Origin of the sequence: Nonomuraea sp. NPDC049684, assembly GCF_044465345.1 — a bacterium.
GTDB lineage: Bacteria > Actinomycetota > Actinomycetes > Streptosporangiales > Streptosporangiaceae > Nonomuraea.
This window is the reverse complement of the sequence record NZ_JBITLO010000001.1, coordinates 957,725-1,012,792: the sequence shown is the minus strand read 5'-3', so window position 1 is coordinate 1,012,792 and position 55,068 is coordinate 957,725. Positions and strand designations below refer to the sequence as shown.

The window sequence follows — 55,068 nt, the reverse complement described above, 5'->3', positions numbered from 1 at the left end:
GGTGACCGGCCTGGAGGGGTTCGACTGGGTCGCCGTCGTCGATCAGGAACCGCTCGGGCGCACGCCGCGATCCAACCCGGCCACCTACAGCAAGGCGTTCGACGTCGTCCGCAAGCTGTTCGCCGAAACCGACCTGGCACGCGCACGCGGGGTCAACGCGTCCTGGTTCAGCTTCAACACCGCGGGCGGTGGCCGCTGCGAGCCCTGCACCGGTTACGGCCGCAAGCTGGTCGACATGCACTTCCTGCCGGATGTGTGGGTGGTCTGCGACGCATGCCAGGGGCGGCGCTACACGCCGGAGGCCCTGGAGATCGAGTACCAGGGACTGGCCATCGATCAGGTGCTGGAGCTGACCGTCGCCGAGGCGGTGGAGCGGTTCACGAAACCCCGGCAACTCGCTGAAACCCTGGGAGCCTTGAACCAGGTCGGGCTCGGCTATCTGCAGCTCGGCCAGAGCGCCACGGAGTTGTCCGGCGGCGAGGCGCAGCGGCTGAAGCTGGCGTCGGCCATCCAGCGCGGCGCCGCGGGGCGCAAGGCCGGTCTGGTCGTTCTCGACGAACCCGTCTCGGGCCTGCACCCCTCTGACATCCAGCGGGTGGTGGACGCGTTCGACGTGTTGCTCGACTCGGGCAACACCGTCGTCGTGGCCGAACATGACATCCCGGTCGCCGCGTCCGCGGACTGGGTGATCGACCTGGGGCCGGGAGCCGGTCCGGACGGGGGCGCGGTGATCGCGGAGGGCACCCCGGACACCGTCGCAACCGCGAACACACCGACCGCCGGCTTCTTCCGGCGGTACGCGGCGGGCCTGCCGCTCCTGGGCCCCACCGTCGCGCCTTGACCGCGACGCCGCGCCGGAACAGGTCGTTGAGGACGATGAGCCCTTCCAGGAGGTCGCGGCCGAGCCGATCCACCCATGCGTCCATGAGCGAGGCCGTCTCGGGGCCCTCGGCGGTGACCACCATCCCCCCACCCGGCGCACTTGAACGCCAGCACCCCCGCCGCGATCAGACGTTCGTCCAGCTCGTGGGTGAGCTGCGCCGGGCCGGGCCGCGGCAGGATCGTCCTCGCCTCCTGCCGTCGGCATGGGACGCGCGGCGACCGCCGCCGGTCAGCGCGGGATGGTGTCGCGGTGGACGGCCAGCCACGCGTCGAACGACTGCAGCCGCGGGTTGAGCTCGCGCAGCAGCTTGAAGTCGATGAGCTCGGCGATGTCGGGGGCGGCCGCGATCAGGTACTGGAGCATGTTGCCGACCTCGCCCGCGCCAGGGAACCCCGCGGCCCGGATCACGTCGGGGCTGACCGCCTGGTACGTGACGGGCTCGCCGAGCGCCAGGCTCAGCGCGGCGGCGTACTGCGCGCCGGTGAGCACGGCCCCGGCGACGCTCACCCGCCGGCCGGCCATCGCGGTGCCGCGGCGGAAGATCCCCAGCGCGGTCCTGCCGACGTCCTCCGCGGCCTGCGCGGCCACCCCCGCCTCGCCGAACCCGAGCGGCAGCACCAGTGCGCCGGTCTCGTCACGCCGGGGCGCGAACATGTCCCGGAACGCCTCGTAGTAGACGTTCGCCTGCAGGAAGGTGGTGGGCACGCCCGACTCCAGGAAGAACAGGTCGGCCTCGGCCTTGCCGTCGGCGTGCGGCACCTTGTACGCGCCCTCGAAGCTCGGCGTCCCGTCGTCCGGACGGAAGTAGCCGCGGGTGTCGGACAGCGTGGACCAGACGAAATGCCGGACGCCGGCCTCCCGGCCCGCCCGCGCGGCGTTGCCGGCCTGCTCCCGCTCCTTGATGGTCGCGGGCCGTGCCCGCTCCTCCTCGGGCGTGCGCGGCTCCCAGAAGTTGGTCACCACGAAGGCGCCGTGTGCGCCGTCGAACGCCCTGCGCAGGCTGCCCACGTCGTCGAGATCGGCCCCCACGACCTCGGCCCCCAGCGCGGCCAGCTCCCTGGCCCGCGCCGAACCCGGGTCCCGGGTCAGGGCTCGCGCGGCGAAGCGCCCGCCGCGGTCGTCGAGGATCGCGCGGACCAGCCCGCCTCCTTGCGCTCCGGTCGCGCCCACCACGGCGATGATCTGCTGCTCGCTCACAGGTACGGTCCCCTCAGGTTCAGGTTGATGTATCAACCTGGCCACCATACAGCGCCAGGTTGATACGTCAAGCAACCGGTAGAGTGGGCGTCATGGGATGGCAGCAGGACATCGGCGAGGCCGACCGGATGTGGCGCACGTACATCGAGATGGCCAAGCACCTCGGCTCACACCTGCAGCAGCACCTGCAGCGCGAGTGCGACCTGTCCGCGGCCGACTTCGAGGTCCTGGTCCGGCTCGCGGAGTCGGAGCGGAGGGAGATGCCCGTCGCGGAGGTGGCCGCCGCGACCCAGTGGGAGAAGAGCCGCCTGTCCCACCAGCTCACCCGGATGGCGCAGCGCGGGCTGGTCGAGCGGGTGGGCTCCGACGACCGCCGCTATCCCGACGTGCGGCTCACCGACAAGGGGCACGCGGCGATCGACAAGGCCGTCCCCGAGCACACCGAGCTGGTGCACGCTCTGTTCATCGACGTGCTGGGCCCCGAGCGGCTGGCCGGTTTCGCGCATGCGTGCGCCGACGTGCTGCGCGCGCTCGACGAGCACCGGGATCGCGACTGCTCGTTGTGATCACGCTCTCGCCCCCGGCATGGCGAGAGACGAGGACGCCGGGCCTTCGCCGGGCGGCCGTACGGCACTGGCGGGGGCCGTGTCCGCGGCCCGGCGAAGGCGTTCGTCATGGGTCGTGATCTGGTGTGCTGATCGGCGGGCGCGATGCCGCCGGGAGTCAGCTTGCGAGGGGTTTCCAGTTCCAGGTGAGCCCGTACGACGCGCTCAGCGCCAGCAGGCCGGGGCCGGTGGTGCCGAGGGCGAGGAAGCGGCCCTGCGCGTCGTACTGGCCCACCGCCGTCAGTTGCGCGGCGTGCCTGTCGGCCGACGGGGTGCAGAACATGTAGCCGCCGTCATTGGGACGGAACTCGTTCAGGGTGAGCCGGTTGCCGTCGCCGACCGCGGGATCGGTGGCTGTCGAATTGACGTACAGTCCCTTCTGGACGAGGTAGTAGCAGTAATAATCCTCGGTTTTGTCGGCGTATATGGGCATGAATTCTTCTTCGGGATCGTCGCTGTCGGGTTCGAGCACCACCGGCGTGCCCGGTCCGGGATCGGAGTCCTGCACGGTCATGGCCGATCCCGCGCCGGTGACGATCTCATCGACGTCCAGTGCCTCGTTCTCGGCGTCCTGGAGGAACCAGCGTTGGTCGGGATCGAATTCGTCGGCGAGGTCACGACCCACCAGTTCCTCGCCGTCGGCGCGATCCAGTCTGGTCAACGCCTGACCGGTGGCCTTGTTCAGCAGGATCCAGGTGCCGTCGCCCATGTCGAGCAGTCGCCAGAGCTGGGAGTCGCCCTCGTCGGAGCCCTGGAGGATCGCCGGCGCGTCGGCGAGGCCGGATTCCTGGCCCAGATAGGTACGGGTGAGGCTGTGCAGCACGCGGTAGTGACCCGGGTCGTCCCCGGCGGCCAGGAACCGGAAATTGTGCGCGCTCTGCTCGGACCGGCCGAACATCCTGGTCTTGAGGCGGCTGCTGCCGGGCCGCGTCCCTGAACCCGAAGGGTAGGGGGAGCGGGTGCTGGAGGCGCTTCTGAGATTCTGCGTCGTCCGCGGGACGGCCTTCGCCTGCCGCGCCGGCTGGGACGTCGTGCACCGCTGGTCCTCGGTGAGATAGGAGAAGTCGTATTCGACGGGAAGGTGGTCCGACATCTCGAAGTCGGTCATCGGCGTCCCGAACCCGTAACCCCTGTAGAGCACCGGGGTGAGGCCGTTGCGGGTGACGGCGTAGTCGATGGTGCGTCCCGTGACGGGCCGGGTGGGCCCGCTTGAGGGCAGCACGTCGAACTGAGGGGAGTCGCCGCCGAGGGCGTTCAGCAATCCCGCCTGCCCATAGACCTCCATGTTGAAGTCGCCGAGGACCACCCAGCGCAGTGGCTGCCCGTTCGGGCCGGCGTTCTCCATACGACTCCTGATGTTCCGCAGCATCGTGACGTTGTCCGTGCCGCCCTGTGCGGCCCCGTGCCAGGTGAAGTAGACGACCCCGCAATAGTTGACGCCGAGCGCGGGACGGGACTTGCCCTCGTGAACGCCGTTCCGCGTCGCTCCGGGGACGACGAATATCTCGTCGCTGCGGACACTTCTCCGCGTCCAGACGGCCAGATTGATCTTCTCCGGGGCGCCGGAGCCGGTGTCGACGTTGGTGTTCAGCCAGTAGAGGTAACCGCCGCCGCGGCCGCCAGTGGTTCGGCTGAGCCAGAGTTCCTCGACGGGAGGCGCGTTCGTGCTGCCGTCGCGCATCCTCTTGACGTAGTCGGTCTGCGCGTAGGTTTCTTTGCCCCAGAAGTGCTGGGCGGCGGGATAGCCGCTCTCCTGGAGCGCCAGGAGGTCGTTCTCCCGGGGAGGATCCGCCCGGGTGTGCAGGGCGGGCAGCGCGGTCGCGTACCGGTCGCCCTGTTGCTGCGAGGACGCGCCGGCCATGTTCCAGGTGGCCGCCTTGATCTCGACGAGCTTCGGGTCACGTGGAGGAAGCTCGCCGCCGGTCTCGCGGAGGAACAGCGAGTGCCGGTGTCCCACGTCGAGGGCGGCCACGCCGTTGCCCTGGTAGTTCAGGGTCTCCCGTCCGGTCCAGTCCGTGATCGCCTGCCCGTTCTGGCTCAGGGGCAGGAACGCGCGCGGGTCGGCGGCGTCCGATCCGAACTGGAAGGCGGTGCCCACCTGGGCGCCGTACGGCCGGTACGGCTCGAACGGCCCGTCCGCGGTGGTCTGCTTGCTCAGCGTGTTGTCGTGGAAGACGTTCTGCGGCCCTGAGGAGCCGGCCCACTTGCCCGCCTTGGGGCCGGCCGCCCACCAGATCGGATACCAGGTGCCCGCGTCGATCTCGCCGCCCTCGCCGCCGCAGTTGGCGGAGCAACTGGCCGAGCGGTGCTCGTAGGGGACGCGCACCGTGTTCTGCTCGAACAGGTTGTCGTGCTCCCAGCCGCCGTGCAGGTTCAGGTCGGAGTCGAGGTCGTTGCGGAAGGCGACGTTGCCGCCCGCCGACCACTGGAAGGTGAAGTGGCGCAGGTTGCGGCTGAGGTTGTGCGCCCACAGCGAGTCCCACACGCGGCTGCCGCGCAGGTAGCCGTTGCCGCCCTTGCCCTTGTTCCAGGCGCCGTCGAAGCTGTTGCGCTCGATCTGCAGGTTGCGCGCCACCTCGGTGACGATGGGGTGTGAGCCGGTCATCGTGGCCCTGAGGCCGCGCGCCCAGCTGTTCGCCGCCCACTTGAACACGATGCCGTGCATGGCGTACTCGGGCGCCAGGTTGCCGTAGTTGTGCACGGCCTGCTCGGGAGTGAGCGAGTACGTCTCCTGGCCGCCGATCTTCGGTAGGCCGTTCATGTCCTGGGTGAAGGAGAAGTCCTCGAACCCGACGCCCTCGACCACCGTCAGCGGCGTGACCTTGCTGGCGTACGGGGTGCCGCCGCCGTTCAGCGGTTCGGAGCCGTCCGATTCGGAGTTCACCGGCAGGTCCCACTTCAGCGGCCGGTCCAGGGTGATCGTCTTGGCCGTGGCGTCCATGCGGCTGAGCCGGAACATCTCCTGCCGCATGTGCAGCGCCTCGATCATGCTCTGATCGGTGATGCCCTGCTGCGCGTAGAACTTCCTGCTGTTGGCGGCGCCCACCCAGACATAGCCGCCTGGCCTGAACCTGGTCATGTCGGCCTTCGCGTCCAGCCGCACGACCGTGTCTCCCGTCCGTGCCGAGAAGCCCGGGTCGTCGGCCGCGGCGGCCACCTTGAAGCCGGAGACCCAGTGCTGGTTGACGCTGCCCTCGTAGAGGTCCTTGCGCATGGGCAGGCTGGAGGCCAGCTCCCAGTCGTCCTTGTACCGGGCAGCCACCTCCCGGGTCTGGACCCGGAACATGCCACGCCCCGGCCAGATCCAGCCGCCGTTGCCGATGTCGGGGGCGGTGCCGGCGGTCATGCTCTCCTGGTCCCACCGGCCGTTGATCACCTGGTCGTAGCGGGTCCGGAGGCCGGGCCTGAACACCAGCCGGGTGCCGCCGTCGCCGGCGCCCTTGCCCCGTACGATCAGGAATCCGGCGTCCACGTAGATCTGCTGGGTGACGTCGATCCGGCCGGAGGGCAGCTCGATGAGCGAGAGCCGGTTGAAGTTGGCGTTCGGCGAGCAGTCGCTCTTGATGTGGTCGATCGCCTTCTGCAGCCCGGCGGTGTCGTCGGCCCCGTCGTCCGCCGTCACGCCGTAGGAGGAGGCGAGCTCTTCCGGCGAGATGCGGCAGGAGGCGTCGTCGGTCAGATCCGTGTCGCCCTCAGGCAGTTCCTGGCCGCCTCGGTACCCGGCGCGTGACCAGTCCGGCAGACCGGCCGGCGGGGCTGTGCGGTTGGCGCTGCTCAGGTCAGGGCCGGACGCTCCAGGCCCCGCCGACGGCGGGTCCTCCGCCGCGGCAGGCGCGGTCACGGGCATCGGGGAGGTGGCCGCCGCCCACGCTGCCGGGGCGATGTCCGGCGAGGACAACCCGAGCAGCAGGGCGGACACCGTGGCCGCCGTCCGCCTCACCACTGCGGGGCCGACGGCGTGGGCATCGCCGCGAAGTCGTAGACCTTCTTCCACAGCACGCCGCTCTTGCCGCCGGCCGAACCGTTGAGCACGTAGTAGAGATCGGTACCGGCCACCACGGCCAGCGGGGTTCTGCCGGGTGAGAGCGCGAAGCTGTTCTCCTCGTAGTAGCCGCTCCAGCCGCCGTCGCGCGAGATCATGTAACTGCCGATGGTGTTGTCACGGTCCTCGGTGATCGTGATGACGCCGTAGCCGCTCCGGGAGAGCGCGACGGACGGGCCGTTCCTCGTGTAGCCGGGGGTGCCTGTCGCATAGACCCGGAACGGATTGGTCCAGCTGCCGGTCCCGTACCGCTGCCGCGACATGTACACGTAGTTGTCGGTGCCCGTGAAGGCGAGCACGACCTGGTTCCAGGGGGCGGGGTCGGCGCTGCTGCCCACCTGGGCGGCCAGTCCCGGCGCGTCCTTGCTCCGCGCGCCCGGCACGACGCTGGGCGAGCTGTAGGTGCCGGTGTCGCCGTTGTAGTAGATCGTCCAGATGTCGTCGGTGGACTGGCTGTTCCAGGCGAGCATGAAGGAGTTGCCGGGGAGCGCGGCGGCCGCCACGGGCTCGGTGTCGGTGGTGCGCGTGTCGTTGGGGATCCTGGTCCAGCTGGGCAGCGTGGCAGGTAGCTGGTAGCTCGTGCTGAGCTGGACGCGGTGCTGGTAGACGTGGCCCTCGGTGCCGGTGTGGAAGATCCGGAAGTTGCCGCGGCCCCCGTCGTCCGTCCAGATCACCCGCGGAGGAGTCCATGTCTGCGCGTTGGGCAGCGAGTACGCGGGCCCGTTGTTCAACGAGATCCAGATGGAGTCGTTGTCGGCGCCGCGCCAGGCGTGCAGGATGTTGCCGCGGTTGTCGCGCGCCTCTCCCGGAGTGGACCTGCTGGTGATCTGCCCGCCGGCGTAGGTCACCGGCTGCCAGTCGGATCCCTCACCGGGAAAGCCCCAGGAGCTGATCGAGGCACCGCCGTCGTCGGCCGAAGCCGGCGCCGTCATTCCAGCGGCAGAGGCGATCAGCGACACGGCCGCGATGAACAACCTCTTCTTGACGAACATCTCTTCTCCCGCATCGTCTCTCGAATCGACGTCCATCGCGCCGTTGGCCCGGCGGTGACTCATGGACCGTCATGACAGAGACAAAATGCGGCAGGCCGCCCGTGACATGACGCTCGTCACACCACCGTCCCGATCGCCGGCCTTCGAGCCTGGCGAAGAGCTTGCGCGGGTGCCATTCGACGGTGTGCTTGCGCCGCGTACCGGGCCAGGTAGCCGCTGCCCGTCACGGTGCGCAGCACCATTGGCGCGGTCGCGGCGCCAGGCGCTCGCCGGCTCTGAGCAGGAGCGGGAAGGCGGAGCCTGCGCTTCTGGAGGATGCCTGCTCGCCGCCGACCTCGCCCGCTGCCTTTGACAGCTTTCGCGGCGGTCTGTCACATATCGCGACGCTGTCCGGTCCTAGTGGGCGTTCGCCCAGGAGCCTGGCCGAGGCGGGCTGGTTGCTCCGGCTCGCCCACGTCGCCGAGCGTTACGGCCTGTTCACGATCATCCTGCTGGGCGAGAGCGTCCTGGCCGGGTGCGTCGTCGCCGTCGTGGCGCCGCCATCTGGGCGGCACGTGACCGAAGGAGCATCATGTACGCGTCAGAGAACAGAATCGCCACGTCCGTCCTGGTCATCGGGACCGGCGGGGCCGGGCTGCGGGCGGCCGTCGAACTCGCCGAAGGCGGGGTGGACGTCCTCGCGGTCGGCAAACGGCCGAAGGCGGACGCACACACCTCGCTCGCGGCAGGCGGCATCAACGCGGCCCTCGCCACGATGGACCCCGAGGACACCTGGCAGCAGCACGCGGCCGACACTCTCAGGGAGAGTTACCTGCTGGCCAACCCCGAGACGGTGCGCATCGTCACCGAGGGGGCCGCACGCGGCATCGAGGACCTCGTGCGGTACGGCATGCCGTTCGCACGCGAGCGGGACGGACGGATCTCCCAGCGCTTCTTCGGCGCCCACACCTTCCGGCGCACCGCGTACGCGGGGGACTACACCGGACTCGAGATCCAGCGCACGCTGATCAATCGGGCGGCCCAGCTCGACGTCCGCGTCCTGGACACCGTGTACATCACGCGGATCCTCGTGCGCGACAACGCGGTCTTCGGCGCGTACGGGTTCGATCTGACCGACGGCAGCCGCTACGTCATCCATGCCGATGCGGTGATCCTGGCCGCGGGCGGCCACACCCGGATCTGGCGGCGCACCTCCTCTCGGCGTGACGAGAACACCGGCGACTCCTTCCGCCTGGCCGTCCTGGCCGGCTGCCGCATCCGCGACCCCGAGCTGGTGCAGTTCCACCCCTCCGGTCTCATCGCGCCGGAGAACGCGGCGGGCACGCTGGTCTCCGAGGCGGCCCGGGGCGAGGGCGGGGTCCTGCGCAACCGGCTCGGCGAGCGGTTCATGTCCAGGTATGACCCGGAGCGGATGGAGTTGTCCACGCGCGATCGGGTCGCGCTGGCCGCATACACCGAGATCAAGGAAGGTCGCGGCACCCCGGACGGTGGCGTGTGGCTGGACGTCTCGCATCTGCCGCGCGAGACGATCATGACGCGGCTGCCTCGCGTCTACCAGACGCTTCTGGAACTGCAGATGCTCGACATCACCAAGAAGCCGATCGAGGTCGCGCCGACAGCGCACTACTCGATGGGCGGCGTCTGGGTGCGTCCCGAGGACCACGGCACGGGCGTCGACGGCCTGTACGCCATCGGGGAGGCGGCCAGCGGCCTGCACGGCGCCAACCGCCTGGGCGGCAACTCCCTCATCGAGCTCCTCGTCTTCGGCCGCATCGTCGGCCGGGCGGCGGCGGAGTACTCCGCGGGGCTCGACGCGCAGCGCCGCTCCGCCGAGGCGCTCGCCGCAGCGCGGGAGGAAGTGGACGAGCTCCTGTCCGCCGACGGCCCGGAGAACGTGCGGTCGCTGCAGCGAGCTCTCCGCGACATCATGACGGAGCACGCCGGAGTGGTACGCGACGAGGGCGGCCTGCGGAAAGGCCTCGCCGAGCTGGCCGCGGTCGAGGCGCGCGTCGGCGGGATCGGCGTGCACCCGGACATCGCCGGCTTCCAGGACCTGGCCCACGCCTTCGACCTGAAGTCCGCGGCGCTCGCCGCGCGCGCGACCATCGAAACCGCGATCGAGCGCCGCGAGACCCGCGGCTGCCACAACCGCTCCGACTACCCGGAACTCGACCCCGCACTGCAGGTCAACCTCGTGTGGTCCGGCCCCGGATCGGTGGAGAGGGAGAGCATCCCGCCGATTCCCGCCGAGATCACGGCGCTCATGCGCGAGGTCTCCACCGTGGGAAAGCTCGTCGAATAGCCGGATCTTGTCACAAATGCCGGGGCTGTCCTGTCTTAGCTGGCGATCGGGCCGCATCACCGAACGGGGGATGCGTGCGAGCCGGCGCCGGGCCGGATCGCCGGGCGACTGTAGATCCCTTGGAGGAGACATGAGCACCCCGAACGGTGAGAACGAGTTCCTGTACGAGCTCCACGTCGAGATCGAGGAGGAGCTGACCCTCGTGGAGGCCGGCCACCCCGAAGAGGAGGTGGGGCGGCCGGTCACCGAGTGGCTGTACGACCCGACGGACGTCGATCGCGAGAGGATCGCCCTGCGGGGGCTGCGCGACGCCGTCGAGGTGCTGGAGAACGGCTCGCGGCCGGGTGGCGACGTTGCCTGAGCCGCGGATCGGCACGCTCGGCAGCCTGCGCGAGCACCTGCAGTGGGCGATCGAGCTGGAGCACGCGACCCTGCCGCCGTACCTGACCGCGCTGTACTCCCTCGACCCGGAGCGCAACCCGGCGGCCGTCGAGGTGGTGAGCAGCGTCTTCGTGGAGGAGATGCTGCATCTCGCGCTGGCGGCGAACCTGCTCAACGCCGTCGGCGGCGCCCCGCGGCTCGACACGCCCGAGATGCTGCCGCCTCACCCCCGCAAGCTGCCCCACGGCGACCTCGACCTGTCGCTGGTGCCGTTCGGCCCGGAAGCGCTGGAGATGTTCCTGCGCCTGGAACAGCCGGCACCGCCAGGCGCCCCGCCGGAGGACGACGACTACGAGACCATCGGCCAGTTCTACGCCGCGATCGAGCAGGGGTTGCGCCACTTGTGCGACACGCTCGGCGAGAAGGAGGTCTTCTCCGGCGACCCGGCTCGGCAGGTGAGCGGCGCCCACTTCCGTCACACCGGCGGCAGGCTCGTCGCCGTCACCGACCTCGCCTCCGCGCTGGACGCGCTGAAGGAGATCGTCGAGCAGGGGGAAGGCAACGCCCGCGGCGAGGTCTGGGACGGTGACCAGGACGAGGTCGCCCATTACTACCGCTTCATGGAGCTGAAGCTCGGCCGCCGCTACCGGCGCGGGGACACCCCCGAGTCCGGGCCCACCGGTGAAAAGCTCCCGGTGGATCTCACCGGGGTGTTCCCCATGACGCCCGACCCTGCGGACCGCGCCGCGCAGGAGGAGTTCGACCACACCTACTGCGCGATCCTCCATCTGCTGGAGCTGGCCTTCAACGGCAGCCCCAGGATGCTCGCCGTCGCCACCGGGGAGATGTACGCGCTCAAGGCCCAGGCGAAGGGGCTGATGCGGCGGGGCGGCCTCACCTTCGAGTACGTCCCGCCTGAGCTGCGCCGCTGGAGCGCGGGCGACCACCAGCGGATCGTCGTGCTCCGGGACGGGCCATACGTCGTCCACGGTCGTGTCCCCCTGCGGCGCAAGCGGAAGATCGTCTCGGCTGAGCAGAAGAACGCGCTCACCTGGAAGACCGGGGAGCCCCTGGAAACCGAGGAAACCTATGCGCTGTGCCGCTGCGGCCGTTCGGGCGCCAAGCCGTTCTGCGACGGCACTCACGCGCTGACCGATTTCGACGGCACGGAGGCCGCGCCGATGCGGCCCTACCAGGAGTTGCAGCACGTGCACGACGGCGTCGGCATCTCCGCGCGGCGGGTGGGCGAGCTGTGCGTGCACGCCGCCTTCTGCGTCGGCCGGACCAGGCCCATCGCCAAGATGCTCGACGACACCGCCGACAGCGACGTGCGCTCCGACATCATGGGCCGCATCGATCATTGCCCCTCCGGCTCCTACAGCTATGCCCTCGAACGCGGCGGCGAGACGATCGAGGCCGACCTCCCGCGCGCCATCTCGGTGCTGGAGGAGGAGGACGGGCTCGCCGGCGCGCTGTGGGTGACCGGTGGAATCCCCGTCACCCGATCGGACGGCCTGCCGCTGGAGACCAGGAACCGGATGACGCTGTGCCGTTGCGGTCACTCCGGCAACAAACCGCTCTGCGACGGCACCCACCGCGAGATCGGCTTTCACGAGTGAACAACCAGAGAGGCAATCCCATGAACCAGCCAGTCGTTCTCCTCGTCCACGGCGCCTTCGCCGAGTCGGCCGGCTGGAACCGCGTCATCCAGCGCCTGCGGGGAAGCCAGCTCACCGCGGTCGCCGTGGCCAACCCACTGCGCGGCGTGGAGGGCGACGCCACCTACCTGCGGGATGTGATCGGCGGCATCGGCGGCCCTGTCGTCCTGGTCGGCCATTCCTACGGCGGCATGGTGATCAGCCAGGCGGCGGTGGGCAACCCGGCCGTGCGCGCGCTGGTCTACGTCGCCGCCTTCGCCCCCGAGCCCGGCGAGAGCGCGCTGCTGCTGTCGAGCAAGTTCGAGGGCAGCACGCTCGGCCAGGCGCTGCAGGCCTACCCGGTGGCCTCCGGCGGCGACGAGTTCCGCATCGACCCCGCCAAGTTCCACCGCCAGTTCTGTGCCGACCTCGACGCCGAGGAGGCCGCGCTGATGGCCGCGACCCAGCGGCCGGTGACCGAGCGCGCCCTGTCCGACGGGCTCGCCGCCGACGAGGCGCCCTGGCGCACCGTCCCGTCCTGGTTCGTCCACGGCGACCAGGACCGCAACATCCCGGCCGCCGCACTGCGCTTCATGGCCGAACGCGCGGACTCGCGCGGCACCCGCGAGGTCGCCGGCGCCTCCCACGCGCTCGCGGCCTCCCGGCCCGACGCCGTGACAGCGACTATCCTCGACGCTGCGGACCACGCGCGAGGCTGACGAACCCCTGTTCAAGCCGACGGGCGAATCGATGTGGGGCACATGAACACGGAATCCCCGGACCAGGCGGACGCTCTCGATCGGGCGGCCTCCGCCTTCATCGAGCTGCGCCCGCGGCTGTTCGGCATCGCCTACCGGATGCTGGGCAGCGCGGCCGAGGCCGAGGACATCGTCCAGGAGGTGTGGCTGCGCTGGCAGGACACCGACCGCGAAACCATCGAGAACCCGCCGGCCTTCCTGGCGCTGGTCACCACCCGGCTGGCCATCAACCTGGCGCAGTCGGCGCGCGTGCGGCGGGAGTCCTACATCGGCCCCTGGCTGCCGGAACCCGTGGACACCAGCCTGGACCCCACCGTCGGCGCCGAACGCGGCGAAGCGCTGGAGCTGGCCTTTCTGCTCCTGCTGGAAAGGCTCAATCCCACCGAGCGCGCCGCTTACGTCCTGCGCGAGGCATTCGACTACCCCTATCCGCAGATAGCGGAGATCCTGCGGCTCACCCCGGTCAATGTCAGGCAGATCGTGAGCCGCGCCCGCAGGCGCGTGACCGCCGTCCGCCACGAGCCCATCGACAGGCGCCAGCACCGGCGCCTCCTGGAGACGTTCCTCCACGCCGCCCAGACGGGAAACGTCGGCGCCTTGGAGAAGCTCTTCGCCGCCGACGTCGTCAGCTCCTCCGACGGCGACGGCATCAGGGGATCGGCCAAGTTCCCCGTGCTGGGCACCGAGCGGGTGGCCAGGTTCGTGGCCGCGTTCTCGCCGCGGTTCTGGCCGGGCACCGCCATCACGTGGGTCGAGATGAACGGGCTGCCAGGCGTGCTCGTCACCCAGGACGGCAGGGACGTCGCCCTGCTCGCCGTCGAGGCCTCCAGGGAGGGGATCCACCACCTGTTGTGGATTCTCAACCCGGCCAAGATCGAGGCCTTCAAGCGGCCTCGCAGCCGCTTTGTCACAACGTAACGGGCTGTCCGGTCTTATCTGCCAACGATGAAGGAGGCGGCAGACCATGACCGAGGCGGGCGCCGAGTCGCTGGCGGAGATGCTCGACGAACGGCAGCACCTGCTCGAGATCGCTCTGTGCATGTTCGGCTCGGACGCCACGGCGGACCACGTCGTCCAGGAGACCTATCGCCGCTGGTACGCCCTCGACGAGGAGGAGCGCGCCGCCGTCGCGGTGCCGCGCGCCTGGCTGACGCGGACAGCGGGAAGCATCTGCCTGGAGCTCGTCGCCGCCCCCGCCCCTGACCCTGCCCCCGCCCCTGACCCTGCCCCTGACCCTGCTCCCGACGCTGCCCCCGACCACGTGCCCGGCGGCCGGGGGACCCGGTTCCAGCCCGTGCCGTACCCGGCCTCGCGCCAGGCCGGGTACGGCCCGGAGATGCTCGCCAGGCACGAGCGGGTGGCCCGCCGGTTCGCCTCGGCCTGCCAGGCGGGCGACACCGAGGCGCTGCGGGAAGTCCTGGCCGCCGACGCGATCGTCGTCAGCGATGGCGGCGGCAAGGTGCGCGTCGCCGTACGGCCTGCTTACGGCGCGGACGCGGTCGCGCGGGTCGTCACGGCGTTGCTGATCGGCCAGCCAGGAACCGAGCCGGCCATCGGATCGGTGAACGGCAGGACGGGGCTCGTGCTGCGGCGGGCGGGCAAGGCCGTGGCGGTGGTCAGCGTGAGCGTGGCCGGAGCCGAGGTCACGGCGGTGTGGATCATCCTGAACCCTGACAAACTCCAGCGCTGGCGCTGAAGGGCATACCGGTGCACGACCAGATCCTCTCCACTGACACGACAACAACGGGGTGGGATTCAGGGCGCTCTGCTCCACGCGCGTCACCGTCGACCCGAGGTGGTGTCAGACGGCCGGGCGGTCGCAGGTGACGTCCTTGCCGGGCAGGGCGCCGTCGACCAGGTAGCTGGTCACCTTGGTGTCGACGCAGGCGTTGCCCGCCGCGAGGTAGGCGCCGTGGCGGAAGGCGTCGTTCAATGTGATCATGCGGGAGCCGGTCAGCGCCCGGTGCATGGCCTGCTGGCCCGGGTAGGGCGTCGCGGGGTCGCCGGCCGCGCCGACGATCAGCGCCGGTACGTCGTTCCCGATCCTCGTGGGCGCCTCAAGCGGCTTGACCGGCCAGAACGCGCACGGGGTGATGTTGCGGGCGAGCGGTCCGAACAGTGGTTCGGCGGCACGGTGCCGCTGGATGTCGCGGTAGTAGGTCGCCGGGTCGCGGGGTACGGCCCGGTCACCGCACAGGATCGCCGTGCCCGCCCGGTCCGAGGCCTCTCCGGAACCGGTGAACAGGCCGTCGAGGAACTCCTGCAGCGAGGCGGGCGGCGGTGTCTCGCCGCCGCGGCTCAGCGCCCGCGCCTCCTCGGCGAGGACGGCATAGGACTGCGGGTCGTCGCTGTAGAGGCGCGCGAACAGCCAGTACGGCACGACATGGGCGTCAACACGGTATCCGCCGATCTGCACGGGATGCCGGTTGATCTTCTCCACGGTCGTCAGGACGGCGTCACGCGTCCCGCCCAGCCCGTACTTGTCGTCATGTGAGGCGGCCCAGGACGCCCAGCGCCGCAGCGCGGCGTCCATCGCGGGGGCGGCGCGTGAGAACATGCGCGGGCCGTACACCCGCGGGTCGACGGCGCTGTCGAGCACCACCCGGTCGGCCCGCGAGCCGAACATTTGCAGGTAGGTCGCGCCCAGGTAGGTGCCGTAGGAGTAGCCGAGGTATGACAGCTTCCGCTCGCCGAGCGCGGCCCGGATGACGTCCATGTCGCGTGCGGTGTTCCTGGTCGTGGCGTACGGCAGGGTCTGGAGATTGCCCTCGGCGCAGCCCGCCGCCAACTGTTCGGCGAGACGCACCCCCTCGTCGAAGGCACGCCGGTCGGGTCCCGCCGAGCGGAGGAAGGTGTCGGTCTGCCACCGGCAGCTGATCGGTGTGCTGCGGCCGACGAATCGGGGGTCCATGCCCACCAGGTCGTAACGGGCCGCGACCGCGGGCATCTCCTTGCCCAGGAGCGGCATCGAGAGGCCGGCGCCTCCCGGCCCGCCGGGGTTGAGCAGCAGGACGCCGCGGCGCCGCGAGGAATCGGTGGCCTTGATCCGGGAGAGCGCGATGGAGAGGGTCCGCCCCTGCGGCCTGCGGTAGTCCATCGGGACCAGGACGGTGGCGCACCGAGCGCCGGCGGCGTCCATCTGCCGGCCCATCTGATCGCCGGGTCCGGTCGCGCAGGAGCGCCAGGTGATCGTCTGATGGTGGAAGCGGTCCAGGGGGGTGGCGGCCTGTGCCGGTCCGGCGGCGCCCAATCCGATTCCGGCGGTGAGGGCCATTGCGGCAGCCGTTCCACTCTTGATGAGGAGCATGCGTCGTTCCTTGGTGAAGGGGTTGTTTCCTGCGGATCCGGCGCGCGTCGGGTTTCGACGCTCCGGTAGTGATGTGTCCGAGCCCAGGGGTGCCCCCCTGTTGATCATTGATCACCGGCTGTATCCAAAACTAGGGCTCTGAGCAGCCACCGGGCATCGTGCGGAAGGTCGATCCGGGCCCTGCCACCGGCACACCAACCGTCCGCTTCTCTGCAACCGCTGCCCTAACGACGACTCCTCCCAAAGGAGGACAAAGCGGTTCATGGTGGCGGCTACCTTCGTCTCATGAACGTGGTGCGACGATGGGGCCGCTGGTGGCGCGGCTTGCCGGTGATGGTCGCCGACAGCCTGCTGGCCGGTGTGTCGACCGGGCTCGCGGTGACCCAGGCCGCCTTGTCGGCCCATGACCCGGTCGTGCTGGCGTACCTGCTGGCGGTGCTCACCAGCGCGCCGCTGGTGCTGCGCAGGCGCCACCCCGTCGCCGTCCTCGCGGTGATCACGGCGGGCCTGATCGGCTGCGGCCTGGCCGGCTACCCCAACGGATTCCAGGCTCCGCCGGTGCTGGTCAGCCTCTACACCGTCGCGGCCTACCGCCGGGAGGGCCACCGCGACGGCGTCCTGGCCCTGGCGTTGATGGCGGGCATCCTCGTTCCCGACCTCGTCAGGTCCGGGCTGACCTTCGCGATCCTCAAGAGCCTGGTCGAGAACGCGCTGCAGCTCGGCGCGGCCTGGGCCATCGGGGAGGGGGTGCGCAGCCGCAGGCTGCGCCACCAGGACCTCATCGAGCACGCCCGCCACCTGGAGATCGAACGCGAGGAGAAAGCCCTGCGAGCGGTCGCCGAAGAACGCGTGCGCATCGCCAGGGAACTGCACGACGTGGTCGCCCACCACCTGTCGGTCGTCTCGATCCAGTCCGGCGCCGGCGGCCGCCTGATCGACACCGAGCCCGACGCCGCACGTGAAGCGTTCACCGCGATCGCCGCCACCACCCGCGAGGCGCTGGCCGAACTCCGGAACATGCTGTCGGTCCTGCGCCTGACGTCCGACACCGGCGAGGACTCCTACGCCCCCCAGCCGGGGCTGGCCCAGCTGGACACGCTGCTGGAGCGCTCCCGCCTGTCGGGCTTGTCGATCCGGCGGGAGACCTCCGGTCAGGCACGCCCGCTGCCGCCCGGCGTGGACCGGTGCCTGTACCGCATCGCCCAGGAATCATTGACCAACGTGCTCAAACACGCCCCGCACGCCGACGTGACCCTCACCCTGACCTACCACCCCGCCGCCGTCACGCTGCAGGTCGGCGACAACGGCCCGGCCGCCGCCGGGCACAGCGCCGCCGACGGGCACGGGCTGATCGGCATGCGCGAACGAGCCACCCTCTACGGCGGCACCCTCACCGCCGGCCCACGTACGGACGGCGGCTTCACCGTGACCGCGCACCTGCCCGCCTCCCCACTCGCCGAGCCCCTCTCATCGCTCGCGGAGCCCGCCTCCCCACTCGCCGAGCCCGCCTCCTCGCTCGCGGAGTCCGCCTTCGCCGCGGCTCGCCCCCACCAGCAGCAGAGCGCACCGCGACCGGGAGCGTCCCGATGACCGGCCCCGACACCGACCGCGGGACCATCCGTGTCCTGGTCGTCGACGACCAGGCCCTGGTCCGCGCGGGCCTGGTCGCCCTCCTCCGCACCGACGCCGCTCTCGCTGTCGTCGGCGAGGCCGCCGACGGCCACGAAGCCATCGCCCAAGCCGCGGCGACCGCCCCGGACGTCATCTTGATGGACATCCGCATGCCCAACCTGGACGGCGTCGCCGCCACCCGCCACATCCTCGCCCACGCCGCCGGCCCGGCACCGAAGATCCTCATCCTGACCACCTTCGACCTGGACGAACACGTCTTCGCCGCCCTGCGCGCCGGCGCCTCGGGATTCCTGCTCAAGGACACCCCCGCCGACCAGATGCTGGCCGCGATCGCCACGGTCGCCCGCGGCGAGGTGCTGCTGGCGCCCAGCGTCACCCGGCGTTTGGTCCACCACTTCGTCACCACGCCCGAACCCAACCGGCGCCGGCCCGAGGAACTCGCCCGGCTCACCAGCCAGGAGACCGCCGTGCTGCACCTGGTCGGCCAGGGCCTGACCAACCAGCAGATCGCCGCCCGCCTGGACATCGCCGAGGCCACCGTCAAATCCCACCTGGGCCGCCTCATGACCAAGCTCAAGCTGTCCAGCCGCGCCCAGGCGGTGGTCGTCGCATACGAGACCGGCTTGATCGTCCCCGGAGCCGGAGACCGTACCTGATGCTCGGCGACTCACCGGGTTCGGGAGCACCGGCCGGGATCTCCGCCGTGATCAACGACGGCGCCACCCTCACGTGGGTGCTGCGGAGGCGCCAGAACTGTCGTGTCATGTCCGAGCGTCCGCGAGCCTCCGATCTCTGAATCGTCCTGGGCAGCGTGACAGGGGAGGACGAGCCACCCAACGGCGTGCTCCTGGGATCCTGTCGTCCTCTCGGCCCTGCGCCTGGGGCCGACGCGACGCAAGGAACTGCTCGCGAGGATCGCGGGAGTCAGCGACAAGGTGCTGACCCAGGCGCTACGACGTCTCCAGGCACGCGGGCTCGTCGTGAGAGGCAACAGCGCCGATCAAGCGTCGATGCACACAGGCGCGGTCTACCGGCTCTCCACGCTGGGGGAATCGTTCACCAGCAGCCCCCTGGTGCCCTGCAGGCCGGCGAGGCGGATCGGACCGGGCTTGACGGTGGCTCGGCTGGATCACGACGCTGACCCGCCTGGTCAGCGAGGTGCGTCGGGCTGAGAGCGCCCGGCTGTACGGGCTGCTGGCCGAGCGGCCCCGGCCGAGACCGCCGCGGCGTTCCGGTGCCGTTAACGCCCTTGTCGCAGGCCGCGAACGAGAGCGGCGCCGGACAAACCCGCAGCGCCGTGGCAGCCAGGTTGAGCGTCTCCCGATGGACGCTCAGCCGCCGCCCTCGGCGCCGTGTCCCGCTGGCACCCGGCGCCGGGCGTCGGCGCTTGACCGCGGCGGGCAGTCCCAGCCTCATGCGCGGATCGCAGGGGAGACGGTCTGGTCGTCGCCTCGGCGGACCACTGCCAGCCCGCCGACCCGGGTCGTGATGCCCGCCGGCACGCGCCGGGCCGAGGCGAGCACGCTGGCCGGTCGACCGAGGGTGTCACCCTGCTCCACCTCGATCGCGACCGTCTGCGCCCCTGTCGTGTCGAGCAGGTGGGCGGCCAGGCAGCCGGTGCTGTTGGCGTTGGCGACGTCCTCGTCGACACCGATCGCCGGCGCGAACATCCGCGCCGCACCCGGTCGGTCGCCCACCGGCGGTACGTACACGAAGCAGCCGAGGAGCCCGTACCGTCTGCACGCCGCTGTCAGCTCGCCGAGGTGTGGGCGGACTCGGAACAGCGCCGACCGGTCGCGGACCGGCACCAGCATGCGCGGTGCGCCGGGCGCGGCGATCCGTGGCGCGTCGGCCGGATGCGGATCGTCCGCGGTGAGGCCGAGCGCGGTGACGATCGCGGCGCGCTCGTCCGGCGCCGGGTGGCGCAGCGCGACGAGGCCCTGGTCGAACCACACCTCGATGCCGGCGGAGCGGCGGATCGCGACGGTGTCGAACGTGCGGCCGCCGGTGTGCTGGCGGTCGTTCAGCTCGCTCAGCGCGGTGCGGGTCAACCGGACGGCCTGTGCGGCAACGGTGCCGTGGCCGCAGCCGGGCAGTTCGGCGGTGGCGGTGAAGAACCGGACCGGCCGGCCGCCGTCCGGCGTCCGCCCTGGGCCGAGGAACGCCGCGTGCGAGGCGCCGGCCGCAGCAGCGACCGCCCGCCGGTCCGCGTCCGTCGCCGCCGGGTCGTCGTCGGTGACGGCCGTGGGGCTACCGCCCCGGCCGTCGCGCCGCACGCACGCATCAACCACTGTGACATTCGGCCAGGACATCGGCCCCCCTTCGACACAAGGAACTGGCAGCCGTGAACGGCCTGGCCGCAACGGATGACCGAACGAGTCCTGGAGCGTACCGGCCCGCCTCAGCCGGTGCCGTCCTGCACCGGACAGCGGATGATCACCGCACTGCCGATGGCGTGGCCCATGGATGATCTCAGACATCGACACCGCTGATGCTGGACAACCCCGCCGACAACGTTGAGCGCCGTGCGCGCATCAGGTGACGGATGCTCGGCGAGAGCTGGGTCCGCCGGTCAGTCGGTGCCTTCGATGATGCGGAAGTCGCGCTGGAAGCCGTCGGGGAGAGCCACCAGCGCCTTCTTGTACGCCTCGCTCTCGTAAGCCTCGACGGCCTGTTCGAAGCTGTCGAACTCGATCAGAACGACGCGTTGCGCGATTCCGGCCTCGTGGGCGACGACTCGACCGCCACGGGACAGGACCCGCCCGCCCGCAGCCCGGACGGCCGGACCCGCCAGCTCGTTGTAGGCACTCAGCGTCTCAGGGGCGGGAATGGCGGGGTAAACGCTGACCCAGTAGCCCTTGGCCATGGAAACCTCCTGTGTTCGGCCGGACACGTCCGGCTTCGCCCGGTGACAAAGCGCCGGGAAGTTGTGAGGACGTGCCGATCCGGCCCGGCTCGGGTCGCCACCCGAGGCTGCCGGTTCGCGTCCCGGGGAGCCCTCAGTGCTTCGGAAATCGAATCAACGCGACACACGTTAGTGTGTCGGATATCGAAGCAGCAAGACGGGACGGTACGACGGATGGCGGCACCCAGGCCGGGACGGGCGGTCCGAGGGTCGAGCACCGGCCGGCCGCTGATGGCCGCCCTCGACCTGTTCGGCCGCAGGTGGAACCTGCGGATCGTCTGGGAACTGCGAGACGGGCCGGTCGGGTTCCGTGCGTTGCAGGAGCGCTGCGACAACATGTCCTCCAGCGTGCTGCGGCAACGGCTGACCGAGCTGCTCGACGCCGCCCTCGTCGAGCAGCACCCGGACACCGCCTATGCCCTCACTGAGCTGGGCCACGGTGCCTATCGTGCGCTGCGCCCGCTCGCCGGGTGGTCCGCAGAGTGGGCCGCGACCCTCAACGCCGCCGGTCCGGAAGACGCCCGCTAGCGCTTCGACGGGCTGAGTGCGGGAACCTCGGCAGTGGCCTGGCGCCCCTGATCGCCGCCGGGGCGCAGATGCCGCCGGACCAACTGGCTGCTGGCCGACAGTATGAGCTGAGCGCCGCCCATCTGCAGTGCTTGGGCCCTGACTCCCAATGGCTGTCACCGGTCAGTGATTGAAGCTGGGCCGGTGGGTCGGCCTTCGGCTCGGAAGCGTCCCATTCGGTGAGGACAGCTCGCACAGAGGCGGAGCTCTTACTCAAGGGTGCAAGAAAATCTGTAGTCGCCACAGTAGACATTCGCGCTGTGGGGGACTAGAGTTCCTGACATCGCAAGGGATGGATCCACGAGGGCAGCGCAGTACGAGCACCATGACGGGGCTGCCCGGACGGACGTGGACAGCAGTACGGAACGAGGAAGAGGGCAGAAGGTCGGACTGCCGCGGCCAGGTGGTTGAGCAAGAGGGCCGGGGCGGTGGACGCGCTGCCGTTTTGCAGGAAGTCGGCACCAGCGGTCAGGGTGCCGAGGTACGGATAACCGGAAGGGAGTGTTGGACGCCATCAGGATCGCCCGTCGCCGGCCGCATGTCGCCGCACGGGTACCGCAGCTCCACGAACAGGACGGTGGTCTACGGTCACGCTTACGCGATCCCCGCGTCCCCGCATCTGGCGGCTGGCGCGGCATAAGTGAACCGCCCCTGCAGCACGCAGGCAGGGCCGGTCGATGGTGTTAAACCTCTGGGCCCCGGCGCATCATGGCGCCGGGGCCCCTGTTCGCATTCGGGAAGGTTGAATGGATCAAACATCTCAGGCAACGGTCAGCGCTTCCAGGCGGGAGCAGCCCCGCCCCACCGGAGCTCACCCGGCCACTCACCCGGCCCAGGCGGTCGAAGAGGCCGGCAGTCTCGGGCGGCGGCTCGATGATGAGGACTATCCCGCCTACAGCATGGGCCGGGCCGCCGAAATCCTCGGCGTCACCCCGGCGTTCCTGCGCAGCCTCGGCGCCGCCAAGCTGATCGAGCCACTACGCAGCGAGGGCGGCCACCGCCGCTTCTCCCGCTACCAGCTGCGCCTGGCCGCCCGCGCCCGCGAACTCGTCGACGCCGGCACCCAGCTGGAAGCGGCCTGCCGCATCATCATCCTGGAAGACCAGCTCGCCGAGGCGCTGCGCATCAACGAAGAGCTCCGCCGGCGTCACTGACCGCTCCGAGCCCCCGGTCACGCCCGGGGGCATCAGGACAAGCCGCGCCCTGAAATGGCAGGTAGCCCCGGCAATTCCGGGACAGTCCGACCGGCGCGGCGCCGGCCGTTGAAGCTGACCGCCCACAGGTCAAGGATCCCTGACCGGCGGTTCTGTCAAGCGTGCCGGTGGTGGACCTGAGCGGCGTGACCTTCTGCGGCACCGGCAGCAGGCCGTCGCGATCAGGATTGCTCCCGCCGCAACGGCAGGTGAGCACTCACCTCGGAGAACCCCGCCGACACCAGATCCCGCCTGGCGAGAAGAGGTAGCAAGTTACAAGTTTTGACATCTGTTACAAACCCGCTTAGCGTTTCTCGTATGGAGCAGAGGACACTCGGCGCCGACGTCTGTGTGGGGGCTGTCGGGCTCGGTTGTGCAGGCATGTCCGGTGCGTACGGACGCAGCGCCGACGAGCAGGGCATCGCGACGCTTCGCGACGCGCTCGACGCCGGGATCACGTTCATCGACACGGCCGACCACTACGGGATGGGGCACAACGAGACGCTCATCGGGCAGGCGCTGCGCCCCGCCGATCGCGACCGCGCCGTGCTGAGCGTGAAGTTCGGCGCGTTGTTCGGTGTGGACGGCAGCGTCCGCGGCGTCAACGGCCGGCCGGACGCGATCCCGAACTTCCTGGGCTACTCGCTCCAGCGGCTGGGCACCGATTACGTGGACATCTATCGCCCGGCCAGGCTGGACCCCGCGGTCCCGATCGAGGAGACCGTCGGCGCCGTCGCCGAGATGGTGCGGAAGGGCTACGTGCGCGGCATCGGGCTGTCGGAGGTCGGCGCCGAGACGATCCGCCGCGCGCACGCCGTGCACCCGATCACCGACGTCCAGATCGAGTACTCGCTGTTCAGCCGTGGCGTCGAAGACGAGATCCTGCCCACCTGCCGCGAGCTGGGCATCGGCGTCACCGCCTACGGGGTGCTCGCCCAGGGAATGCTGACCGGCACGTGGCGGCCGTCGGCCGGCGACGCACGGCATCGCGCACACCTGCCCCGCTTCGCCACTGGCAACATCGAGACCAACCTCGCGTCGGTCGAGCGGCTTCGGGAGATCGCCGCCGCCCGCGGCGCCACGGTCGCGCAGCTCGCGATCGCGTGGGTGCTGGCGCAGGGGCGCGTGCACCGAGACATCGTCGCGCTGGTCGGGGCCAGCCGGCCGCACCGCGTCACCGAGGCGGTGGACGCCGCCGGCCTGCGGCTGACCGAGGCCGACCTGGACGCGATCGAGCAAGCCGCCCCGCGAGGGGCGGTCGCGGGAGAACGCTACGTCCCCGCCCTGCTCGCGCTCCTGGACAGCGAGCGAACGGGCGGCAGGCGCTGATGCCCGCCCGAACCCCGCTGGACGCGAACGCCATCCTGGCGGCCACCGAGGAGATCCTGCGCCGCCACGGACCGGGCAAGGCGACGGTCGTCGACGTCGCCAGGGCGCTCGGGGTCAGCCACGCCGCCGTCTACAAGCACTTCCCCTCCAAGCAGGCGCTGCGCGAGGCCGTGACCCGGCGCTGGCTCGACCGCAACCGCGACGCCCTCGCCGTCATCGCCGCCGACCGCGCGGTCCCGCCGGCGCGGCGGCTGCGTACCTGGCTGCACGCCGTCCTGGCCGCGAAGCAGGCGAAGATCCGCGAGGACCCGGAGCTGTTCGCCGCCTACGGAATCCTCGCGGCCGCGCACAGCAGCGTCGCCACCGACCACGTCGCCGACCTCCTGGGCCAGCTGACGGCCATCATCGCCGACGGCGCCGCCGACGGCAGCCTCCGCACGGACGACGCGGAGGCCACCGCCCGCGTGGTCTTCAACGCCACTGCCAAGTACCACCACCTCGCCCACGCGGCCGAATGGCAGAACCCCGGCATCGGCGCCGAACTCGACCAGGTGTGCAGCCTCCTGCTGGAGGGCCTGCACGCCCTCACATCGCCGTAGCCGGACCAGGCCGCTCACCGGCCGCGATCGGCCCTGCCCATCGCCGCCCAGGCGGCAACCGACAAGGAGTGCGAACGACCATGGTTCAAGCAATCGGCGTTACGCGGCCGGGCGGACCGGACGCCCTCGGCGAGCTCGACCTGGACGCCGAGCCGATCGGTCCCGGTCAGGTCAGGATCCGGGTGAGCAGCGCCACGGTGAACCCGGCCGACGCGATGATCCGTTCTCGTCCGCGGCAGGGTGAGGCCGACGCGGTACGGGTGCCGGGCATGGAGGTCGCCGGCGTGATCACCGAGATCGGTCCCGCCGTCGACCGCCCGTTCGCGATCGGGGACGCCGTCATGGCCATCGTGGTGCCCTCGGGCCCGCACGGCGGCTACCGGGCAGACCTGGTCATATCGGCACGCTCGGTCGCGAGGATCCCGGCCGGGCTCTCGGACGTCCAGGCCGCCACCATCCCGATGAACGGGCTCACCGCCCGGCTCGCGCTCGACACGCTGGCGCTCCCGTCCGGCGCGACGGTCGCCGTCACCGGCGCAGCCGGCACCGTCGGCGGGTACTTCGTCCAGCTCGCCAAGCAGGACGGGCTGGTCGTCGTCGCCGACGCCGCCCAGCAGGACGAGACCTTCGTCCGCGAGTGCGGAGCCGACGAAGTCGTGCCGCGGGGGGACGACTTCGCCGCGACGGTCCGCCGCCGCCACCCGGGCGGCGTGGACGGGCTCCTCGACGCCGCCGTGCTGGAGGCCGCCGCGCTCTCTGCCGTCAAGGACGGCGGCACGGTCGTCACCGTCCGCGGTTACCAGGGCGACGGGACCGGCCGGGTCCGCGTCGTCCCGATCTTCGTCCGCGACTACGTCGAGGCCGCGGCCGAGCTCGACCGGCTCGCCGCACTCGCCGGTGAAGGAAGGCTCACCGTGCGCGTGGCCGGCGAACTGCCGGCTTCCCGAGCCGCCGACGCGCATCGCTCGCTCGAACGGCGCGGCGTCCGCGGGCGGTTCGTCCTGCGGTTCGGCTGACCGATCCGCGCGCGTCCGGCGATGTCGCGCAGGCGCATCTCCTGATCACGCCGATGGAGGGCCATGGCGAGCATGGGCTCATGGGTGACGCCGGTCAGGCCCTCGCCTCTCAGCGCCGCGCCCGGACGTAGGCCCGGATGAAGAGGACGGCGAACCCGGCGGCGGCCGTGGCCAGGGCGGTCATGGCCTGCACGTCGTCCATGAGCGCCGCATAGACCGCCAGCACGAGGCAGACCGCCGCGCCGGTCAGGGAGACCTTCCAGAAAACGGGCGGCGCAGGCGGCCGCGGAGGCTGGCCGGGAGGCGTGATCGTCATCCTTCACATCCTGCCTCGCAAGCCGATCGGGTGCGCGGCCGATTCCGCACTTCCGGCTCGCCGGGCGAGCGCTCGGCCGGATGCGCGGTCAGCTCTCAGCCGGCCACCGGCGCATGGCCGATCTCCGACGGTCGTCGAACGTCGGTGCTCACGACCGCGACCTGGTGGCGGTTCACACGGAAGTGAGCCATATCGAGAAGTGTCCCGGTGATCCCAAGAAAGTCTTGGACGAGCGGTTACTGAAATCGTTTTCTGGAGGAGCTGGAGCCGCACCTCCCCTCGTCACCCCGCTCCGGCACCGGAAGGAGAACCATGAGGTCGTTGCGCATCCTGGCCGTCGTCACCGTGACGCTGGCCCTGACGACGAGTCCGGCGGCGGCTCAGTCACCGCCGCCCGGCCGGGACAAGCCGGTCACCATCGTCTCCGATCAGGCGGGCGAAACCTTCACCGAGTCCGTCAGCGCGGCGGATGCCGTCGGAGTCCGGACCATCACCTGGACCTCCAACACCGGCGCGAAGCTCAGGCTTCAAGGGGTGCTGCCCGGCAGCACCGTCCGGGTCGTCCACGCGGCGTCTCAGGTCCCCGGTGTGGCCCCTTCCGCCCAGGTCGCCGGCGGCCGAGCGGTCGGACTGTCCGTCACCGGACCGAACCTCAGCAAGTCCGAACTGCTGAAGTACGCCGGGTCCGGCCCCGAACCGGCGACCAGCGAGGCCGCCGCCGCCCTGAGCACCCCGGTGGACCGGAACCCGGACTGGGCGCTGGTCGCCGACTACTGGTTCGGCAACGCCCATATCTACGGCTGGTTCGGCTACTGGCTGGTCAACAACGACGGAGCCGGGAACTGGGGAGTCCTCGGCCAGATCTGGCACAGCGCCTACGACCTCGCGAAGGGCACAGAGATCAAACAGACCTGGCAGTGGACCTACGTCCCGCCCGGCAACGCAATCATGGACCAGGACCCCAAGTGGACGCAGTTCTTCGAGCCCTGCCGGCAGCAGCCCATCTCCGTCAGCATCTTCGGCTTCTCGGTCGGAGGCAGCATCTACAACTGCCGGGGCCAGGTCGACCCCTGGGCCTGGGCCAACAGCAACGACACCGGGGTCGGGGTGAGCTGGAAGGGCAAGAGCGGATACACGACCATCGGCGGCGCGATCGACTTCGCCATCTACAGCCCCTCGACCGCGGCCTGGAATGTCTCGGGCTGGGTCAGACTGATCGATGACTGACCGCTGACAATCAGGAGCGGTCCTGGGCCCAGGCGAGGCTCGCGGCGATGTAACCGGTCACCAGGGGCGAGTGATCGGTGCTTCGCCTGGCCAGGACGAGGTGGGTCGAGGGATGATCGGCCAGCGGGACGTAGCGCACGCCCGGGACGGGATTCGTCCGCGTCGTCCGCTCGGGAACGAAGATCGCGGCCTGCTGCCACAGGACCGCGTGCAGCCCCTCGCCGAGTGATCGCACCACCGGACCGTCGCCCGGAATCTGCCAGAACTCCACCCAGGTGGGGTCCGCCTCGCTGGGCAGCCGGACGGTCCGATGGCCGTACAGGTCGGCGCGGGCGAGTGAGAGCCGGTCGGCCAGCGGGTCGTCCATGGGAAGCGCCACGTATATCGGCTCCGCCCGGACCGCGTGAACCGCCAGCCCGGTCTCGTCGAACGGCGTGAACGTGATCGCCACGTCGACCTCGCCGCGCCCCAGCCCGATCGTGGGATCGGCGACGTTGCCCTGGCGAAGCTGGACCCGCGAGGCCGGATACCGCTGGTTGAAGCTCCGGGCAGCCTCGGCCGACAAGGACGACTCGGCCGGGCCCAGCACGCCGATCCGCAGTACCGGCTCGCCGTTCGCCTGCCGTACTCGCTCGACCGCGCCCGCGGCGGCGGCGAGCAGTCCCCGGGCCTCCCTGAGCAGCACCTCGCCGGCCATGGTGAGGATCATCCCGCGCGCGGTGCGGACGAACAGCGCGCATCCCAGCTCCGCCTCCAGTTCGCGAATGCGCTGACTCAGCGGCGGCTGGGAGATGAACAGGCGACGGGCGGCGCGTCCCACGCTGCCCTCTTCCGCGACGACTACAAAATACTGCAATCGGCGTAAGTCCACACGCGCGACGGTATATCGAAATCTTGACCATGGATCTACCGGAAGGGGATGAATTTGATTGGGAGAGAATGGCGCGAATGCGGGTCGTGCCGGCGCAAGCCGCTCCCGGGCAGGTGCTCTCGAACTCGCCGCGTCGTCGGCGATCGTCATCTTGGCTTATTGTCCTCTTCCCGCGGGGCGACGTGCGAAGATCTTGCTTGGCTCGTCAGGCACGTTCAAAAGGTGACAAGGCGTGATGTGCGCCGTGCTGCCGGGGGTGTACAAGTTGCCGTCATCGGTGCATGCCCGCTTGCTCCACCCGGCACGTACGATCCGACCGGGCATGCCTGATCGACTGTTCGTGCCGAGGGCGATGGCGGGAGACGGGGCATGACTTCGAGGCTGGCCGGTGACGTGGTCGGTGGGCGCTACCGGCTTGCCGCCGAACTGGGGTCCGGTGGTTTCGGACGGGTCTGGCGGGCTCGCGACGAGACCCTCGACGTGGACGTCGCGATCAAGGAACTGCGACTGCCGCCGTGGATGCCGGAAGCCGAACGAGCCGAGCGGCTGGCGCGCGCCACGCGCGAGGCCCGCAACGCCGCCCGGTTACGCAAGCACCACGGCATCGTCGCGATCCACGACGTCGTCATCGACGACGGCCTTCCCTGGATCGTCATGGAACTGGTCGAGGGCTGCTCGCTGAGCGAGCACGTCCAGCAGCACGGACCTCTCCCGGTGGACAGGGCCTTGGAAGTCGCCGCGGCACTGCTGACGGCGATCGGCGCGGCACACCGGGAAGGTGTCGTGCACCGCGACATCAAACCGGCCAACGTCATGCTCGACGAGGACGGAAAGGTCCTGCTCACCGACTTCGGGACAGCGATCCACCACACCGACACAGCGCTGACCGCCACCGGGATGTTCATCGGCTCGGCCGAGTACGTGGCACCCGAGCGGTTGCGCGGCAGCGACGACCTGCCCGCCGGGGATCTGTTCTCCCTCGGCGTGACCCTCTACCAGGCCGTCGAGGGCGTCTCGCCGTTCCGTCGCGCCACCCAGGAAGCGACGCTGGCCGCAGTACTCCTGGAGGAGCCACCGGCGCCGCGACGAACCGGGCCGCTCAGTCAGCTCATCACCCGGCTCCTGAACAAGGACCCAGCTCTCAGGCCGACCGCCGCCGAAGCCCTGGACATCGTCAGAGACATTGCAGGTGAGCAGCCTGCAACCACGGCCCACGTGTGGCGCGACACCAGGATCCTCCCGGCTCGGCCGGTGAAGTGGCGGCCCGTGGGACTTGCCGCGCTGGGGGTGGTCATGACGGCGATGGTGCTCATCACCGTCCTCGGCGTCGCCGGACTCCCGGACAACGGCGACACGTGGGAGTACTTCGAGAGGCGCAGTGCCGACGCCGTGCTGTCGATCGCCGTTGCCGATGTCGTTCTCGCCGGCCTGGCGTGCGCCAGTCTCGCGCGGTTCCTGCCGGCGAACGTCGGCTACGTCGTCACCGCTGTCGTCGGCGTCGCAGGGCTCGTCTTCGGCTGTGGCGCGACGGCATTCGCCCTCCACGGCGCCGCAGAGATCCTTCAGGACGCGAAGGCGTTCTCCGAACGAGCGCCCGAGATGGTGTCGCTGGCTTTGATCAGCATCGTCGTCCTCGTCGCTGCGGGGTCGGCTTGGAGCTCACAACTCCTCCTCCGATGCGGAACGATCAGAGGTCGAACACGATGGATGGCGCTTGGCCGCTTGCCGGGACCGCGATCGGGTCGGCCCAGCGGGTCGCGGTCGTCGTCGGCGCGCCCGTCACGGTAGATCCCGCCGAGGCCGATCCAAGCGGTCCGCCGCCGCTCGCCCTGGGATGGAGGTCGGTCGATGTCGTTGACGGCAGGTCGCTGCGCATCAGACCCGTTGACAGTAGAACCCGCCGAGGTTGCCTCTGGGATAGGTGAGCACGAGGTCGCACAGGTATGTGCCGGTGCCCTGCCCGGACTTGATGATCACTATCGCGTCGATGCCTCCGGACGGGGCCCCGTAGCAGGGCTCGCCGTTGACGTGGAGTGAGCCCGGAGCCGTGGGCTCGTCCAACACGTTTCCGGTGTCGCACGAGTAGTGGCCCGTGGCTGCTTGCGCTGGTGCTGCCAGCGAGGAGACTGCCAGCAGCGCCGCGCCCATGATGGTGGCGAAGCGCTTGATGGTCATGGTTCGACGGTAGGAGCGGGCGCCGGCCACTGCCAGATGCGCACGTCACCAGCAGGCATGAGATTCACACAGGATGCTCGGCCGCAATCGTGGCTGTGCCGCTCAATGGCTGGGCTATTCTGCGCGCGTTACCGCGTGAAGCGGAGGAGTAAGTGAAGCGGGAGCAGGCCCGCCCCTTAGGCCGCGCCTGCTTTCCCTGATCGCGGAGACGTCACATGCCAAAACCCACCGACCTCTACGAATTACTCGCCACCCGAGGGTTCGACGGTGCGGCCGAATATCCGGGTTTTCACATCGTGTGGGCCGAAGGGATGGGGGGCAACGAACTGGCCCGGCGGCTCGGCGCCGATCCGGCCCCTGTGTACCGGTGTGGCCTGGACGATGTGGCGGGCCTCGGTGGCGGCCGTGCGGGCATGTGGGCCGGCGCTGCCGGCGGATGGGTGCAGGCCTTCGTGTTCGACTGGTTTCCGAATGACTTGTCCTGGATCGAGGAGGCGTCGCGCGGAACGCGCCTGCTGAACGTTCAATGTGCCGGCGGTCAGCGTCTGGACTGGGCCGTCGACGGCGTCACGGTGGTCGGGCTCAACCTCGTCTGGCCGAGTGAGCGGTTCGGGGCCGACCCCACCGCCCTCGACCAGCTCATGCGAGACCTGCACTTCCAACTGGACGAACCAGCGGACATCTCCAACGAAGATCCCACCACGGTCGAAGTGAGCGTGACATCGGCACTCCGGCTGGCAGGCCGCCTCACCGGGCAGGAGATCGACGCGCGGTGGCTGGACCGCCCCCACAGCCTGTACCTGTTGTGACCTCAGCACCGACGCCTTCCCGGTTACGTGTCACGGCCGGAAAGAATGTGCAGGGCTTCAGGCGTCAGGACAGCTCGTTCCAAGGGGATGGGGGAGTTGACGCGAAGAAACGGAGCAGGCCCAGGAGCCGGCTGGCCGGAGGTGCGGTCCAATGGCGTTCGTCCGGGCGCGGAATCGGATTCTCCAAGCGGCCGAGAGCCCAGGTGAGATGGAACCACAACACACGGGCTTCCCAATGAGAAATGTCCTGACCGGTTTCCTGCCGATAACCGTCGAGCATGGCCGGGACGACGGTGAGGGGCATCTTGGCGAAGTCGACGGCTGGGTCGGCCCATTCGGCATCGCCCCAATCCACGATCCCGTTGAGCTGAACCCTCTTCGAGGAGGAGACGAGCAGGTTCTGTGGCGCGATGTCGCCGTGGATCAGGACCATGGGCGCGTTCGTGGGGAGATGGTGTGCGAGCCGGTCGAACCATCCGGTGAGCCAGCGGGCGGTCTCGGCATCGATCCAGCCTTCCTTGAGGAGGCGGCCGGTGAGTGCCCAGGGGTCGGCGGCGCCGTCATCCACGGGGACGCCGGCAAGGGCCGGTACGGTGTCCGGAGTGAGCCGGTGGAGTTTGCCCAGTTCCCGCCCTACTTGCCGGAAGAGATGTTCGGTGCCGGCTGCGGGTGGGTCGAGGCGCGCGAGATCCACTCCCTGGGTCCGGGTCAGCACCATGTAGGGCACGTCCACGACTGAACAGGTGTCGTCGAAGGCGACGACTTCCGGAGCGCGCACGCCGGCGTCCCGGGCGACGGGGATGACCGCGGCCTCCTTGACCAAGTCCGGGAGGAACTGTTCGGCCCGTGGGATGCGCAGGACCAGGTCGGCTCCGAGCAGGTAGACGCGGTTGGCCACCCCGGTGGGAAGCGGCCGCACCTGCTCGGCGGTGGTGCCGTACCGGCCGGCGAGGGCGGCCAGCGTTTGGTCGCTCGTCTCGTATTCCGCCATGGTCGAGCATGCTGGCACGGATGGCTGGCAGCTGTCTCACCCTTTTCGGCGGTGTCGGACGGCGTATTGACGGTGTGGCCTGCGAGGAGGACTCTGTCCGGTCTCCCAGGCCGGGATCGCCTGCTCAGATCCCGGCCCCTGGGTCAGTTGACCACTGTGTTCGTCAGCACGCCTGCGCCTGACCTCCCTTCGAGGCAGCCGCGCGGCACGAGGTGATCAACGTGCTCGCCACCCTCGCGTCCCGTCCCCCAGGTACAGGGTGAGCGTCGAACCGACCTTCGCCGACAGCGTGCCCGCTGCGAACCGACCTTCGCCGACAGCGTGCCCGCTGCGGCCCGGCTGATCGCACCGTGCCCGGACGCAGCCCGGCCAGCGACCCGGCCTCCACCCCCAGGTCGACAGTGCCCGCGAGCCCAGCCGGGGGCGGCAGACCCCACTCGCCGCCGGTGAGGGTGTGCGTGGCCGAGGTGCCCCCTTCCAGGTCACGCCGGGCCGCGGCGGCGGTCGTGGCGGGCAGGCCGAGCTGCAGGAGCGCGAAGCCGCTCCTGGATCCGGCCTCGGCGGCGGCAGCCTGCCTGCCGATCGCCGTCTTCTGACCACCGCAGCCGTCGCCTTCAGCGGCCACGCCTCAGCACATCGACGGGATGCAGGTGAACGGGTTCTCCATCGGGGACGGCTGCTGCGGCTGGGCGGGCGGCTGGGTGGTCTGCCGCGGCGGCTCGGGCTCGGGCTCGTGCTCCGGCGGGTTCTCTGTGTTCCCGGCGGGCGTCCGGTGAGGTAGGGAGCGGTCATCGACGGCGTTGCTCACCGCGTCGCCCGTCCTGGTGGGGCGGGTCGCGGGGGCCGAGCTCTCGGGTCGGGCCCGGTGCGTGGCCGGCGGGGACGACGTCCGTTGCGGGGTGCTTCCGACCTGCTGCGGCGAGGTGGTGGTCGCGGCCGGGGCCGGGGCGGTGGCTGTGCCGGACGGCGGGGGAGCGGCCGAGCCGATCGTGGCCGGGGGCGGCGCGGGCGGGTCGGCCGTGGTGATCAGCACGCCGCCCGTGACGAGCAGCGCGGCCGTCGCGGCGGCGGCCATCGCCGGCAGCGCGTGCCGTCGCCGACCGGCCGGACGCTCCGGCGGCGCGGACGACCCGGCGGCCGGTCCCGGTACGAACGCGGGCGAGGTCAGCCCGGCGACCAGGTCGTCGGCGCTCGGCCGCGCGGCCGGGTCCTTCGACAGGCCGGCGGTGACGAGCCGGAGCAGGGCCCCGGTCAGTCCCGAGACGGCCGGCTGCTCGTTCAGGATGCGGTTGAGCACGGCCGGCGTGGAGTCGGCGCCGAACGCGGGCCGTCCCGAGGCGGCGAACACCATGGTCACGGCCCAGGCGAAGACGTCGGCCGCGGCCGTCACCTGCCTGCCGCCGATCTGCTCGGGCGCCAGGTAGGACGGCGTGCCCATCAGCGGGCCCGTCGAGGTGCCGCCCGGCGCGTCCAGGGCCCGGGCGATGCCGAAGTCGATCACGACCGGGCCTTCGGGACCCATGAGGATGTTGGCCGGCTTGAAGTCGCGGTGCAGCACCCCGGCCCGGTGGATGGCGGCCAGCGCGGCGGCGGTGCTGATGGCGAGCCGCTCCAGGGCGGCGCCCTGCCGTGGTCCCTCGGTGGCGACCAGGTCGCGCAGCGAAGGGCCGGGCACGTACTCGCTGACGATGTAGGGGCGCCGGCCGGCCAGGTCGGCGTGGAGCACGGGCGCGGTGGAGAACCTGGCGACCCGCCGGGCGATCTCCACCTCGCGCAGGAACCTGGCGCGCGCGCCGGGGTCGGTCAGCAGGCCGTTGTGCAGCAGCTTGACGGCCACCCGCCGGCCGGCGGGGTCGCGGCCCAGGTAGACGACGCCCTGGCCGCCCTCGCCGAGCCGGGCGACGAGCTCGTACGGCCCCAGCGTGCGGGGATCGTCCGCCCCCAGCTGATCCACTCGGCCTCCAGGAACACATGAACGGACAGGACAAAAGGGACCGGCGGCTCCGCGGTAGTGATCACCGCCCGCCGACTTCTCTCAGCCCGGCAGGCCGCCCGGGTGGGCGTCGGCGACGAGGCTCAGAACGACGTCGTGCTCCAGCAGCGCCTTGAGGGCGCTGATCAGGAAGGTGAAGCCGCCGGTGGAGTCGGTCACGTAGCGGACGAGCTCGTCGCCGGTGCCGGTGAACCCGCTCTCGGTGACCTGGACGTAGGTGGTGTCGTCCGGCATGGGGGTGAAGCGGAACTCGACCGTGGTGGGGGCGTCGGGTGTGTAGTTGCCCCAGGTGAAACGGATCCGCCGGTTCTCCTCCACCTCGGCGACCGAGGCCCGGGCCGACGCCCCGTACATCTCCCATTCCCAGGTCAGCTCGGCGCCGGGGGTCATCTTCCCGCTGCTCCTGGTGTACCAGATCTTGCTCATGACAGCGGGATCCACGACGGCCTGGAACACCTCGCGGGCGGGGCGGCGGATGAGCATGCCGACCTCCACCGAAGGGATCGTGGTGAGTTCGAGCGTTCGTGCGGACATGCGCTGGGTCTCCTCTCGTGGTCCTGGACCGGCGTCACGGACGTGGTCGCCGCTCCAGAGTGCTCACGGGCAGCGTGTCAGGAAAGGACGTAACGCGGTGATCAGCGCGGCCGGATTGTCCTCCTGGACGTTGTGCCCGGCGTCCGGCACGACGACGAGCTCGCCGTCCGGAACCTGCGCGACCAGGCGTTCGGCGGCGGCCTGGGGGAGCACCCTGCTGCGTCCGCCCCGTACGAGCAGTACCGGCGTCCTGCCGAGCTGAGCGGGCAGCCGGTCGATGGCCGCCAGGATGGCGGGGAAGTCCGGAGGGCGCGGATCGCCCTTCGGCACCCAGCCGCCCCCTGGTGCACGGCGGAACAGTGTGCTCATGCGGTAGGCGACACTGGCCCGGTGGGCGCGTGGATTGACCCGCATCGCGGCCTCCACCACCGTCTCCAGCTCCCGCACCGGGCCGAGCCCGCTGATGAAGGTCCGCACCCGCCAGGTGCTGTCGAAGTCCACGCCCGGCGCGACGTCGATGAGCACCAGCCGCTCCACCCGGCCGGGACGCTCCTCGGCGACGTGGGCCGCGACGACGCCGCCCAGGGACATGCCGACCAGCCGCACCCGGTCGAAGCCGAGATGATCGGCCGCGGCGACGACGTCGGCCGCGAGGGTGCCGATGCGGTAGTCGCCGGACCAGCCGCTCTCGCCGTGACCGCGCAGATCCAGCGCGATCAGCCGGGCGGCGCCGCGCAGCCCGAGGCAGACGAAGTCCCACGTGTGCGCGGTCAACGCGCCACCGTGCAACAGCAGCACCGGCGGCCCTGTCCCGCCCCAGTCGAAGCCGTGCAGCGGGCAGCCCGCCCGGGAGAAGCGGATCTCGCGGGGCGGCGCCGGCTCGTGGACCGTGACGCCCAGTGCCGCCGCCAGCTCGGTCATCGCCGGAATCGTGAACTGTCCCCGCACGTGCCACCCCCTTACCTTGGGGGTCCAAGGTAAGGGCTGCTGCCTTGACTGGTCAAGGTAATGTGGACGCGTGGCCACCCGAGTACGACGCCGGCCCGAGGACGCCAAGCGGCTGATCCTGGAGGCGGCGAGCAAGCTGCTCGCCGCGGGCGGCCCCGCCGCCGTGCAGGTGCGCGCCGTCGCCGCGGAGGTCGGGGTGTCCGACGCCGCGGTCAACCACCACTTCGGCACGCGCGAACGACTGCTGGAGTCGCTGCTGCGATTCGGCGGGGCCAAGCTCAAGGCCGAACTGCACACGGTGCTGGGCACGTGGGCCGATGCCCCGATCGACCTCGCCGAGCTGGTCCGCACGCTGTCCGCGCTGTACGCCGGCGGTTACGCCGAACTGGCGCTCGCGCTGCACCGTTCCGGCTGGCGGGACACCGGCAGCGGAATGCTGGACGAGCTGGTGGATCGGCTGCACGCCCAGGCGCTGCGGCACTGCACGGCGAGCGGGCGGACGCCGCCGTCCCGCGAGGCGATCCAGCTGACCGTGTGCGCCCTGCACCAGGCGGTGGCGACGGAACCGCTGTTCGGCGACGAGTTCCGCCGGAGCGTCGGACTGGACGACACGGCCCGGGATCGTCTGCTCGACTGGTGGACCGAAGCCCTGCGCGCGACCGTCTCCGGGCAGGGATAGCCGTGTCGTGACGGTGGAGGAGCGCCGATTCCGCCGAGCGGGGCACGCGGGCCGGGGCCGGACGCGTTCACCTTCGTCCACGCCGACCGCCGTCCTGCCACGTCTGCGCAGAGCGGCCGTCCTTCGGGCGACGCGGACGTGGCGGCCGACGCTGGTCGTCCGCACTTCCTGACCGGTGCTCCGGGAGAACTCGCCCGAAGAGTACGGTGTCAGGTGAGTGTCTAGGGTTCCGCCGCCCGGCCCGTTTCACGCGGGTCCGGCGGGCCTGGTCCGAGCGATACCGCCGGCGGCTCGGGTGGCCACCGGTCAACTGAAGGGACAAAAGCCTGGAGGTCGTGGTTCCCGCGAGCGCGGGAGCCGGAAAGGCCTCCTGGTGTGCCCGACCGTCGTGCTGTTCGTCCAGTGCCTGCCCGGTGAGCTCTCACGACAGGACGCATCGGCTCTTGAGCCGTCCGCCGGCCTTCTCCCCACGCTGCTGACCGCGTCAGTGCTGGCCTTCGCTCTGGCCTGGCTGTCGTCGGTGGGCGGCGTGGGTGGCGGCGTGCTGATGCTGATCGCGTTCACCGCCCTGTTCGGTCTGCAGGTGGCGCTGCCCATCCACACACTGACTCAACTGGCCAGTAACGGCGGCCGCGCCTGGTTCAACCGGCACGCCGTCCAGCGGCGGGTCATCGCGTGGTACGCCCTGGGCGCCGTCCCCTTCGCCCTGACCGGCGGGCTTCTGCTGCCCTACGTGCCGGTAGAGCCGCTCAAGCGGGTTCTCGGCGGGTTTCTCATCGTCACTCTCCTCTGGCGGCGATTCCGGCCGCCGCGAGCGGTGCCGGGCGACAGGACGTTCGCCGCCGTCGGCGCCGGTTGCGGTCTCGCCTCGGCCCTGTTCGGGGCGTCAGGACCGGTCGCGGCCCCGTTCTTCCTGGTCAAGGGGTTCATCGGCAGCGCGTACATCGGCACCGAAGCCGCCGCGTCCCTGGTCGTCCAGCTCACCAAGATCGTCGCTTATGGCGCGGGCAGCCTGCTCTCGGCGCACGTGCTGCACCTCGGCCTGGCCCTCACCCCGGCCGTCGTCGCCGGAGCGTGGCTGGGCCGACGAACCGTCGCCCGGATGCACGCCCGGGCCCTCGTGCTGGTCACCGAGGCCGGAGTGGCCGTCGCGGCGACCTTGTTGCTCGCCGGGATCTGAGCGGGGCCCGTCCTGGACGGCGTCGTCAGGGCTCGCGGCCGGCCCGGCGAACGGGCTCGTCGATCAGCGTCACGATGCCCTCCAGCAGGCGCTGGAGCCCGAACTCGAACAGGGTGCCCAGGTCGAGCGAGCGAGGCGGGACGAGCGCCAGGTTCGGGAACGCCGGGTTCTTCGAGGGGCCCTTCAGGGCCGGTGTGCCCCGGGCGTCCATCCACTGCTCGTCGGTGATCCCCGAGTGGGCCGCGGCCTCGGCTTCGGCTTCCAGGCTCGTGGCCACCCCTCGGACGTACGCGGCCACGCAGACATGGATGTGCAGGCTCGTGGCCGGGTCGAGGCCGAGCCCGTCCAGGGCGCGCATCGTCCATTCGCTGTGGGCCATCGCGCGGGAGGAAGGCAGGGGCCGGGTGAAGGAGACGGCCCGCGCCAGCCACGGGTGACGCTGGTACATGGCCCACTGCTGCCTGGCCGCCACCTCCAGGCAGCGGCGCCATCCGGGCGGCGGGGGCTCCGGCAGCGGGAACTCGCCGAAGACCGCGTCGGCCATGAGCAGGATCAGGTGCTCTCTGCTGGACACGTGGCGGTAGAGCGCCATGGTGGTGACGTCCAGATCGGCGGCGAGACGGCGCATGGACAGCGCGGCCAGCCCCTCGGCGTCGGCGACGGCCAGCCCGGCGCCGACGATCCGGCCCCGGTCCAGGGACGCCGCCGGACGTCTGCGATCGTGCGGACTCCGCTGGCGTGGGCCCGGGGTGTCGACGACCGTACCGACTCCGGGAACCGGCCGGGCCAGACCGGCTTGCCGCAAGGCGGCCAGCGCCTTGGTGGCGGTGGCCATGGCCACGCCGAACTCCCGGACGATCTGCCGCGTGGAGGGCAGCAGGTCCCCGGGCCGGAGCTCACCGCTCTCCACGCGCCGGCGCAGCTCGGCGGTGATGCGCAGGAAGGGCGGATCCGAGGAGGGTTCGGTACGGCTCATCACAGGACGTCCTCCAGCCGACCGCACTAGTGCACACAGCTCAAGCCGGTCGCTGCTCCAGCCGGGCTCTTCCGGTTTCACCAGGCGTACTAGTGCACGCTCGACTCCAGATGGCACGCCAGTCTACGGTGCATACATTCGGCACGGGACCGCCTGGCCAGAGACTGAGACGATCGGAGCACCGACATGCCCGGCACGATCCCCACCCCGGTGCGGGCAACACTGGAACTGGACGGACACCGCCTGTCCTACCTCGACTTCGGTGGCCCCGGCAGGCCGCTGCTGGCACTGCACGGCCATCTCGACCAGGGCATGACGTGGAGCGGCCTGGCGGCCGAGCTGAGCCCTGAATGGCGGGTCATCGCGCCCGACCAGCGAGGGCACGGCGAGTCGGACCGGGCCGCGGACTACTCCCGAGAGGGTTACGTGGCCGACCTGGCGGCCCTGCTGGAGCACCTGAACGTCGGCCCGGTCGTGGTTCTGGGCCACTCTCTGGGCGGGCTGAACGCCTACCAGCTCGCCGCCCGTCACCCGTCCCTGGTCCGTGCCATGGTCGTCGAGGAGATCGGCGCCGTCGTCTCGGGTCCGAGTCGCCTGGACTTCCTGCTGCCCAGCCCTTATGAGGCCGCCACTCGCGACGAGCTCGTCGCCGGGCTCGGCGCAGCGGGCCCGATGTTCGCGAGCCGTCTGCGGCGACTGCGGGACGGCACCTGGCGCCTGCCGTTCCATCCCCAGGACATGGTCGAGTCGGAACGCGCCAACTGGGGGGACCACTGGGCCGACTGGCTGGCGACCGACATCCCCGCGCTGCTGCTGGTGGGCGAGGACAGCCCGATCACCGGCGGTCAGGCGCGGGAGATGGCCGAGCGGCGGCCGCACACCCGGCTGGTGACACTCCACGGCGACCATTTCGTGCACCTCCAGGACCCGGCGGGCTTCACCGGCGCGATCCAGGACTTCCTGCGAACGATCGACATCACCTCCGCATGACGAACGCCCCCGGCGACCCTCTCGGCCGCGATCTCCTCGACGCGCCTCGCTGCGGAGGACGTAGGTGAGGACCAGCCCGCTTCTCTGTTCGTCCCGGTCTACGGCGTGGCCCGCAGGCCCTCCAGGAGCGTGGCGAGGTAGCGGCGGGCGGTCGCGGCCCGGTCGGCGGTCGCTCCGCCGTGCACCTGCGCGGCGTAGGCGATGCCGCACATCAGCGGGACGAGGTCGTCGGCGGCCAGGTCGGGCCGGACCGCTCCGGCCTCCCGCGCCCGCCGGAGCAGCGTGTCGCCCGCCGACCACACCGCCTTCTTGAGCTCCGTCGTACGCGGCAGCGCGTCGGACGGCGCCGCGGCGACCGGGGCCAGGGAGGCGTCGCCCACCTGGGCCTCGACGGTACGCATCAGGAAGCCCTCCAGCGCGCGCCAGGCGTCGGCGTCGGCCAGCGCCCGCTCGCCGTGGGCGGCGAGGGCTTCCAGGCACGGCGTCGCGACGGTCTCCAGCAGCGCCTCGGGGGTGGCGAAGTGGCGGTAGACGGTGCCGACCCCGACGCCGGTGCGGCGCGCGACGTCGTTGAGCTGCAAGGGGACGCCTTCGTCGACCAGGGCACGGGCCACGGTGACGATCTTGTCCCAGTTGCGGGCCGCGTCCTTGCGCAGTGGCGTCGTCATGGGCCCAGGTTAACCGGATCGTCCATCCAGATGCGGCCGGGTCAGCGGCGCGTGACGTTCGCTCAGCGCGCGTACGGCGTCGGCGATCCGGGGGTCGGTCGCCGCGCGGAAGATCGGGACCGGGCCGCCGTGCGGGCCGATGACCAGCCCGGTCCGGCCCTTCAGGGCCTCGTCGGTGGCGGCGACGACGGACGACCGGGCGGCGGCGGAGGCCGGGCCGGACGTCGAGCGTTCGAACTTGCGGCGCACCAGCGGCCACAGCAGCCGCAGGGCGGGCGAGACGATCTTCGGGTCGGTCATGGTGCCGTCGGTCATGCCGGTCGCGGCCCCGCCCGGGTCGGCGGCGAAGACCGACACGCCCGTGCCGTCCAGGCGGGCGGCCAGGTCGAGGGTGTAGGCCAGGTTGGCGAGCTTGGCCCGGCCGTACCAGTGGAAGCCGTAGTAGCCGCCGGGCGGCTCGGCGGCGTCGAACACCCGCTTGGCGGCGACGACCGCGCCCGAGGTGACGTTCACCACCCGGCTCGGCGCCCCGGCGGCGAGGACGGGCAGCAGCAGCTCGGTCAGCAGGTACGGCGAGAGGTGGTTGACGACGAACGACGCCTCGACCCCGTCGCGTTCCTGCCGGTCGGGGAACATCGCCCCGACGTTGTTGACCAGCACCGTCAGCTCCGGATGCACGTCGGCGATCCGCGCGGCGAGCGTACGGACCTCGTCGAGCGAGCCGAGATCGGCCGCGAGGAACCGGGCGGGGTGGGCCGCCCCGCCGCTGTTGATCCGCTCGACGGCCCGCGCGCCCCGTCCGGCGTCCCGGCCGACGACGGTGACCGCGAACCCCGCCTCCGCCAGCCCCGACGCCGTCTCCAGCCCGATCCCGCCTGTCCCGGCCGTCACCACAGCGGTCCTCTTCATTGCCCCACCCCTCATACCGGATACATCATCCACTTTTAGGACTGTAGCATCTATGCGGATGGCTTATCCGCTTCGCGTGGGGGACGGCGGGCAGCCGGTGCCGGGGAAGTGGGCGACGCCGGAGTACCCGCCGTTGTGGTCGGTGGCGTGAACCTGGTGCTGCGTCGCGCCGGCGGGCGCCTGGAGCGCCTGCATCCGCCAGGCGCACGCCGACTCGGCCGCCGCCTGGGACGCGACGGCGAACGACGCGACGAACAGCACCGCCGCCATCACGAATCCGCCTGTCATGACTGAAGTCGATCGTGATCCGCCGGAGCGGGCATCTCCCTGAATGCTTCGGGGCGGACAGCAGCGGGAGGAGGCGCGTTCGCCGGTGGTGCCGTCACGGCGGGTGGTCGTATTCGACCGGTCGCGGACGTCGGCGTGTCAGTCCAGGAAGATCCCGGCGAGGCGTGGCAGGCGGCGGCGCATCTCGTCGTCGGCGACGTCCCACCGGACCCCGGCCGGTTTGGTCAGGGCGCCGAGCGGGCCGGCTTCCGGGGAGGCCGCCAGCGCCTCGTCGAGCCCGTCCGGTTCGCCGGTGAGACGCTGGTAGGCCCGGTGGGCCACCTGGTTGAAGTCGTCGTTCCCGATGAGCACGTCCCCGCCGTCCCGCACGGCCGGATGGCCGGCGAGAGAGTCCGGATCGGCGAGCGCGCGCTCGTACCAGGGGCGGCCGAGCGAGATGAGGCCCTCGCGGAAGTCCATGAACCCGTCGTCGGACCACCAGCCCTCGATGAGGAACGCCGCCGCCCACAGGTCGTACCGGTAGGCATGGTCGCGCAACTGCCACTGGCGCAGGGCGAACTGGACGATCTCGGCAGGCGTACGGCGCACAAGCCGCTCCTCGCACGCGCGCCCGATCGCGTCGCGCCGCTCGTCGAAGTCCAGTTCCAGCGCGTCGACCTCGGCGCACGCCTCATCGATAAGGGCCCAGAACTCCTCGACGTCCATCACGGCCCGAGTATGGCAGGCGCTTCGAGTGCTGGACCGGGCGCGCTCGCCGCTCGCGTCGACAGGTGTCCGAGCCGGGGCGCATGTGACGGCCGCGGTCTCACGTTGATCAATCCTTTGGTTCAGATCATCGTCATGGGCGCGTGCGAGGGGGCGGGACTTCATGCCGAGATCGCCCGCTGGGGCTCGCATAAGGGTCGTCGTCCCTCGTGCGAGCTACCCGTGACTGTCCACCCCGCGGGGACGACTCCGGCGCGCCGCGTCCCTAGCGTTTCGTGGTGTCGGCGGTCTTGGTCGTGCCGCCCGGGTGAGGGAGTTCGTCATGCGGTTGTTGAAACAGCTCGTGCCCGTCGCGGCGGTCGCCTTCGTGGGGTACGCGGTCGCCGGCGCGGTGGCGGGGAGTCCGCCGGCCACCCTGCTGGCGGGTGTCGCCACGGCGGTGCTGGCCGTGCTCGTCTACGCCCGCGTGGTGCGGTGGTCGGAGAGGCGCGTGCCGGAGGAGGTCGCCACGCGCGGCGCGGCCCGCCTGCTGGTCCGGTGGACGCTGGTCGGGGCCGCGCTGTTCGCGGCCGTCGTGGCGAACCTCGCCCTCGTGGGCGGCTACCGGATCGACGGCTTCGGCTCGCTCGCGGGCGCGGCCGGGCTGGTCGGCTCCATGGCCGCCGCCGCGGCGACCGAGGAGCTGCTGTTCCGCGGCATCCTGTTCAGGATCGTCGAGGAACGCGCGGGGACGTGGGGTGCGCTCGTGCTGACCGGCCTGCTGTTCGGCATGTCGCACCTGTTCAACCCGCACGCCGACCTGTGGGGCGCGCTCGCCGTCGCGATCGAGGCGGGCGGCATGCTGGCCGCCGCCTACGCCGCCACCCGCACGTTGTGGGTGCCGATCGGCCTGCACTTCGGGTGGAACTTCGCGGCGGCCGGCGTCTTCGGCGCCGAGGTCTCGGGCAGCGGCGCGACGCAGGGCCTGCTGCACGGCACGACGTCGGGCCCGGCACTGCTCTCGGGCGGCGCGTTCGGGCCGGAGGCGAGCGTGTACGCGGTGGCGGCCGGCCTGCTGCTGACGGTCGCGTTCATGTGGCTGGCCCGCCGCCGGGGGACCGTGGTCGCGTTCAGGCGGGGCGCGACCGCTACGCTCACCCGATGATCGATCTGCGACGGGCCGCGGAGGCGTGGCGGCGGTGCGATGTCGTGCTCCGGGACCTGCCGCTCGGTCTGCTGGTGGCCGTCGCGTCGCTGCTGCCCGCGCTCCACGGCAAGGGGACGCAGGTCGGCGACCTGCCCGCCCGCCCGTTCGACGCGGTGGCGATGCTGGTGATCGTCCTGGAGTGCCTGCCGCTCGCCGTCCGGCGGCGGTGGCCGGCGGTGTGCCTGGTCCTGGTGTCGATCGGGTTCGTGATCGACCAGCTCCGCGGGTACCACCTGTTCGCGAGCAACATGATGACCATCGCGCTCATCAGCGCGGGCGCCCATCTGGAGCGGGGCCGGCGGGTCACCGTCGTCCTGCTCTCCCTGGCGTACGTGCCGCTGACGTTCGCGCTCGCCCGGCTCGGCGCGACCGAGCGGGTGGAGGGGTACGTGGTCTTCTACCTGGCGCTGGTCCTGGCCTGGGGGATCGGGGCGTGGCTGCGGTCGACCCGGGCCGCCGAGGCCGAACGCCGCCGGCACGTCGCCGAGGCGACCCGGGCCGCCGAGCGCACCAGGATCGCCCGCGAGCTGCACGACGTCGTGACGCACCACGTGACGGCGATGGTCGTGCAGGCCGAGGCCGCCCGCTACCTGACCGCCGCCCCCGAACGGCTGGAGGCGACGCTGAACGCCGTCACCGACACCGGCCGCCGGGCCATCGCCGACCTGCGGCAGATGCTCGACCTGCTCAAGGCCGACCACGACACCGACGTCGGCGTGGCCTCCGCAGGGGAGCTGCGCACCCTGGTGGAGCAGACCCGGCAGGCCGGGCAGCCGGTGGAGTTCGCCGAGCAGGGCAGCCGGGCGGAATCGGCGGGCAGCGCCGAGTTCGTCACCTATAGGGTCGTCCAGGAGGCCCTGACGAACGCCCTCAAACACGCCCACGGCACCCCGACCGTGGTCGAGGTGCGGTACGGCGAGAAGGAGATCAGCGTGTCGGTCAGCACCGGCGGACCCGGCTCCGGAGCCGTCCCGCCCGGCGGGGGCGGGCGGGGGCTGGCCGGGCTCCGCGAGCGGGTCGAGGCGCTGGGCGGCGAGTTCGCCGCCGGCCGCCAGGCGGGCGGCGGCTTCCTGGTACGCGCCCGCATCCCCGCGGGCGGCCCGTCGTGAGCGCGCCGATCCGGGTGCTGGTCTGCGACGACCAGGCGCTGATCCGCACCGGCTTCGCCACGATCATCGACGCCCAGCCGGACCTGGAGGTCGTGGGGGAGTGCGGCGACGGCCGCGCCGCCGTGGACCTCGCCCGCCGGCTGGCCCCCGACATCGTCGTCATGGACGTGCGCATGCCGGTGCTCGGCGGCATCGAGGCCACCCGGCTGCTGGCCGGCGCGGGCGTCGCGGAGCCGGTCAAGGTGCTCGTGGTGACCACGTTCAACCTCGACGAGTACGTCTACGAGGCGCTGCGCGCCGGGGCCAGCGGCTTCCTGCTCAAGGACGCCCCGCCGGCCCAGCTCCTGCACGGCATCCGCACCGTCGCCTCGGGCGCCGCGCTGCTGGCCCCCGAGGTGACGCGGCAGCTCGTCGGCCGGTACGCGGCCCGCATCCGTCCAGCCGGGCCGCCGTCCGGCGAGGGCGCGCTGACCCCGCGCGAGCTGGAGGTGCTGCGGCTCATCGCCGACGGCCGGTCCAACAGCGAGATCGCCGCCACGCTGGTGATCAGCCAGGAGACCGTCAAGACGTACGTGTCGCGCATCCTGACCAAGCTCGACCTGCGCGACCGCGTCCAGGCCGTGGTCTACGCCTACCGCAACGGCCTGGTGACCTGACCGCGGCCCGCCGTCAGGGCGCGCCCGCGGGCGCCGGGCGGGAGGAGACGGCTTCGAGCAGGCCGACGAGGAGGGTGGACTGCTCGGGGGCCAGGCGGCCGATGGCGGGGCCGAGCGCGAGCCGGATCTCGTCGTCGAGGCGGCCGGCGAGTTCGAGCCCGGCGGGGGTCATGAACACCTCGACGACCCGGCCGTCGTCGGGGTTCTTGCCTCGGGCCAGCAGGCCACGGCGCTGCGCGCGGTCGATGAGGCCGGACAGCGTGGACTTGTCCAACCCCAGGTAGGCGGCCAGGTCGGTGACGCGGGCGCGGCGGTCGCGGAGGATGCCGAGCACCCGGAGCTGGGTGAGCGACAGGTCGTGCGCGGCGCCGATGCGGGTGAGCGCGCCCGTGACCTCGAAGGTGGTGCGGACCAGGGCGTCGATGACGTCGTCGGCGTCGGTCATGCAGCCATGCTAGCGGACGAGGTTGACATGGTTTGCATTACCAACCATCCTTGAGAATTAGTTGGGAATACAAACCACCTCTGGGAGTGATCCATGCACGCCGCCGTCATCCAGACCCCCGGCACCCCACCCGCCTACCGCGACCACCCCGTCCCCGTCCCGCGCGACGGCGAGCTGCTCGTCGACGTGCTCGCCGCCGGTCTGCACCACCTGACCCGGGCCAAGGCGGACGGCTCGCACTACTCCGGCGGCGGCGGGTACCCGCTCGTCCCCGGCGCCGACGGCGTCGTCCGCGACCGCGACGGCAACCTCCGCTACGCCGTGCTGGACGACACCCCGCTGGGCACGTTCGCCGAGCGCACCCTCATCGACCCGCGCCGCAGCGTGGTCCTGCCCGACGGCGTCGATCCGGTGCGGATCGCCGCCGCGATGAACCCCGCCATGTCGTCCTGGATCGCGCTGCGCCGGCGGATCGGCTTCCGGGCCGGTCAGCGCATCCTCGTCCTCGGCGCCACCGGGAACGCCGGGCGGATGGCCGTGCAGATCGCCAAGCTGTTCGGGGCGTCCCAGGTCATCGCCGCCGGGCGGGACGCCGTCCGTCTGAAGGCGCTGACCGCGCTCGGCGCCGACGAGACCCTCACCTTCGACGAGCTCGCCCGCGCCGCCGACGTGGACGTGGTCCTCGACTACGTGTGGGGCGAGCCCGCCGCAGGCGCCATGATCCCGATGCTCACCGCCCGCGCCGACCGGGCCGTCCCGCTGACCTGGATCCAGATCGGCTCCGTCGCCGGGCAGAGCGCGCCGATCCCCGCCGCGGCGCTGCGCGCGGCCCGGCTGGAGATCGTCGGCAGCGGCATCGGCTCGGTCCCCGCGCGCGACATCCTCGCCGAACTGCCGGAGCTGGCCGCCGCGGTGAACTCGGGGGCGATCGACGTGCGGGCCCGGCCGGTGCCGCTGGCCGACGTCGCGCGGGCGTGGGCCGCCGAGAGCGACGACCGGGTGGTCTTCGTCCCCTGAGCGCCTGCCAAGCCGGTGACGTGCCGCATCCTCGGCGACCACGAGCTGCCGGCGATCGAGCGGATGCGGTTCGCCGCTCTCCCCGGGCCGTTCAGCAGGGCGCCGGCCTGGCCACAGGGGCCGGGCCGGGCCCTGTCGGGGTGGATGTCACGGCCTGACGGCCTTGGCCGGCCCGGTCAGGCCGAGAACGCCGAGCGTCGGCGGCTGCCCGTTGGCTGCGCGTTCAGCCGCGCAGCCCGGCCCGGTCCTGGATGGTGACGGTTGCCGCGTTCAGCTCCTCTTCATCCTTGTGCGTGACGTTCTCCACGGTGAGCACGGCGGTGTGGTCGGCCCGCATGACGACGTTCCCCTCCACGGTCACCCATGCGGCGCCGTAGTCGGTGTAGAGCCCGAAGTTGTACGGCGTGCGCGTGTCCTTGATGACGTTCCCGCTGATCAGCGCCCCGTTGTCAGGCGAGTCTCCTTGCGGGCCCGATACGTAGAGCCCGCCGCCGTCGGCCAGCGCCTCCATGCTGTGGGCGACGAGGTTGCGCAGCACCCGGGCGCCTTCGCCGGGCCCGACGACGATCCCGCAGCGCGGCACGTGCGTGATCTCGTTGTGCGCGACGAGGCAGCCCCGCGTGCCCGTCATGGCGACCGCGGGCGAGCCGCCGAACTCGATCCCGATGTGGTGGATCCGGTTGTCCTCGATGGAGATGTCGCCGCCGGCGGAGACCTGGACGGCGGCGGCGGACAGGGTGTCGAGTTCGCGACCGCGTACGGCGAGCCCGGAGCCCCCGGAGACGCCGAGGCCCGATGCCCCGAGCCGGGTGAACCGGCAGCCCTCGATCTCCACGCCGGTCGTGCCGTCGAAGGTCACGCAGGCGGGAATCGTCACGGAATCGACGGGATACGTCACGGAGGCGCCCTCGCCCAGCACCGCGACATCGGTGCCGCCGCCCTCGTAGTAGCCGGTGCCGTGATGGTGCAGGAAGCCCTCGGGACGGTTCGGCCGCAGCCAGGTGGCCTCGGCGAACACGAGTCCCCTGAGCGACAGCTCGCGCACCCCGGTCGCGCTCACCAGCGTCTCCAGCACAGGCGCGACCACCCGCGTACGCGACGGGTCCTCGCCCGAGCCCCAGCCCGGCCGACGACTGGCCGTCCCAGGTGGAGACGTACAGCTCGGCGGCCCACAGGTACGCGGGGAGGGCCATCGTGACCACGGTGGCGTCACCGTCGGCGGCGACCGCGGCCACGCCGCAACGGGCCTCGGTCCAGGGGTGGACGCCGCGGTGGACGAACTCGACGTCCGCGGGGCTGCGCCACCGTCGCGGCTCGGCGCTGTCCGTGACGTAGCCGCTGTCGGTGACGCGCGCCGATCCCGGCAGCGCGGCGATGCCGGCGCGGGCCGCCCGGCGGCCGTCGACGTAGAGCCGGCGGGTGTCGAGGTCCCTGCGGAGCCGCGTACCTGGCCGGGGGAGGGGCTTGTGGTGGTGACCACGTCCGGGCCGCCCTGTTGCTTGAGGGGGCAGGAGATCTCCACGCGGCGGTTCCTGGCCCGTCCTGCCGGATTGTCGATGCCGTCCCGCTTCTGGTTCAGGGCCGGGCCGTTGTGGCGGGGCGTCAGAACTGCCAGGCGTCGTCGCGCAGGAGCACCACCTTCCCGCCGGGTCCCAGCCCGGTGACCGTGACGTCCGGGCCGCCGACCATGAAGTCGACGTGCACGCGCGAGGTGTTCACGCCCGCCGCGTCCAGCCGCGCGGGGTCGTCCGTACGCAGGGAGGCGGGCACGCCCGGAGGCAGCCCGGCGCCCCAGGCCAGGTGGCAGGTGGCGTTCTCGTCAAGAAGGGTCTCCAGGTAGGTGATGCCGCTTTCGCCCACCCGCGAGGAACGGTCGACCAGGGCGAGCTCGCCCAGCCGGGCCGCGCCCGCGTCGGTGGCCTGGTGCGCGCGGACGACGTCCGCTCCGGCGCTCGCCCTGACATCGGTCACGACGCCGTCGGCGAAGGTCAGCTCCAGGTCGCGGATGAGGGTGCCGTCGAGGGACAGCGGCCGGGTGGCGCGGACCGTCCCTGTGACGCGCCGGTAGTCAGGGGTGGTGAACACCTCCTCGGTCGGCAGGTTGGCCTGGAACGGGCGGCCGTCGACGTCCTCCAGGCGGGCGGCGGTCCAGTGGGCGTCCGGCAGCAGGCCGATGGTCAGGTCGGTGCCGGGGCCCTCGAACCGCACGGCGTCCAGGCGCATCTCGGTGAGCCGTCGGGCGCGATCGAGCAGTTCGGCGATGCGCTGCCGCCACGCCGCGCGCGGATCGGGCTCGTCGAGACGGAGGATGCGGCGCAGGTGCCGCCACAGCCTGGCCTGGTCGGGTTCGCCGAAGACGGCACGGGCCCACTCGGGGGTGGCGTAGGGGACGATCGTCCAGCGGACCAGGTTGTTGAGCTGGAGCCGCTGCCGTGAGGTCAGCGACGGCATGCGATCCAGCCCGACGCGCATCGGATCCAGCCCGGCCAGCAGGTCGGGGGCGGCGGCGCCGCGGACGTTGACGATGACGCCGCCGTTCCGCCCCACCTCTTCGTTGCGGGCGTCGAGCCACGAGGGCACCTCGGCCAGGCTCGCGGTGTCGGCGTGCCGGAGCCGGGATCGTTTGGCGTGCGGGTCGAAGTACCAGATGTCGGCGTAACGGGCGCCTCTGGCGTAGGCGGCCTCGGCCAGGGCGCGGGCGAGCGGGGCGTGCTCGACCTCGGCGTTGATCAGCACCCGGTCGTCCGCGAGCAGGGGCACGGCCACGTCGAACACGACGTCGGCATAGCCGGACAGGTCAGCGGGGGGAATGGTCAAGGGGGGCTCCTTCGTGTTCGTTGTGGCGCATGGGCAGGAACAGCAGCGTTCCGGCGGCGGAGACGGCGCCCACCAGGGCGAAGCCGCCGGCCGGGCCGAACGGGTCGGCGAGCACGCCGAGTGACAGGGCGGCGCTGAGGAATCCGACGTCGAAGAAGGCCGTCGTGGTGGCGACGGCGGCTCCGCGCTCGCCGGCGGGCAGGCCAGGACGCCGCCGTAGACCAGGAAGTGGAGGCCGCCGGAGCCGCCGCCGAGTGCGGCGACGTGCAGCGGCAGGAAGGCGCTGACGGCGGTGCAGCCCCACACGGAGGCCAGATAGCCGAAACCGGGTCGTAGAGCGGACCTGTGGGACAGCCGGGCCCGCCCGGTTCCCGGATCCGGGCTGGTCCTCTCCGCGTCAGGGCTCGTGGTGGTCGGCAGGGTGCGGCCGAGCACGGCCGAACCCAGCGCCGCGGCCGCGGCCGTGATCCAGACGGCGGCGAACCCGGACGCGGCGTACCGCGTCTCGGCGGTGACGGGCCCCGCGAGCAGGCCGGCGTTGACGACGACGGAGAACTGGTTGATCGCCGCGCCGGGCCGCCGGTGGTCGCCGGCCAGAGCGGCGAGTCCGACGTAGGCGAGCACCCCGGCCGCCGCGGTGACGGCCGGCGAGACGGTCACCATGCCCGCCTGCCGGCCCAGCGGGCCGGTGACGTAGCGCGGAACCGCCGGGATGAGCGGCCCGATCGACAGGAACGCGCCCGCCGCGCAGCCGAGCAGGCGGCCGATCACCGTTCGTCGCGTAGTTCGAGCAGGAGCGCGGTCATGCTGACCTTGACGCCCTCGTGCGGCGGTCCGGCCTTGTCGTGCAGGAGCGCCACCGCCTGGTCGATCAGGCCGACGATCTCCTCCCAGACGGGCCTGGCCAGCCAGACCTCGGCGTCCATGGACGTGCGCCGGCGATCGGTCTCGGCCAGGCGCCTGGCCAGGTCGGTGCTCAACGCCTGGTGGAGGAGTTGCCGCCCCTCGGACCGGTCGAGACGTTCGCCGCTGGACGGGTCGTACCGGTAGCGCAGCTGCGGGCGGCCCTTGCCGGCCCGCGGACGCTCGTCCGTCTGCTGGAGGAAGCCCGCCTTGGCCAGCTGGCGCAGGTGGTAGCTGGCCGAGGCGTGCGCGATGCCGAGTTCGTCGGCGACCTCGGTGGCCGACATCGACGCGCCGGTGAGCAGCGACACGATGCGGATACGCAGGGGGTTGGCCAGGGCGCGCAGGGGGACAAGGTCGTCCTCATTTTCCAAAGACACCTTGGGATTCTAAGTTTTCCAACAGTTCTTGGGAAGAGGTGCTCTGCGAGGTGTCCCAGGCACGGACGGCGGCTCGCGCGACTTCGTGCCGGCCGGTCGGAGCGAGCGGCATCCGTTAGGGTGCACGGATGCTGCTGACGATCCTCGGCGGATGCGGTGCGTGGCCGGCGGCGGGCCAGGCCTGCAGCGGTTACCTCGTCGAGCACGACGGGTTCAGGCTGCTCGTCGACCTCGGATCCGGGACGGTCCCGCGGCTGCTGGAACGGGTCGGCGCTGATCAGATCGACGCGGTGTTCATCAGCCACGGGCATCCCGACCACTGCGCCGACCTGAACCCGCTGCTGCGGGCGCGCACCATGCGTGACGACCCGTCGCCGCCGCTGCCGCTGTACGCGCTGCCCGGCGCCCTGGACGCGGTGCTCGCGCTGGACCGCCCAGGGGTGCTGGCCGACGCCTACGTCCTGCACGAGTTCACCGCCGGCGGCGGCTTCGACATCGGCCCGTTCCACGCGCGGACCCGCCCGCTGCCGCACTCGGTGCCCAATGCCGGCGTACGGCTGACAGCAGGCGGACGGGTGCTCGCGTACACCGGCGACAGCGGCCCGAGCCCCGGCAGGGTGGACCTGGCGCGTGGCGCTGACCTGCTGTTGGCCGAGGCCACCTTTGTGAACGAGGTCCCGGAGGCTTCCCGGCGCTACCTGTCCAGCGCCCGTGAGGCGGGCCGGCAGGCGCGGGAGGCCGATGTCCGCCACCTGCTGCTGACGCACCTGCACCCGGGCACGGACACCTCGGCCGCGCTGGCCGCCGCCCAGGCCGAATGCGACGGCGAGATCGGCATCGCCACGTCCGGCCTCGTCTTCGACCTCTCACGCGCCTGAACGTTCACGGGACGGCTCCGAGGGGCGGCACAGATCCCGATCAGTCAGCCGCCACGGCGGTCGTCGACGGTCACGACCAGGCCAGGCCATCCGTCCGCGAAGCTGTGCGGGTCGTCGGCGAGTGGGGGCAGGTGCGCGTCGGGCAGGAAGTGCACGGTCGTCCCTGTGGCGCCGTCGCCGACGATGGGCTCCAGGCCGGTGACGGGGACGCCGTGCTCGTACCGCTGCGTCCAGGACCCGTTCAGGCGGCGGTTGGTGTGGACGAGCCACTCGCTGAGCGCGGCGACGACGGACATGCCGCGGCGCGGACGCCCGTCGGGCAGCGTCTCCGCACCGGGGTCGTCGAAGAACCGCAGGTCCTTGGACGCCATGACGGGCTTCTTCACCGGCCGCCCCTGCTCATCGAAACGGGTGTCGGTGCCTCGCCCCTCGTCGGCCACGGACACCGAGCCGTCGGGGTGGAGGGTGACGGTGCAGCGTCCGGCGCCCGTGCTCGCCGCCTCGTCCGCCGGGTGGGCGAGGACTTCGAGGATCAGGTGCCGGACGCCGCCGGGGGCGAACTCGACCGGGTTCTCCCGGATGCGGGCGAGATGGCCGAGGTCGACGTCGGTCGCCCAGTCATGGGTGGTGTTACGCCAGGACGGTCGGGATGTGCTCACCCCAGCACCCTAGTCAGGGCCCGGAAAGGGGGGCCGTGATCTGGCAGAACAGCCCGTCGCCCGGTCCCCTGCCCACCCATGACCACTGATCCGCAGGCCGGCCCCGCCCCACGCTGTATCAGGTTTGACTTATATAAGTAGTGGCTGAAATTATGGCCCGTGCACGCACTCGACGTGCCCGGCGGCGCTGTCGGCACCCGCTCGAGGAGACTCCGTCCGCTGAAGGACGCCCAGCCCCGAACGACGAGCAGGACGAATGATCGACATCGTCACCCAGACAGGCGCTTCTCAGGAGAGGACCAGGCCGGATGACCGGTAACCCCACCACCCCAGCGGTCAGCGGGGCGACGCGGAGGCTGCTGACGTGCGGCGCCGTCGCCGGCCCGCTCTACATCATCGTGGTCGTGCTGCAGATGCTCACCAGGGACGGGTTCGACATCAGCCGGTACCCGGCCAGCATGCTGAGCAACGGCGACCAGGGGTGGATCCAGATCGCCGACTTCACGATCAGCGGCCTGCTGTTCGTGGCCGGAGCGGTCGGCCTGCACCGGGCTCGCGGTCCGGCGGCCTGGGACGGCACCTGGGGGCCGCGACTGGTCGGCGTCTTCGGCGCCGGGATGATCGCCGCTGCCTGCTTCTCCGCCGACCCCGCCGACGGCTTCCCGCCGGGGACGCCCGTCGGCCCGCCCACCAGCATGAGCACGCAGGCGATGCTGCACCTTCTCGTCTCCGCGATCGCCTTTCTCGCGCTGATCGCCGCTTGTTTCGCGTACGGCCGGCGGTTCGCGGCGGCCGGTCGTCGCGGCTGGGCCGCCCTCAGCACGGTGACCGGCGCGCTCTTCGTGACGGCCTGGATCTCGATCTTCGCGGCGCAGGGCTCCAGGGCGGCCAATGTCGCCTTCGCCCTGGCCATCGCGCTCATCATGGCGTGGGCCTCGCTCCTGACCGCGTACCGGCTGGCCTCGACCCGGCGTCGCGGCGTCGCCCTGACCGTGGTCTGAACGGGCCTCCACCAGGTGGGCCCGGGGCAGGGGGCGGCCGCTCGGCGATGAGGGGCCCGGTCGCCAGCGGCGCCGACGGGCCACGGCGAGTCAGGCGGGCTGGCCGGTTGGCATGATGGTGACCTGCTGGAGGTTCGCCCGGGGCGGCAGGCTCGCGATGAACCCGACGGTCTGCGCGACATCCTGCGGCGTGAGCCACTCCATCGACTCCTTGGAGCCCTCCAGCCACGCCCGCGCCCCCTCGTCGGTGACGTGACTCTGCAGTTCTGTGCCGACGATCCCCGGCTCGATCGCCGAGACCCGCACGTTCTTGCCTCCCAGCTCGGCCCGCAGGTGCCGGGACAGGTGGGTGACGTACGCCTTGGTCGCGGAGTAGACGGCGAAGTTCGGGAAGATGTTCTGCGCCGCGATGGAGGAGGTGTTGATCAGGTCCGCCACGCCGCGCGTCCCCGCGGCCTCGACGAGCTGGGGGACGAACGCGCCGATCACGTTCATCAGGCCCGTGATGTTGAGGTCGATCTGGCGCTGCCACTGGTCGGCGGCCAGCTCCTCGATCGGGGCGGGCAGCATGACGCCCGCGTTGTTCAACAGCAGGTCGGCGCCGTCCAGCTCGGACGCCACCCGTTCGGCGGCGGCCCGCGCCGCCGCCGCGTCGGTGACGTCGGCCGCCAGCGCCAGAGCCCGGCCCCCGGCCTGCTCGATCCGGACGACGAGGTCGTCCAGCCGTTCCGCGCGCCGCGCCACGACCACCACACGTGCGCCCAGTGCGGCCAGTCGTTCGGCCGAAGCCTCGCCGATCCCGCTGGACGCGCCGGTGACGACGGCCACGCGGCCGGCGAGAGGGGTTGCTGCGTTCATGGTGCATGCCTTCCGAGTCGTCCGCGGCCCATCGCCGCGGTCCTTCATCAGCTCACCAGCCCGCGTCCCCTTCCCGGGGTGCTCGAAGGGCCCCTGCCCGGGCAGGTAACCGGGAGGCAGGTACTGGCAGGGCCACCTCCGTGGACCTGGCCGCCCGCCCGTCCCTGCACACTGGAGGGCATGGACCGCAGTCGTGAACTCGCCGACTTCCTGCGCTCACGCCGTGCCCGGATCACGCCGGACCAGGCGGGGCTGCCCGCCGACGGCCGCGCGCGTCGCGTGCCCGGCCTGCGCCGCGACGAGGTCGCCAGGCTGGCCGGGGTCAGCACCGAGTACTACACCCGGCTCGAACAGGGCCGCGCCGGCCACCCCTCGCCGGAGGTCGTCGAGGCGCTCGGGCGGGCCCTCCAGCTCGACCCCGCCGAACGCGAGCACCTCACCGACCTGCTGGCTCGTCCCACCCGCCATGCCCCCATCAGCCCCCAGCGGGTCAGGCCCGGCCTGCACCTGATGCTCGAAACCCTCCACGACGTGCCCGCCTTCATCCTGGGCCGCCGTACGGACGTCCTGGCCGCCAACCGCCTGGCCCGCGAGGTACTGACCGACTTCGAGGCCCTTCCCGTGCCTCAGCGCAACCTGGCCCGCTACTACCTGCTCGACCCCGAAGCCCGCACCCGCACCGGCGACTGGGAACGCATCGCCGCGGAGACCGTCGCCATGCTCCGGCTGGAGGCCGGCCGCCATCCCCACGACCGCCGGCTCGCCGACCTCGTCGGCGAGCTCAGCCTGCGCTCGCCGGAGTTCAGCTCCTGGTGGAACGACCACCGCGTGCTGCGCCGCACGCACGGCACCAAGCACTACCACCACCCCCTCGTCGGCGAGCTGCACTTCCACTACGAGTCCCTCCAGCCGCCGGGCGACCCCGACCAGACCTTGTGCGTCTACAACGTCGAGCCGGGCTCCCCGACCGCGCAGGCGCTCCGGCTCCTCGGCAGCTGGGTGGCGCCCACCGCCGCACCCTGACCGCACCGCCTCCGTTCCGCCGCGGGCGGCAGGGGTGACCCCGCTCGCCGAGACCCGCAGCGTGGACGACCAGTGATCAGTTGGGCCCGTCGGCGTCATCCGAGATCGTCAGTGGTCGGAGAGACCGGCGGGGAGGTCAGTAGGCGAGTTCTCCGATGCCGCCGTCGACGCGCAGGACGGTGCCGGCGGTGTAGGCGGACTCGTCAGAGGCCAGGTAGACGGCGGCCTTCGCCACCTCGGTGGTGGTGCCGATGCGATGCAGGGGCACGGTCCGCCGGAGTTCGTCGTAGACGGCGGCCTGTCGTTCGGGGCCGAGCGACTTGAACGTGTCCGTGCGGGTCGGCCCCGGGCTCAGCCCGTTGACCCGGACGCCCCGGTCCTTCAGCTCATAGGTCAGCCCGCGGGAGAGGGACAGCAGGCCCGCCTTGGCGGCGCCGTAGACCGCCGCGTTCTCGTGCCCGACGTAGGCGGAGACCGAGCCGACGAGAATGACCGAGGCCTGCCGCGACAGGAGCGGAAGCAACGCTCTGAC

The 55,068-nt window shown here is 71.5% G+C and carries 54 protein-coding genes and 2 pseudogenes (2 of these 56 only partly in view); 31 read left to right on the top strand and 25 right to left on the bottom strand.

Translation table 11 applies throughout. From position 1 onward, the window contains the following. Positions 1-841, top strand: partial view of an excinuclease ABC subunit UvrA gene (locus ACIBST_RS04495; protein WP_397169054.1) — the end only. The gene continues 1,673 nt to the left of window position 1, outside the view; only the last 841 of its 2,514 coding nucleotides appear in the window; its start codon lies off the left edge, out of view; the stop codon is at positions 839-841. 270 nt (positions 842-1,111) lie between these two features. Here the strand turns inward: ACIBST_RS04495 and ACIBST_RS04490 are convergent, their stop codons facing one another. Beyond that, complete coding sequence (locus ACIBST_RS04490; RefSeq protein WP_397169052.1) at positions 1,112-2,080, bottom strand: NmrA/HSCARG family protein; 969 nt, start codon at positions 2,078-2,080, stop codon at positions 1,112-1,114. Between the two features lie 92 nt (positions 2,081-2,172). Between ACIBST_RS04490 and ACIBST_RS04485 the strand changes: the two genes are divergently transcribed. Beyond that, positions 2,173-2,646, top strand: a complete 474-nt coding sequence (locus tag ACIBST_RS04485; protein ID WP_397169050.1) for a MarR family winged helix-turn-helix transcriptional regulator — start codon at positions 2,173-2,175, stop codon at positions 2,644-2,646. 157 nt (positions 2,647-2,803) lie between these two features. On the opposite strand, the gene ACIBST_RS04480 is transcribed toward ACIBST_RS04485, so the two are convergent. Together ACIBST_RS04480 and ACIBST_RS04475 are read right to left on the bottom strand one after the other, a co-directional pair. Continuing rightward, positions 2,804-6,604: a hypothetical protein gene (locus ACIBST_RS04480; RefSeq protein WP_397169048.1), complete on the bottom strand. Its 3,801-nt coding sequence runs from the start codon at positions 6,602-6,604 to the stop codon at positions 2,804-2,806. A gap of 17 nt (positions 6,605-6,621) precedes the next feature. Then, the gene (locus ACIBST_RS04475) at positions 6,622-7,719 is read right to left on the bottom strand and encodes a hypothetical protein (protein WP_397169046.1); all 1,098 of its coding nucleotides are present in this window, start codon (positions 7,717-7,719) and stop codon (positions 6,622-6,624) included. A 182-nt stretch (positions 7,720-7,901) separates the two neighbouring features. On the opposite strand from ACIBST_RS04475, the pseudogene ACIBST_RS04470 reads away from it, so the two are divergent. The 7 genes and pseudogenes from ACIBST_RS04470 to ACIBST_RS04440 form a co-directional block, all read left to right on the top strand. Next, positions 7,902-8,237, top strand: a pseudogene (locus ACIBST_RS04470) (low temperature requirement protein A); the annotation flags it as partial. Positions 8,238-8,290: 53 nt separating this feature from the next. Then, a complete protein-coding gene (locus tag ACIBST_RS04465) occupies positions 8,291-10,021 on the top strand; it encodes an L-aspartate oxidase (RefSeq protein ID WP_397169045.1) in 1,731 nt (576 codons plus the stop codon). Between the two features lie 130 nt (positions 10,022-10,151). Beyond that, positions 10,152-10,382: a hypothetical protein gene (locus tag ACIBST_RS04460; RefSeq protein WP_397169043.1), complete on the top strand. Its 231-nt coding sequence runs from the start codon at positions 10,152-10,154 to the stop codon at positions 10,380-10,382. Beyond that, positions 10,375-12,021 carry a ferritin-like domain-containing protein gene (locus ACIBST_RS04455; protein ID WP_397169042.1) on the top strand — a complete coding sequence of 549 codons (1,647 nt, stop codon included), beginning with the start codon at positions 10,375-10,377 and terminating at the stop codon, positions 12,019-12,021. Before ACIBST_RS04460 ends, ACIBST_RS04455 begins: the two co-directional genes overlap by 8 nt. A 20-nt stretch (positions 12,022-12,041) precedes the next feature. Next, positions 12,042-12,758 (top strand): alpha/beta fold hydrolase, encoded by a 717-nt coding sequence (locus ACIBST_RS04450; protein ID WP_397169040.1) that lies wholly within the window; start codon positions 12,042-12,044, stop codon positions 12,756-12,758. Between the two features lie 42 nt (positions 12,759-12,800). Next, a complete protein-coding gene (locus ACIBST_RS04445; RefSeq protein WP_397169038.1) occupies positions 12,801-13,715 on the top strand; it encodes an RNA polymerase sigma-70 factor in 915 nt (304 codons plus the stop codon). A gap of 46 nt (positions 13,716-13,761) precedes the next feature. Next, positions 13,762-14,493 (top strand): hypothetical protein, encoded by a 732-nt coding sequence (locus tag ACIBST_RS04440; protein WP_397169036.1) that lies wholly within the window; start codon positions 13,762-13,764, stop codon positions 14,491-14,493. A 105-nt stretch (positions 14,494-14,598) separates the two neighbouring features. On the opposite strand, the gene ACIBST_RS04435 is transcribed toward ACIBST_RS04440, so the two are convergent. Continuing rightward, positions 14,599-16,104, bottom strand: a complete 1,506-nt coding sequence (locus ACIBST_RS04435; RefSeq protein WP_397169034.1) for an alpha/beta hydrolase — start codon at positions 16,102-16,104, stop codon at positions 14,599-14,601. Between the two features lie 285 nt (positions 16,105-16,389). Between ACIBST_RS04435 and ACIBST_RS04430 the strand changes: the two genes are divergently transcribed. The 3 genes and pseudogenes from ACIBST_RS04430 to ACIBST_RS04420 form a co-directional block, all read left to right on the top strand. Continuing rightward, positions 16,390-17,694, top strand: coding sequence for a sensor histidine kinase (locus tag ACIBST_RS04430; RefSeq protein ID WP_397169032.1), 1,305 nt, complete (start codon positions 16,390-16,392; stop codon positions 17,692-17,694). After that, entirely contained in the window at positions 17,691-18,392 is a 702-nt protein-coding gene (locus tag ACIBST_RS04425; protein WP_397169030.1) for a response regulator, read from the top strand. The genes ACIBST_RS04430 and ACIBST_RS04425 overlap by 4 nt, the downstream gene beginning before the upstream one ends. Positions 18,393-18,596: 204 nt before the next feature. Then, positions 18,597-18,908, top strand: a pseudogene (locus tag ACIBST_RS04420) (winged helix-turn-helix transcriptional regulator); the annotation flags it as partial. Positions 18,909-19,148: 240 nt separating this feature from the next. Here ACIBST_RS04420 and ACIBST_RS04415 read toward each other — a convergent pair. Beyond that, the gene (locus tag ACIBST_RS04415; RefSeq protein ID WP_397169028.1) at positions 19,149-20,048 is read right to left on the bottom strand and encodes a PhzF family phenazine biosynthesis protein; all 900 of its coding nucleotides are present in this window, start codon (positions 20,046-20,048) and stop codon (positions 19,149-19,151) included. A 260-nt stretch (positions 20,049-20,308) separates the two neighbouring features. Next, positions 20,309-20,602, bottom strand: a complete 294-nt coding sequence (locus ACIBST_RS04410; protein ID WP_397169026.1) for a DUF1330 domain-containing protein — start codon at positions 20,600-20,602, stop codon at positions 20,309-20,311. A 213-nt stretch (positions 20,603-20,815) separates the two neighbouring features. Here ACIBST_RS04410 and ACIBST_RS04405 point away from each other — a divergent pair, with 213 nt between their 5' ends. From ACIBST_RS04405 to ACIBST_RS04385, 5 genes are all read left to right on the top strand, one after another. Then, positions 20,816-21,169: a winged helix-turn-helix transcriptional regulator gene (locus ACIBST_RS04405; RefSeq protein WP_397169024.1), complete on the top strand. Its 354-nt coding sequence runs from the start codon at positions 20,816-20,818 to the stop codon at positions 21,167-21,169. Between the two features lie 938 nt (positions 21,170-22,107). Beyond that, complete coding sequence (locus ACIBST_RS04400) at positions 22,108-22,362, top strand: MerR family transcriptional regulator (protein WP_366328834.1); 255 nt, start codon at positions 22,108-22,110, stop codon at positions 22,360-22,362. Between the two features lie 357 nt (positions 22,363-22,719). Beyond that, positions 22,720-23,730, top strand: a complete 1,011-nt coding sequence (locus tag ACIBST_RS04395; RefSeq protein WP_397169022.1) for an aldo/keto reductase — start codon at positions 22,720-22,722, stop codon at positions 23,728-23,730. Continuing rightward, positions 23,730-24,329, top strand: coding sequence for a TetR family transcriptional regulator (locus tag ACIBST_RS04390; RefSeq protein ID WP_397169021.1), 600 nt, complete (start codon positions 23,730-23,732; stop codon positions 24,327-24,329). Before ACIBST_RS04395 ends, ACIBST_RS04390 begins: the two co-directional genes overlap by 1 nt. Positions 24,330-24,409: 80 nt before the next feature. Then, positions 24,410-25,345 (top strand): NADP-dependent oxidoreductase, encoded by a 936-nt coding sequence (locus ACIBST_RS04385; protein WP_397169019.1) that lies wholly within the window; start codon positions 24,410-24,412, stop codon positions 25,343-25,345. Positions 25,346-25,454: 109 nt separating this feature from the next. On the opposite strand, the gene ACIBST_RS04380 is transcribed toward ACIBST_RS04385, so the two are convergent. Then, positions 25,455-25,661: a hypothetical protein gene (locus tag ACIBST_RS04380; RefSeq protein WP_397169017.1), complete on the bottom strand. Its 207-nt coding sequence runs from the start codon at positions 25,659-25,661 to the stop codon at positions 25,455-25,457. Positions 25,662-25,973: 312 nt separating this feature from the next. Here ACIBST_RS04380 and ACIBST_RS04375 point away from each other — a divergent pair, with 312 nt between their 5' ends. Then, entirely contained in the window at positions 25,974-26,888 is a 915-nt protein-coding gene (locus tag ACIBST_RS04375; protein ID WP_397169015.1) for a hypothetical protein, read from the top strand. 10 nt (positions 26,889-26,898) lie between these two features. Here ACIBST_RS04375 and ACIBST_RS04370 read toward each other — a convergent pair whose 3' ends face one another. Continuing rightward, positions 26,899-27,909 (bottom strand): LysR family transcriptional regulator, encoded by a 1,011-nt coding sequence (locus ACIBST_RS04370; RefSeq protein ID WP_397169013.1) that lies wholly within the window; start codon positions 27,907-27,909, stop codon positions 26,899-26,901. 219 nt (positions 27,910-28,128) lie between these two features. Between ACIBST_RS04370 and ACIBST_RS04365 the strand changes: the two genes are divergently transcribed. Beyond that, complete coding sequence (locus ACIBST_RS04365) at positions 28,129-29,547, top strand: serine/threonine-protein kinase (protein WP_397169011.1); 1,419 nt, start codon at positions 28,129-28,131, stop codon at positions 29,545-29,547. Between the two features lie 87 nt (positions 29,548-29,634). Here the strand turns inward: ACIBST_RS04365 and ACIBST_RS04360 are convergent, their stop codons facing one another. Next, positions 29,635-29,934 carry a hypothetical protein gene (locus tag ACIBST_RS04360; protein WP_397169009.1) on the bottom strand — a complete coding sequence of 100 codons (300 nt, stop codon included), beginning with the start codon at positions 29,932-29,934 and terminating at the stop codon, positions 29,635-29,637. A 215-nt stretch (positions 29,935-30,149) separates the two neighbouring features. On the opposite strand from ACIBST_RS04360, the gene ACIBST_RS04355 reads away from it, so the two are divergent. Further along, positions 30,150-30,743, top strand: coding sequence for a DUF6461 domain-containing protein (locus ACIBST_RS04355; protein ID WP_397169007.1), 594 nt, complete (start codon positions 30,150-30,152; stop codon positions 30,741-30,743). A 64-nt stretch (positions 30,744-30,807) separates the two neighbouring features. Here ACIBST_RS04355 and ACIBST_RS04350 read toward each other — a convergent pair whose 3' ends face one another. The 4 genes from ACIBST_RS04350 to ACIBST_RS04335 all read right to left on the bottom strand — a co-directional run bounded on the left by ACIBST_RS04350 (position 30,808) and on the right by ACIBST_RS04335 (position 35,182). Continuing rightward, positions 30,808-31,734: a phosphotransferase family protein gene (locus tag ACIBST_RS04350; RefSeq protein ID WP_397169006.1), complete on the bottom strand. Its 927-nt coding sequence runs from the start codon at positions 31,732-31,734 to the stop codon at positions 30,808-30,810. Positions 31,735-32,362: 628 nt separating this feature from the next. Then, complete coding sequence (locus tag ACIBST_RS04345; RefSeq protein WP_397169004.1) at positions 32,363-33,688, bottom strand: serine/threonine-protein kinase; 1,326 nt, start codon at positions 33,686-33,688, stop codon at positions 32,363-32,365. Positions 33,689-33,769: 81 nt separating this feature from the next. Beyond that, positions 33,770-34,261, bottom strand: a complete 492-nt coding sequence (locus tag ACIBST_RS04340; protein WP_397169002.1) for an SRPBCC family protein — start codon at positions 34,259-34,261, stop codon at positions 33,770-33,772. A gap of 63 nt (positions 34,262-34,324) precedes the next feature. Further along, the gene (locus tag ACIBST_RS04335) at positions 34,325-35,182 is read right to left on the bottom strand and encodes an alpha/beta fold hydrolase (protein ID WP_397169000.1); all 858 of its coding nucleotides are present in this window, start codon (positions 35,180-35,182) and stop codon (positions 34,325-34,327) included. Positions 35,183-35,279: 97 nt separating this feature from the next. On the opposite strand from ACIBST_RS04335, the gene ACIBST_RS04330 reads away from it, so the two are divergent. Then, the gene (locus ACIBST_RS04330) at positions 35,280-35,888 is read left to right on the top strand and encodes a TetR/AcrR family transcriptional regulator (RefSeq protein ID WP_397168998.1); all 609 of its coding nucleotides are present in this window, start codon (positions 35,280-35,282) and stop codon (positions 35,886-35,888) included. 373 nt (positions 35,889-36,261) lie between these two features. Then, positions 36,262-37,068 (top strand): sulfite exporter TauE/SafE family protein, encoded by an 807-nt coding sequence (locus tag ACIBST_RS04325; RefSeq protein ID WP_397168996.1) that lies wholly within the window; start codon positions 36,262-36,264, stop codon positions 37,066-37,068. A gap of 25 nt (positions 37,069-37,093) precedes the next feature. Here ACIBST_RS04325 and ACIBST_RS04320 read toward each other — a convergent pair whose 3' ends face one another. Beyond that, complete coding sequence (locus tag ACIBST_RS04320) at positions 37,094-38,044, bottom strand: TetR/AcrR family transcriptional regulator C-terminal domain-containing protein (RefSeq protein WP_397168994.1); 951 nt, start codon at positions 38,042-38,044, stop codon at positions 37,094-37,096. Positions 38,045-38,230: 186 nt separating this feature from the next. Here ACIBST_RS04320 and ACIBST_RS04315 point away from each other — a divergent pair, with 186 nt between their 5' ends. Next, on the top strand, positions 38,231-39,034 hold the full coding sequence (locus ACIBST_RS04315; protein WP_397168992.1) for an alpha/beta fold hydrolase: 804 nt from the start codon (positions 38,231-38,233) through the stop codon (positions 39,032-39,034). 98 nt (positions 39,035-39,132) lie between these two features. Here the strand turns inward: ACIBST_RS04315 and ACIBST_RS04310 are convergent, their stop codons facing one another. From ACIBST_RS04310 to ACIBST_RS04295, 4 genes are all read right to left on the bottom strand, one after another. Beyond that, positions 39,133-39,702: a TetR/AcrR family transcriptional regulator gene (locus ACIBST_RS04310; protein WP_397168990.1), complete on the bottom strand. Its 570-nt coding sequence runs from the start codon at positions 39,700-39,702 to the stop codon at positions 39,133-39,135. A gap of 9 nt (positions 39,703-39,711) precedes the next feature. After that, positions 39,712-40,611: an SDR family NAD(P)-dependent oxidoreductase gene (locus ACIBST_RS04305; protein WP_397168988.1), complete on the bottom strand. Its 900-nt coding sequence runs from the start codon at positions 40,609-40,611 to the stop codon at positions 39,712-39,714. A gap of 63 nt (positions 40,612-40,674) precedes the next feature. Beyond that, positions 40,675-40,899: a hypothetical protein gene (locus ACIBST_RS04300; protein ID WP_397168986.1), complete on the bottom strand. Its 225-nt coding sequence runs from the start codon at positions 40,897-40,899 to the stop codon at positions 40,675-40,677. Between the two features lie 138 nt (positions 40,900-41,037). Then, positions 41,038-41,604 (bottom strand): DUF4240 domain-containing protein, encoded by a 567-nt coding sequence (locus ACIBST_RS04295; RefSeq protein WP_397169424.1) that lies wholly within the window; start codon positions 41,602-41,604, stop codon positions 41,038-41,040. A 322-nt stretch (positions 41,605-41,926) separates the two neighbouring features. Here ACIBST_RS04295 and ACIBST_RS04290 point away from each other — a divergent pair, with 322 nt between their 5' ends. From ACIBST_RS04290 to ACIBST_RS04280, 3 genes are read left to right on the top strand one after another with little or no spacing between them, the layout of a single operon-like run. Beyond that, positions 41,927-42,748, top strand: coding sequence for a lysostaphin resistance A-like protein (locus tag ACIBST_RS04290; protein ID WP_397168984.1), 822 nt, complete (start codon positions 41,927-41,929; stop codon positions 42,746-42,748). Then, entirely contained in the window at positions 42,745-43,899 is a 1,155-nt protein-coding gene (locus ACIBST_RS04285; RefSeq protein WP_397168982.1) for a sensor histidine kinase, read from the top strand. Before ACIBST_RS04290 ends, ACIBST_RS04285 begins: the two co-directional genes overlap by 4 nt. Continuing rightward, positions 43,896-44,555, top strand: a complete 660-nt coding sequence (locus ACIBST_RS04280) for a response regulator (RefSeq protein WP_397168980.1) — start codon at positions 43,896-43,898, stop codon at positions 44,553-44,555. Before ACIBST_RS04285 ends, ACIBST_RS04280 begins: the two co-directional genes overlap by 4 nt. Positions 44,556-44,568: 13 nt before the next feature. On the opposite strand, the gene ACIBST_RS04275 is transcribed toward ACIBST_RS04280, so the two are convergent. Next, positions 44,569-45,000: a MarR family winged helix-turn-helix transcriptional regulator gene (locus ACIBST_RS04275; protein WP_397168978.1), complete on the bottom strand. Its 432-nt coding sequence runs from the start codon at positions 44,998-45,000 to the stop codon at positions 44,569-44,571. Between the two features lie 93 nt (positions 45,001-45,093). Between ACIBST_RS04275 and ACIBST_RS04270 the strand changes: the two genes are divergently transcribed. Further along, positions 45,094-46,017, top strand: coding sequence for a zinc-binding alcohol dehydrogenase family protein (locus tag ACIBST_RS04270; RefSeq protein WP_397168977.1), 924 nt, complete (start codon positions 45,094-45,096; stop codon positions 46,015-46,017). Positions 46,018-46,240: 223 nt separating this feature from the next. On the opposite strand, the gene ACIBST_RS04265 is transcribed toward ACIBST_RS04270, so the two are convergent. Then, complete coding sequence (locus ACIBST_RS04265; RefSeq protein WP_397168976.1) at positions 46,241-47,104, bottom strand: right-handed parallel beta-helix repeat-containing protein; 864 nt, start codon at positions 47,102-47,104, stop codon at positions 46,241-46,243. Between the two features lie 107 nt (positions 47,105-47,211). Here ACIBST_RS04265 and ACIBST_RS04260 point away from each other — a divergent pair, with 107 nt between their 5' ends. Then, entirely contained in the window at positions 47,212-47,352 is a 141-nt protein-coding gene (locus ACIBST_RS04260) for a hypothetical protein (RefSeq protein WP_397168974.1), read from the top strand. Positions 47,353-47,619: 267 nt separating this feature from the next. Here ACIBST_RS04260 and ACIBST_RS04255 read toward each other — a convergent pair whose 3' ends face one another. Continuing rightward, positions 47,620-49,605: an aminopeptidase gene (locus tag ACIBST_RS04255; protein ID WP_397168972.1), complete on the bottom strand. Its 1,986-nt coding sequence runs from the start codon at positions 49,603-49,605 to the stop codon at positions 47,620-47,622. After that, positions 49,602-50,117: an ArsR/SmtB family transcription factor gene (locus ACIBST_RS04250; RefSeq protein ID WP_397168971.1), complete on the bottom strand. Its 516-nt coding sequence runs from the start codon at positions 50,115-50,117 to the stop codon at positions 49,602-49,604. Before ACIBST_RS04250 ends, ACIBST_RS04255 begins: the two co-directional genes overlap by 4 nt. A gap of 128 nt (positions 50,118-50,245) precedes the next feature. On the opposite strand from ACIBST_RS04250, the gene ACIBST_RS04245 reads away from it, so the two are divergent. Beyond that, on the top strand, positions 50,246-50,995 hold the full coding sequence (locus ACIBST_RS04245; protein WP_397168969.1) for an MBL fold metallo-hydrolase: 750 nt from the start codon (positions 50,246-50,248) through the stop codon (positions 50,993-50,995). A gap of 44 nt (positions 50,996-51,039) precedes the next feature. Here ACIBST_RS04245 and ACIBST_RS04240 read toward each other — a convergent pair whose 3' ends face one another. Further along, complete coding sequence (locus ACIBST_RS04240) at positions 51,040-51,654, bottom strand: hypothetical protein (protein ID WP_397168968.1); 615 nt, start codon at positions 51,652-51,654, stop codon at positions 51,040-51,042. A gap of 308 nt (positions 51,655-51,962) precedes the next feature. Between ACIBST_RS04240 and ACIBST_RS04235 the strand changes: the two genes are divergently transcribed. Further along, positions 51,963-52,655 carry a DUF998 domain-containing protein gene (locus tag ACIBST_RS04235; RefSeq protein WP_397168966.1) on the top strand — a complete coding sequence of 231 codons (693 nt, stop codon included), beginning with the start codon at positions 51,963-51,965 and terminating at the stop codon, positions 52,653-52,655. A 90-nt stretch (positions 52,656-52,745) separates the two neighbouring features. On the opposite strand, the gene ACIBST_RS04230 is transcribed toward ACIBST_RS04235, so the two are convergent. Further along, positions 52,746-53,513, bottom strand: coding sequence for an SDR family oxidoreductase (locus tag ACIBST_RS04230; protein WP_397168965.1), 768 nt, complete (start codon positions 53,511-53,513; stop codon positions 52,746-52,748). 180 nt (positions 53,514-53,693) lie between these two features. Between ACIBST_RS04230 and ACIBST_RS04225 the strand changes: the two genes are divergently transcribed. Beyond that, positions 53,694-54,536: a helix-turn-helix transcriptional regulator gene (locus ACIBST_RS04225; protein WP_397168964.1), complete on the top strand. Its 843-nt coding sequence runs from the start codon at positions 53,694-53,696 to the stop codon at positions 54,534-54,536. Between the two features lie 136 nt (positions 54,537-54,672). Here ACIBST_RS04225 and ACIBST_RS04220 read toward each other — a convergent pair whose 3' ends face one another. Further along, positions 54,673-55,068, bottom strand: partial view of an SDR family oxidoreductase gene (locus tag ACIBST_RS04220; RefSeq protein WP_397168962.1) — the 3' portion only. It continues 354 nt past the right edge of the window; only the last 396 of its 750 coding nucleotides appear in the window; the start codon falls outside the window, past its right edge; the stop codon is at positions 54,673-54,675.

Excerpts from the sequence above, each read along its gene's own strand:
- ACIBST_RS04485 (WP_397169050.1), top strand. The coding sequence starts at position 2,173 with ATGGGATGGCAGCAGGACATCGGCGAGGCCGACCGGATGTGGCGCACG.
- ACIBST_RS04475 (WP_397169046.1), bottom strand. The coding sequence starts at position 7,719 with ATGTTCGTCAAGAAGAGGTTGTTCATCGCGGCCGTGTCGCTGATCGCC.
- ACIBST_RS04465 (WP_397169045.1), top strand. The coding sequence starts at position 8,291 with ATGTACGCGTCAGAGAACAGAATCGCCACGTCCGTCCTGGTCATCGGG.
- ACIBST_RS04460 (WP_397169043.1), top strand. The coding sequence starts at position 10,152 with ATGAGCACCCCGAACGGTGAGAACGAGTTCCTGTACGAGCTCCACGTC.
- ACIBST_RS04450 (WP_397169040.1), top strand. The coding sequence starts at position 12,042 with ATGAACCAGCCAGTCGTTCTCCTCGTCCACGGCGCCTTCGCCGAGTCG.
- ACIBST_RS04445 (WP_397169038.1), top strand. The coding sequence starts at position 12,801 with ATGAACACGGAATCCCCGGACCAGGCGGACGCTCTCGATCGGGCGGCC.
- ACIBST_RS04440 (WP_397169036.1), top strand. The coding sequence starts at position 13,762 with ATGACCGAGGCGGGCGCCGAGTCGCTGGCGGAGATGCTCGACGAACGG.
- ACIBST_RS04435 (WP_397169034.1), bottom strand. The coding sequence starts at position 16,104 with ATGCTCCTCATCAAGAGTGGAACGGCTGCCGCAATGGCCCTCACCGCC.
- ACIBST_RS04430 (WP_397169032.1), top strand. The coding sequence starts at position 16,390 with ATGAACGTGGTGCGACGATGGGGCCGCTGGTGGCGCGGCTTGCCGGTG.
- ACIBST_RS04425 (WP_397169030.1), top strand. The coding sequence starts at position 17,691 with ATGACCGGCCCCGACACCGACCGCGGGACCATCCGTGTCCTGGTCGTC.
- ACIBST_RS04415 (WP_397169028.1), bottom strand. The coding sequence starts at position 20,048 with ATGTCCTGGCCGAATGTCACAGTGGTTGATGCGTGCGTGCGGCGCGAC.
- ACIBST_RS04410 (WP_397169026.1), bottom strand. The coding sequence starts at position 20,602 with ATGGCCAAGGGCTACTGGGTCAGCGTTTACCCCGCCATTCCCGCCCCT.
- ACIBST_RS04405 (WP_397169024.1), top strand. The coding sequence starts at position 20,816 with ATGGCGGCACCCAGGCCGGGACGGGCGGTCCGAGGGTCGAGCACCGGC.
- ACIBST_RS04400 (WP_366328834.1), top strand. The coding sequence starts at position 22,108 with ATGGGCCGGGCCGCCGAAATCCTCGGCGTCACCCCGGCGTTCCTGCGC.
- ACIBST_RS04395 (WP_397169022.1), top strand. The coding sequence starts at position 22,720 with ATGGAGCAGAGGACACTCGGCGCCGACGTCTGTGTGGGGGCTGTCGGG.
- ACIBST_RS04390 (WP_397169021.1), top strand. The coding sequence starts at position 23,730 with ATGCCCGCCCGAACCCCGCTGGACGCGAACGCCATCCTGGCGGCCACC.
- ACIBST_RS04385 (WP_397169019.1), top strand. The coding sequence starts at position 24,410 with ATGGTTCAAGCAATCGGCGTTACGCGGCCGGGCGGACCGGACGCCCTC.
- ACIBST_RS04380 (WP_397169017.1), bottom strand. The coding sequence starts at position 25,661 with ATGACGATCACGCCTCCCGGCCAGCCTCCGCGGCCGCCTGCGCCGCCC.
- ACIBST_RS04375 (WP_397169015.1), top strand. The coding sequence starts at position 25,974 with ATGAGGTCGTTGCGCATCCTGGCCGTCGTCACCGTGACGCTGGCCCTG.
- ACIBST_RS04370 (WP_397169013.1), bottom strand. The coding sequence starts at position 27,909 with ATGACGATCGCCGACGACGCGGCGAGTTCGAGAGCACCTGCCCGGGAG.
- ACIBST_RS04365 (WP_397169011.1), top strand. The coding sequence starts at position 28,129 with ATGACTTCGAGGCTGGCCGGTGACGTGGTCGGTGGGCGCTACCGGCTT.
- ACIBST_RS04360 (WP_397169009.1), bottom strand. The coding sequence starts at position 29,934 with ATGACCATCAAGCGCTTCGCCACCATCATGGGCGCGGCGCTGCTGGCA.
- ACIBST_RS04355 (WP_397169007.1), top strand. The coding sequence starts at position 30,150 with ATGCCAAAACCCACCGACCTCTACGAATTACTCGCCACCCGAGGGTTC.
- ACIBST_RS04350 (WP_397169006.1), bottom strand. The coding sequence starts at position 31,734 with ATGGCGGAATACGAGACGAGCGACCAAACGCTGGCCGCCCTCGCCGGC.
- ACIBST_RS04340 (WP_397169002.1), bottom strand. The coding sequence starts at position 34,261 with ATGTCCGCACGAACGCTCGAACTCACCACGATCCCTTCGGTGGAGGTC.
- ACIBST_RS04335 (WP_397169000.1), bottom strand. The coding sequence starts at position 35,182 with ATGACCGAGCTGGCGGCGGCACTGGGCGTCACGGTCCACGAGCCGGCG.
- ACIBST_RS04320 (WP_397168994.1), bottom strand. The coding sequence starts at position 38,044 with ATGAGCCGTACCGAACCCTCCTCGGATCCGCCCTTCCTGCGCATCACC.
- ACIBST_RS04315 (WP_397168992.1), top strand. The coding sequence starts at position 38,231 with ATGCCCGGCACGATCCCCACCCCGGTGCGGGCAACACTGGAACTGGAC.
- ACIBST_RS04310 (WP_397168990.1), bottom strand. The coding sequence starts at position 39,702 with ATGACGACGCCACTGCGCAAGGACGCGGCCCGCAACTGGGACAAGATC.
- ACIBST_RS04305 (WP_397168988.1), bottom strand. The coding sequence starts at position 40,611 with ATGAAGAGGACCGCTGTGGTGACGGCCGGGACAGGCGGGATCGGGCTG.
- ACIBST_RS04300 (WP_397168986.1), bottom strand. The coding sequence starts at position 40,899 with ATGACAGGCGGATTCGTGATGGCGGCGGTGCTGTTCGTCGCGTCGTTC.
- ACIBST_RS04295 (WP_397169424.1), bottom strand. The coding sequence starts at position 41,604 with ATGGACGTCGAGGAGTTCTGGGCCCTTATCGATGAGGCGTGCGCCGAG.
- ACIBST_RS04290 (WP_397168984.1), top strand. The coding sequence starts at position 41,927 with ATGCGGTTGTTGAAACAGCTCGTGCCCGTCGCGGCGGTCGCCTTCGTG.
- ACIBST_RS04285 (WP_397168982.1), top strand. The coding sequence starts at position 42,745 with ATGATCGATCTGCGACGGGCCGCGGAGGCGTGGCGGCGGTGCGATGTC.
- ACIBST_RS04275 (WP_397168978.1), bottom strand. The coding sequence starts at position 45,000 with ATGACCGACGCCGACGACGTCATCGACGCCCTGGTCCGCACCACCTTC.
- ACIBST_RS04270 (WP_397168977.1), top strand. The coding sequence starts at position 45,094 with ATGCACGCCGCCGTCATCCAGACCCCCGGCACCCCACCCGCCTACCGC.
- ACIBST_RS04245 (WP_397168969.1), top strand. The coding sequence starts at position 50,246 with ATGCTGCTGACGATCCTCGGCGGATGCGGTGCGTGGCCGGCGGCGGGC.
- ACIBST_RS04235 (WP_397168966.1), top strand. The coding sequence starts at position 51,963 with ATGACCGGTAACCCCACCACCCCAGCGGTCAGCGGGGCGACGCGGAGG.
- ACIBST_RS04230 (WP_397168965.1), bottom strand. The coding sequence starts at position 53,513 with ATGAACGCAGCAACCCCTCTCGCCGGCCGCGTGGCCGTCGTCACCGGC.
- ACIBST_RS04225 (WP_397168964.1), top strand. The coding sequence starts at position 53,694 with ATGGACCGCAGTCGTGAACTCGCCGACTTCCTGCGCTCACGCCGTGCC.